General features: G+C 62.4%; 46 protein-coding genes (2 of these 46 running past the window's edge). 32 read left to right on the top strand and 14 right to left on the bottom strand.

Features of this window, described 5'->3' with window-relative positions:
• The 13 genes in view from cpaB to FHS54_RS09450 are tightly spaced (at most 20 nt apart) and all read left to right on the top strand, a layout consistent with a single transcriptional unit that may run on beyond the window.
• Positions 1 to 762: the 3' portion of a Flp pilus assembly protein CpaB gene (gene cpaB, locus FHS54_RS09510; protein WP_167303533.1), read on the top strand. Its footprint begins 162 nt before the window's first position; 762 of the gene's 924 nt are visible here — the last part of the coding sequence; the start codon falls outside the window, past its left edge; it ends in the stop codon at positions 760 to 762.
• Positions 749 to 2,422: a type II and III secretion system protein family protein gene (locus tag FHS54_RS09505; protein WP_167303532.1), complete on the top strand. Its 1,674-nt coding sequence runs from the start codon at positions 749 to 751 to the stop codon at positions 2,420 to 2,422. The genes cpaB and FHS54_RS09505 overlap by 14 nt, the downstream gene beginning before the upstream one ends.
• A gap of 14 nt (positions 2,423 to 2,436) precedes the next feature.
• Positions 2,437 to 2,721 (top strand): hypothetical protein, encoded by a 285-nt coding sequence (locus FHS54_RS09500; protein ID WP_167303531.1) that lies wholly within the window; start codon positions 2,437 to 2,439, stop codon positions 2,719 to 2,721.
• Between the two features lie 19 nt (positions 2,722 to 2,740).
• Positions 2,741 to 4,360 (top strand): pilus assembly protein TadG-related protein, encoded by a 1,620-nt coding sequence (locus FHS54_RS09495; protein ID WP_167303530.1) that lies wholly within the window; start codon positions 2,741 to 2,743, stop codon positions 4,358 to 4,360.
• A gap of 1 nt (position 4,361) precedes the next feature.
• Entirely contained in the window at positions 4,362 to 4,892 is a 531-nt protein-coding gene (locus FHS54_RS09490; RefSeq protein WP_167303529.1) for a TadE/TadG family type IV pilus assembly protein, read from the top strand.
• A complete protein-coding gene (locus FHS54_RS09485) occupies positions 4,889 to 5,524 on the top strand; it encodes a TadE/TadG family type IV pilus assembly protein (RefSeq protein ID WP_167303528.1) in 636 nt (211 codons plus the stop codon). Before FHS54_RS09490 ends, FHS54_RS09485 begins: the two co-directional genes overlap by 4 nt.
• A 20-nt stretch (positions 5,525 to 5,544) precedes the next feature.
• Entirely contained in the window at positions 5,545 to 6,756 is a 1,212-nt protein-coding gene (locus FHS54_RS09480) for a CpaE/TadZ family protein (RefSeq protein WP_341785956.1), read from the top strand.
• The gene (locus FHS54_RS09475; RefSeq protein WP_167303526.1) at positions 6,756 to 8,117 is read left to right on the top strand and encodes a TadA family conjugal transfer-associated ATPase; all 1,362 of its coding nucleotides are present in this window, start codon (positions 6,756 to 6,758) and stop codon (positions 8,115 to 8,117) included. Before FHS54_RS09480 ends, FHS54_RS09475 begins: the two co-directional genes overlap by 1 nt.
• Positions 8,117 to 9,118: a type II secretion system F family protein gene (locus FHS54_RS09470; RefSeq protein ID WP_167303525.1), complete on the top strand. Its 1,002-nt coding sequence runs from the start codon at positions 8,117 to 8,119 to the stop codon at positions 9,116 to 9,118. The genes FHS54_RS09475 and FHS54_RS09470 overlap by 1 nt, the downstream gene beginning before the upstream one ends.
• 4 nt (positions 9,119 to 9,122) lie before the next feature.
• Positions 9,123 to 10,091, top strand: coding sequence for a type II secretion system F family protein (locus FHS54_RS09465; RefSeq protein ID WP_167303524.1), 969 nt, complete (start codon positions 9,123 to 9,125; stop codon positions 10,089 to 10,091).
• 15 nt (positions 10,092 to 10,106) lie between these two features.
• Positions 10,107 to 10,982 (top strand): tetratricopeptide repeat protein, encoded by an 876-nt coding sequence (locus FHS54_RS09460; protein WP_167303523.1) that lies wholly within the window; start codon positions 10,107 to 10,109, stop codon positions 10,980 to 10,982.
• Positions 10,979 to 11,794, top strand: a complete 816-nt coding sequence (locus FHS54_RS09455) for a tetratricopeptide repeat protein (protein WP_167303522.1) — start codon at positions 10,979 to 10,981, stop codon at positions 11,792 to 11,794. Before FHS54_RS09460 ends, FHS54_RS09455 begins: the two co-directional genes overlap by 4 nt.
• Entirely contained in the window at positions 11,791 to 12,315 is a 525-nt protein-coding gene (locus FHS54_RS09450; protein WP_167303521.1) for an A24 family peptidase, read from the top strand. The genes FHS54_RS09455 and FHS54_RS09450 overlap by 4 nt, the downstream gene beginning before the upstream one ends.
• Before the next feature lie 39 nt (positions 12,316 to 12,354).
• Here FHS54_RS09450 and FHS54_RS09445 read toward each other — a convergent pair whose 3' ends face one another.
• Together FHS54_RS09445 and FHS54_RS09440 are read right to left on the bottom strand one after the other, a co-directional pair.
• Positions 12,355 to 13,011: a response regulator gene (locus FHS54_RS09445; RefSeq protein WP_167303520.1), complete on the bottom strand. Its 657-nt coding sequence runs from the start codon at positions 13,009 to 13,011 to the stop codon at positions 12,355 to 12,357.
• Complete coding sequence (locus tag FHS54_RS09440; RefSeq protein WP_167303519.1) at positions 13,008 to 14,723, bottom strand: sensor histidine kinase; 1,716 nt, start codon at positions 14,721 to 14,723, stop codon at positions 13,008 to 13,010. The genes FHS54_RS09445 and FHS54_RS09440 overlap by 4 nt, the downstream gene beginning before the upstream one ends.
• Before the next feature lie 129 nt (positions 14,724 to 14,852).
• Between FHS54_RS09440 and recO the strand changes: the two genes are divergently transcribed.
• The 12 genes from recO to FHS54_RS09380 all read left to right on the top strand — a co-directional run bounded on the left by recO (position 14,853) and on the right by FHS54_RS09380 (position 34,831).
• Positions 14,853 to 15,587: a DNA repair protein RecO gene (gene recO, locus FHS54_RS09435; protein ID WP_167303518.1), complete on the top strand. Its 735-nt coding sequence runs from the start codon at positions 14,853 to 14,855 to the stop codon at positions 15,585 to 15,587.
• Positions 15,588 to 15,699: 112 nt separating this feature from the next.
• Positions 15,700 to 16,746: a 3-isopropylmalate dehydrogenase gene (gene leuB / locus FHS54_RS09430; RefSeq protein ID WP_167303517.1), complete on the top strand. Its 1,047-nt coding sequence runs from the start codon at positions 15,700 to 15,702 to the stop codon at positions 16,744 to 16,746.
• A 12-nt stretch (positions 16,747 to 16,758) separates the two neighbouring features.
• Positions 16,759 to 17,967, top strand: a complete 1,209-nt coding sequence (gene metZ, locus FHS54_RS09425) for an O-succinylhomoserine sulfhydrylase (protein ID WP_167303516.1) — start codon at positions 16,759 to 16,761, stop codon at positions 17,965 to 17,967.
• Positions 17,968 to 18,000: 33 nt separating this feature from the next.
• Positions 18,001 to 18,399: a Co2+/Mg2+ efflux protein ApaG gene (apaG, locus tag FHS54_RS09420; protein ID WP_167303515.1), complete on the top strand. Its 399-nt coding sequence runs from the start codon at positions 18,001 to 18,003 to the stop codon at positions 18,397 to 18,399.
• Positions 18,396 to 19,187, top strand: coding sequence for a LysR family transcriptional regulator (locus FHS54_RS09415; RefSeq protein ID WP_167303514.1), 792 nt, complete (start codon positions 18,396 to 18,398; stop codon positions 19,185 to 19,187). Before apaG ends, FHS54_RS09415 begins: the two co-directional genes overlap by 4 nt.
• An 83-nt stretch (positions 19,188 to 19,270) precedes the next feature.
• Positions 19,271 to 19,861: a tetratricopeptide repeat protein gene (locus FHS54_RS09410; protein WP_243855690.1), complete on the top strand. Its 591-nt coding sequence runs from the start codon at positions 19,271 to 19,273 to the stop codon at positions 19,859 to 19,861.
• 677 nt (positions 19,862 to 20,538) lie between these two features.
• Entirely contained in the window at positions 20,539 to 28,173 is a 7,635-nt protein-coding gene (locus FHS54_RS09405) for a VCBS domain-containing protein (protein ID WP_167303512.1), read from the top strand.
• A gap of 55 nt (positions 28,174 to 28,228) precedes the next feature.
• Positions 28,229 to 28,948 (top strand): OmpA family protein, encoded by a 720-nt coding sequence (locus FHS54_RS09400; RefSeq protein WP_208404829.1) that lies wholly within the window; start codon positions 28,229 to 28,231, stop codon positions 28,946 to 28,948.
• Positions 28,949 to 28,960: 12 nt separating this feature from the next.
• The gene (locus FHS54_RS09395; RefSeq protein WP_167303511.1) at positions 28,961 to 30,355 is read left to right on the top strand and encodes a TolC family outer membrane protein; all 1,395 of its coding nucleotides are present in this window, start codon (positions 28,961 to 28,963) and stop codon (positions 30,353 to 30,355) included.
• Between the two features lie 53 nt (positions 30,356 to 30,408).
• Positions 30,409 to 32,568, top strand: coding sequence for a type I secretion system permease/ATPase (locus FHS54_RS09390; RefSeq protein WP_167303510.1), 2,160 nt, complete (start codon positions 30,409 to 30,411; stop codon positions 32,566 to 32,568).
• Positions 32,565 to 33,560 carry a cell wall hydrolase gene (locus tag FHS54_RS09385; RefSeq protein WP_167303509.1) on the top strand — a complete coding sequence of 332 codons (996 nt, stop codon included), beginning with the start codon at positions 32,565 to 32,567 and terminating at the stop codon, positions 33,558 to 33,560. Before FHS54_RS09390 ends, FHS54_RS09385 begins: the two co-directional genes overlap by 4 nt.
• A complete protein-coding gene (locus FHS54_RS09380) occupies positions 33,557 to 34,831 on the top strand; it encodes an HlyD family type I secretion periplasmic adaptor subunit (RefSeq protein WP_167303508.1) in 1,275 nt (424 codons plus the stop codon). The genes FHS54_RS09385 and FHS54_RS09380 overlap by 4 nt, the downstream gene beginning before the upstream one ends.
• Before the next feature lie 13 nt (positions 34,832 to 34,844).
• On the opposite strand, the gene FHS54_RS09375 is transcribed toward FHS54_RS09380, so the two are convergent.
• The 3 genes from FHS54_RS09375 to FHS54_RS09365 all read right to left on the bottom strand — a co-directional run bounded on the left by FHS54_RS09375 (position 34,845) and on the right by FHS54_RS09365 (position 38,753).
• A complete protein-coding gene (locus FHS54_RS09375) occupies positions 34,845 to 35,894 on the bottom strand; it encodes a transglutaminase-like cysteine peptidase (RefSeq protein WP_167303507.1) in 1,050 nt (349 codons plus the stop codon).
• Between the two features lie 85 nt (positions 35,895 to 35,979).
• A complete protein-coding gene (parE, locus tag FHS54_RS09370) occupies positions 35,980 to 37,953 on the bottom strand; it encodes a DNA topoisomerase IV subunit B (RefSeq protein WP_167303506.1) in 1,974 nt (657 codons plus the stop codon).
• A 107-nt stretch (positions 37,954 to 38,060) separates the two neighbouring features.
• Complete coding sequence (locus FHS54_RS09365; RefSeq protein WP_167303505.1) at positions 38,061 to 38,753, bottom strand: GcrA family cell cycle regulator; 693 nt, start codon at positions 38,751 to 38,753, stop codon at positions 38,061 to 38,063.
• A gap of 103 nt (positions 38,754 to 38,856) precedes the next feature.
• Between FHS54_RS09365 and FHS54_RS09360 the strand changes: the two genes are divergently transcribed.
• Positions 38,857 to 39,714, top strand: a complete 858-nt coding sequence (locus FHS54_RS09360; RefSeq protein WP_167303504.1) for an ABC transporter permease — start codon at positions 38,857 to 38,859, stop codon at positions 39,712 to 39,714.
• Between the two features lie 49 nt (positions 39,715 to 39,763).
• Here FHS54_RS09360 and FHS54_RS16545 read toward each other — a convergent pair whose 3' ends face one another.
• Positions 39,764 to 39,889: a hypothetical protein gene (locus tag FHS54_RS16545; protein ID WP_279589132.1), complete on the bottom strand. Its 126-nt coding sequence runs from the start codon at positions 39,887 to 39,889 to the stop codon at positions 39,764 to 39,766.
• A complete protein-coding gene (locus FHS54_RS09355) occupies positions 39,886 to 41,208 on the bottom strand; it encodes a UDP-glucose dehydrogenase family protein (protein WP_167303503.1) in 1,323 nt (440 codons plus the stop codon). Before FHS54_RS09355 ends, FHS54_RS16545 begins: the two co-directional genes overlap by 4 nt.
• 152 nt (positions 41,209 to 41,360) lie before the next feature.
• On the opposite strand from FHS54_RS09355, the gene wecB reads away from it, so the two are divergent.
• The 4 genes from wecB to FHS54_RS09335 all read left to right on the top strand — a co-directional run bounded on the left by wecB (position 41,361) and on the right by FHS54_RS09335 (position 46,822).
• The gene (gene wecB / locus FHS54_RS09350; protein ID WP_167303502.1) at positions 41,361 to 42,506 is read left to right on the top strand and encodes a non-hydrolyzing UDP-N-acetylglucosamine 2-epimerase; all 1,146 of its coding nucleotides are present in this window, start codon (positions 41,361 to 41,363) and stop codon (positions 42,504 to 42,506) included.
• 87 nt (positions 42,507 to 42,593) lie between these two features.
• Complete coding sequence (gene wecC, locus FHS54_RS09345) at positions 42,594 to 43,889, top strand: UDP-N-acetyl-D-mannosamine dehydrogenase (RefSeq protein WP_167303501.1); 1,296 nt, start codon at positions 42,594 to 42,596, stop codon at positions 43,887 to 43,889.
• Between the two features lie 144 nt (positions 43,890 to 44,033).
• Entirely contained in the window at positions 44,034 to 44,723 is a 690-nt protein-coding gene (locus FHS54_RS09340) for a polysaccharide biosynthesis/export family protein (protein WP_167303628.1), read from the top strand.
• Positions 44,723 to 46,822: a GumC family protein gene (locus tag FHS54_RS09335; RefSeq protein ID WP_167303500.1), complete on the top strand. Its 2,100-nt coding sequence runs from the start codon at positions 44,723 to 44,725 to the stop codon at positions 46,820 to 46,822. The genes FHS54_RS09340 and FHS54_RS09335 overlap by 1 nt, the downstream gene beginning before the upstream one ends.
• 209 nt (positions 46,823 to 47,031) lie before the next feature.
• On the opposite strand, the gene purQ is transcribed toward FHS54_RS09335, so the two are convergent.
• The 6 genes from purQ to otsB all read right to left on the bottom strand — a co-directional run bounded on the left by purQ (position 47,032) and on the right by otsB (position 53,180).
• Positions 47,032 to 47,706: a phosphoribosylformylglycinamidine synthase subunit PurQ gene (gene purQ, locus FHS54_RS09330; protein WP_167303499.1), complete on the bottom strand. Its 675-nt coding sequence runs from the start codon at positions 47,704 to 47,706 to the stop codon at positions 47,032 to 47,034.
• 3 nt (positions 47,707 to 47,709) lie between these two features.
• Positions 47,710 to 47,943, bottom strand: coding sequence for a phosphoribosylformylglycinamidine synthase subunit PurS (purS, locus tag FHS54_RS09325; RefSeq protein ID WP_167303498.1), 234 nt, complete (start codon positions 47,941 to 47,943; stop codon positions 47,710 to 47,712).
• A gap of 240 nt (positions 47,944 to 48,183) precedes the next feature.
• A complete protein-coding gene (purC, locus tag FHS54_RS09320) occupies positions 48,184 to 48,966 on the bottom strand; it encodes a phosphoribosylaminoimidazolesuccinocarboxamide synthase (protein ID WP_167303497.1) in 783 nt (260 codons plus the stop codon).
• Between the two features lie 174 nt (positions 48,967 to 49,140).
• Positions 49,141 to 50,547 carry an alpha,alpha-trehalose-phosphate synthase (UDP-forming) gene (gene otsA / locus FHS54_RS09315; RefSeq protein WP_167303496.1) on the bottom strand — a complete coding sequence of 469 codons (1,407 nt, stop codon included), beginning with the start codon at positions 50,545 to 50,547 and terminating at the stop codon, positions 49,141 to 49,143.
• Complete coding sequence (locus FHS54_RS09310) at positions 50,544 to 52,313, bottom strand: glycoside hydrolase family 15 protein (RefSeq protein ID WP_341785960.1); 1,770 nt, start codon at positions 52,311 to 52,313, stop codon at positions 50,544 to 50,546. The genes otsA and FHS54_RS09310 overlap by 4 nt, the downstream gene beginning before the upstream one ends.
• Positions 52,314 to 52,418: 105 nt before the next feature.
• Positions 52,419 to 53,180, bottom strand: coding sequence for a trehalose-phosphatase (otsB, locus tag FHS54_RS09305; RefSeq protein ID WP_341785955.1), 762 nt, complete (start codon positions 53,178 to 53,180; stop codon positions 52,419 to 52,421).
• 154 nt (positions 53,181 to 53,334) lie between these two features.
• On the opposite strand from otsB, the gene parC reads away from it, so the two are divergent.
• Together parC and FHS54_RS09295 are read left to right on the top strand one after the other, a co-directional pair.
• A complete protein-coding gene (parC, locus tag FHS54_RS09300; RefSeq protein WP_167303493.1) occupies positions 53,335 to 55,623 on the top strand; it encodes a DNA topoisomerase IV subunit A in 2,289 nt (762 codons plus the stop codon).
• Positions 55,624 to 55,707: 84 nt separating this feature from the next.
• On the top strand, positions 55,708 to 57,459 hold the full coding sequence (locus FHS54_RS09295; protein ID WP_167303492.1) for a putative bifunctional diguanylate cyclase/phosphodiesterase: 1,752 nt from the start codon (positions 55,708 to 55,710) through the stop codon (positions 57,457 to 57,459).
• On the opposite strand, the gene FHS54_RS09290 is transcribed toward FHS54_RS09295, so the two are convergent.
• Positions 57,423 to 57,671: the final stretch of a CCA tRNA nucleotidyltransferase gene (locus FHS54_RS09290; RefSeq protein ID WP_167303491.1), read on the bottom strand. 960 nt of this gene lie beyond the right edge of the window; the window shows 249 of its 1,209 coding nt (coding positions 961-1,209); its start codon lies beyond the right edge, outside the window; it ends in the stop codon at positions 57,423 to 57,425. The genes FHS54_RS09295 and FHS54_RS09290 overlap by 37 nt on opposite strands.

The following is a 57,671-nucleotide window of genomic DNA, read 5'->3' as shown; positions in this document are numbered from 1 at the left end:
GGCGCGGCGATCACTCCTGAAAAGATCAAGATTGTCGATTGGCCCGCGGCTTCGGTGCCGCCCGGTTCCTTTCGCGATCCGGTTCAGCTCACTTCCCTTGGCAAGCAGCGCGTCGTGCTGCGCCAGATTGAGCCGGGCGAACCCATATTGACGTCCAAATTGTCAGCCGAAGGCGGTCGCGCCACCATGTCCGGTGTGCTGCGGCCTGAAATGCGTGCGGTGGCCGTGCGGGTCAACGACGTGGCGGCGGCGGGCGGCTTTGTGCTGCCGGGCGATACCGTCGACGTGTTTGTGACGCGCACGCTGCGTGACGAAATCGGCGGCGGGGATCAGCAGATTACCGACGTGCTGCTGCAAAGCACGCGCGTCATCGCCATCGACCAGAATGCCAACGACACGTCGAAAGACCCCGCGATTGGCAAGACCGCCACGCTGGAGGTCAATCAGGTGGACGCGCAAAAGCTGGTCCTGGGACAGCAGGTCGGCCAGTTGACGCTGGTCCTGCGCAACGTGACGGATGAACCCAACCCGGCGGTGCAGACCGTGGGGACGGAGGATCTGCGCGACGGTGCCTATGTGGGCGGCTTTGCCGGACCGCGTTCGCGCGTTGCCGACCTGGCCTATCTGCCGGCGCCAGCGATGCGTGTCGCCCGGCGGCCCGTTCCCCGCAATGTCACCGCTCTGCCCGCGACCGCATCTGTCGAAATCGTGCGCGGCGTGACCGGCACCAGCTATGAGGTGAAGCGCTATGGTTCCCGCTAAATCCACAAGCAGGCTGGCGCTGGGGGCGGCGCTGGCAATGGCAGTCGCGATGCCCGCCATCCCCGCCGCGGCGCAGATCGCTTCGCTGTCGACCAGCAATGTCGACCATGCCGGGCAGTTGGATGTGCCGCTCAACAAGAGCCAGGTGCTGACCGTCGACCGGCCCTTTGCCAAGGCGCTGGTGGGCAATCAGGACGTCGCCGACATCCTGCCCATGACCAACCGGTCCATCTATGTCCTGGGCAAGAAGGTCGGGACAACCAGCCTGACGCTGTATGACAGCCGCAACATGTTGATCGCGGTGGTCGATGTGGCGGTCGGGCCAGATGTCGTGACGTTGAAACGGCAATTGTCGGAATTGATCCCCGGCGAACCGATCGGCGCGCGCATTTCCAACGATGCCGTGGTGCTGACCGGCACGGTGTCCAGCGCCGCGGCGGTGGATCGCGCGGTGCAGGTCGCGCGCACCTATGCGGGTGGCGAGGACAAGGTCGTCAACATGATGTCCATCGGCGCGTCGCAGCAGGTGATGCTGGAAGTGCGCTTTTCCGAAGTGAACCGGCAGGCGGCGAAGGAGTTGGGGATCAACCATTCCTTTATCAACAATAGCGGCAAATTTGTTGGTGGGATCGGTGAGCAGGGCTTGGCAGGTGTGCCGGTCACCGGCAGCGTTGCTTCAAACGGCACTGCATTTTCAAGTGGTGTGTCGACCCAACATCAGGTGACCACGACAAATGGTGCAACGGAAACAATAGATCGAGCGATCACCTCAAGTCAGTCGAGCGTATCCGGTTCAAGATCGACCACGACGGCGCGAGGCGGTAACGGCGTTCTTGACCTGCTTCTACCTACAGTTGGCTTCGGAGCGTTGGGACTCGTCACCAACCTCGGCGGGCTAAAAATTTCATCCGCTCTGGACGCGCTGGAACGGAAAGGCCTGGTTAAGACGCTGGCGGAACCGACGCTGGTGGCACTTTCAGGTGAGACGGCATCGTTTCTGGCGGGTGGTGAGTTCCCCATCCCGGTGCTCCAGGGGGGCACCGGCAGCGGTAGCGGCAACAATGGCATCACTGTCGAGTTCAAGCCTTTCGGGGTAAGCTTGGGTTTTACTCCAACTGTGCTGAGTGATGGTATCATCAACCTTGTCGTTGAGCCGGAGGTGAGTTCGATAGATCCCACAGCATCAGTCACGATCAACGGACTTGTGGTTCCGGGGCTATTAACTCGCCGAGCGAAGACCGTGGTTGAACTACGCGATGGGCAGTCATTCGCCATCGCAGGTCTACTGCGCAATGACTTTCAGGACACCATACGTCAGGTGCCGGTTCTTGGTTCACTGCCAATTATCGGCGCGCTTTTCCGGTCTTCGGGCTTTCAGAAGCAAGAGACGGAACTGGTCATGATCGTGACGCCGCGTCTGGTTAAGCCGATGCAGGCGGCGGATGTGCGGTTGCCGACCGACCGGGTGGGCAATCCCAACGAACTGGACCTGTTCCTGATGGGGCGGACCGACAAGGCGGTCGGGATCAATCCGCTCAACCCCAACGCGATGCCACCGGAAAAGGGGCCATCGGCTCCGGCTCCGGCTCCGGCTGTGAGCGCGCCCGAAGCGGCTGCTCCAGCTCCGGCTGGCGCGACGCAAAGCGGATATGAACTGTGAGCGGGAGAGCGACCATGTGGAAATTGTCCCTTGCCACGGTGCTGATCGCGCCCGCGCTGGCAGGCTGCACCGCCAACGACCCGACCTTTGGCGGCGCGGTGCGCAACAATTATGCGATGCAGGTGATCAACCCCGATCCGCAATATGAAAGCGCGCTGGTCGAAGGCGGCGATGGTGCCCGCAGCGCGGCGGCGGTGGAACGCTATCGCAAGGACAGGGTGAAGGTGCCCAAATCGATCCGCACGACCTCCGGCAGCGGCGGTGGTAGCGGAAGCGGTTCGGGCAGCGGATCGAACTGATCGAAGGGGAGCGACTTTCATGACGGCCCGACGGAAAAGCCTGACACGGTCGACCAGCGGTGCGGTAGCGCCCACGGTCGCCCTGTCGCTTTTCGGGCTGATCGCGGCGGGCGGCCTTGCCTTTGACTATGCGCGGCTCGCCAGCATGGACAGCGAACTGCAGAGCGCGGCGGATCAAGCGGCGCTTGCGGCGGCGACGCAACTGGATGGTGCCGGGACAGCAATTACTCGAGCTACCAGTGCGGCGCAGACGCTGATCGTCAACAAAACTCTTTTCGCCAATGATGGAAGTAACTCCGGCCGTTCGGTGACAGTCCCTACTCTGATATTCTATTCAGCCTATAATCAGGATACGGATACCGGCACGACGACAACAAGTCCGGCTGCAGCTAAATTCGTTCAGGTTTCGGTCGCTCCGCGAGAAGCTTTCTTCGCCCTGACGCCTGTCGTGCAGATGTTCCGTTCCGGTCAGATCAATGCATCCGCCGTAGCGGGAATTGGTCAGGCGATCTGCAAAGTCCCTCCGGTGATGATCTGCAACCCGCAGGAGCCTTGCAACAACACCACCGATCCCAATTATCCATTCGATGCAAATGCTTTGGTCGGCAAAGGATTGAAACTTCTGACTACTGGTAGCGGTGGTCCCAGTGAGTGCACCGGTGGCAGCGCATGGGCTCCTGGAAATTTCGGCTTTCTGGATACGCATTCAGGTGAAACCAACCCCGTGCTTGCGCTGAAGCAGGCAATTGGTTGGAATACGCCGCCCGGAGATTGCTTGCCGATCAGTGGCGTCGATACGCAGACGGGGCAAGTTACGCCCGTTAGAGATGCCATCAATACGCGGTTTGACATCTTCGATAATGGAGGTCCGGGAGGGGGCGCTTGTCCATCGGGTGGTGCATGTCAACCATCTATAAATTCGGTCAAGGATCTTGTCCGCAACTCCAATGCAAACGGTCAGAATAGTTGTGGTTTAGGCCCCAATGGCTGGGGCGAGGCAGCCAGTCCGTATCTGCCGAGTTCGGGTACTACCCAACTGACGACGGCTGAAATAGCCGCTACCCAGACCATGGGGCATCCACGCGACATGTGTCATGCGGTCAGTTCTAGTGGTACATGCGCTGAAGGCAGGATTGGCGACGGCAACTGGGACAGGAACGCCTATTTTGCGATTAACTATCCCGGCTTGAACTGGCAGGGGGAAATGACATCGGCCTATGGTTCGACGGTGGTTACACGCTATCAGGTTTACCTTTGGGAAATCGCTCATGCAGGCGATGTGTTCACCTCGCCAACTGGGGCGCGCACAGTTGGTCAATCGCGTGTGGCGACGGGCACAAAGATCGATCACAATCAGCCAATCTGCGGAACCGGGCTCCAACCATCTCCTACTACAGTCGATCGCCGCCGTCTCTCTGTGGCCGTCGTTAACTGCCGCGCCAACAATGTTGGCGGTAATTCGTCGGGTGTTCCGGTCAGGAGCTGGGTTGATGCATTCATAGTGGAGCCATCCGCAAACCGAACACGGACGGCCCAACAGGATGTGTATATCGAGGTTATTGGCGAGACGAGTGTGAACACTTTAGGGTCCACCGCCGGTCAGGTTGTCCAGCGGCAAGTTCCGTATTTAATCAGGTGATATGATGGTGAGCCATATATCTTTTTTGATTAAATGCCGCAGGGCTTCAGCTGCTGCAGAAATGGCGCTGGTGCTGCCAATTTTGATCGTGCTCATGTTCGGTTCGTTTGAGTTGGGTAACTATTTCCTGAACGAACATGCCGTTGTCAAAGCCGTTCGCGATGGCGCACGCTATGCTTCCAGGCAGAGCTTCAGTCACTTTCCATGTTCGTCCGCAGGAAGCGGCCTGTCGCCTGGAGGAACGGTGACTGCCGATACGCAGTCGATCACACGTACGGGTCAGGTGACGTCAGGAGGAAGCCCCCGACTTGCATCTTGGCAGACGAATGCCGGGATCAACGTAACTTACGACTGCGTGACTACGAACAACAATGTGGACTATGCCGGTGTTTATGCCAAGCAGGCGTTTCTTCCCCGCGTGAAAGTATCGGTCAGCAACCTTGCTTATAGTTCTCTGTTCCAGAACGTGGGGATTTTAGGTTCTAACCTTACGTTGAACGCAGAATCGCAGGCCGTGGTGGCGGGCTTATGAACGGGTTCCTGCACCGCGTTTTCTATAACAGGTCTGGCAGTTCCGCTGCAGAATTTGCATTGGTGTTGCCGCTGCTATTGATTTTTCTGATCGGCATTATCGACGTAGGCCGCCTCTTGTGGACGTGGAACCAAGCGGAAAAGGCGGCCCAGATGGGAGTGCGTTTCGCCGTGGTCACCAACCCCGTTCCAAGCGGTCTTTCCACTTTCAGCTTCGTCGGAACAGGTGGCCTCACGCAAGGCGACGCAATCCCGATAAGCGCTTACGGTACGATGACATGCACGAGCAGCGGGACCACCGTGACCGTGTCCTGCAGTTGCAATTCAGGAAGTTGCCCTTGGGGTACGGCTGCAGCATCCGGGACAACCAGTCCGTTTGGCCGCATTGCCGATCAAATGAATCTGTTTTTCCCTCAACTGACGCCGAGTAACATCAGCGTCATCTACAAGCCATCAGGATTGGGATATGCAGGTGATCCGAACGGAGCGGATGTCGCGCCTATTGTGACCGTGGAAGTCAGAAACCTTACTTTCGCGCCGACACTTCTACAACTTTTCGGCGGTCAGATCGCTATGCCGAGCTTCAGTTCAGCACTGACCCTCGAAGACAGCCGTGGCTTAGCGTCAAATTGAGGAACAAGATCTTGGGCATCGTGACGAACACAGCGGAAGCGACCGAGAACTGGACCCTTGATATCGGGGATGAAGGCATTCACCTGATCCTGTCAGAGCAGGAAGTGGCCGCGTCCGATATATTGGGTGACCGCCTGAGCGGGCATTCGCTGACGCTGGCCATGTTACCCGCCAGCGCGCCCCTGCCTGGGCAGTTGGTCGCGGAAGCCAAGGCGATCATTCTGGAAGTGCAGCCCGATGATGAAGCGTCGATGGCGCGGCTGGCTGGTCTTCGCGCGGGTAATCCGGGGCTGCTGATCGTGGCGGCGGTGCGCAATGCCGAAATCCCGCTGGTGCGGGCGCTGCTGAAAAGCGGGATTGACGACGTGCTGGCGCTGCCGCTGCACGCTGCGGAACTGTCTGCGATCCTGGAGGACCTGCGCGGGCGGATCGCGGCGACCAGCGTCAAGGATGTGAAGAACGGCAAGCTGGTGTCGATCATCAAGAGTGTGGGCGGCGTCGGCGCGACCACCATCGCTACCCAGACGGCCAGCCTGCACGCCCGGTCGCTGAAGCAAGGGCAGGGCGAAGTCTGCCTGTTCGACTTTGATATCCAGTTCGGCAATGCCGGGACCTTCCTGGGTATATCGTCGCCGCTGACCTTGGCCGACCTGTTGCAGGGTGGTAGCCGCATCGACGGCGAATTGCTGCGCAGTGTGACGGTCCAGACCGCGACGGGCCTGCGCGTCGTCACGGCGCCATCTGAAATCATGCCGATGGAAGCGGTAAATGCCGATCAGGTGTTCCGGGTCATCGAATTGGCGCAGCGGAACTTCGACACCATCTATCTCGACCTGCCGGGCAACTGGACCAACTGGTCCATGTCGCTGGTAGCGCGGTCGGAAGCGATTTTCCTGGTGGTCGAACTGACCATCGCGAGCCTGCGTCAGGCCCGCCGCCAGATTGCCTTGCTGCGCAACCAGGATATCGATCCCGCGCGCATCCATGTGGTCGCCAACCGGGTGGAAAAGAAGCTGTTCCGCGCGATTGGGCTGGAGGATGCGGCGGCGGCGCTGGATCATCCAGTCAACCTTAGCATCGCGAATGATTTTCCGCTGGTGAGCTCCGCGCTCGACCAGGGCGTGCTGATCCATGAGCTGAAGGCGCGCAGCCGCATCTGCAAGGACATGCAGGATATTGTGGACTGCTGTCTGGAGGCCGTCCCGGCCCAGCGTCAGGTGGAGAAGGGCTGATGTGGGAAATCCGAAAAGCCGACGGCGCACGGGCTGACGTTCGCGATGAGGTCGGCCCGACCGAAACGGAACTGGTCCATTGGGAAGAGGACCGGCACACAGAGTTGAAGGTCGCGCTGCACCAGAAGCTGATCGACATCATCAACCTGTCCGCGCTGGAAAACATGTCGCGCGCACAGGTGGAAGTGGAAGTGGGGGAAATCGTCCATGAACAACTGGCGCTGCAAAAACACGCGCTGAACCTGGAGGAACGGCGGCGGCTGGTATCCGACATCCTGGACGAGCTGCTGGGCCTGGGGCCGCTTGAGCCGCTGTTGAAGGATCAGAGCGTCACCGACATATTGGTGAACGGGCACAGGATCGTCTTTGTCGAGCGCAATGGGCGGCTGGTGGAAACGGCGGCGCGGTTCAAGGATGAAAAGCATCTGCTGCGCATCATCCAGAAAATCGTGGCGGCGGTGGGACGGCGGGTCGATGAGGCATCACCCTTTGTCGATGCGCGCCTGGCGGACGGGTCGCGCGTCAACGCAGTGGTGCCGCCGCTGGCGGTCGATGGATCGCTGCTTTCCATCCGCAAATTCGCCAAGGTGCCGATCAGCATGGCACGACTGGGCGAGCTGGGCAGTGTGCCAGCGGCCATGGCGCAGGTGCTGGGGGCGGTCGTGGCGGCGCGGCGCAACGTCCTGATCTCGGGTGGCACAGGTTCGGGCAAGACGACGCTGCTCAATGCCATGTCGGCCAGCATCGATGAAGCCGAGCGGATCGTCACGATAGAGGATTCCGCCGAGCTTCAACTTCAGCAGCGGCATGTGGTGCGGCTGGAAACCCGACCGCCCAACATCGAAGGCCGGGGTGAAGTGACCCAGCGCGACCTGGTCAAGAATGCGCTGCGTATGCGGCCCGATCGCATCATCGTAGGCGAAGTGCGCGCCGGAGAGGCGTTCGACATGCTGCAGGCGATGAACACCGGCCATGACGGGTCCATGACGACGGTCCATGCCAACACGCCGCGCGACGCCCTGTCCCGCGTGGAGCAGATGATCGGCATGAGTGGCATCGACATTTCGCCACGGTCGGCGCGGGCGCAGATCGCATCGGCGCTGAACGTCGTCGTGCAGGTCGGGCGCCTGTCGGACGGACGCCGCCGACTGATGAGCGTCTCTGAAATCACCGGCATGGAGGGGGATGTCATCACCATGCAGGAAATCTTCCGCTTCAAGATGACCGGGCGCGAGGAGAATGGCATGGTTCGCGGACATTTCGAAGCGACCGGCATCAGGCCTAAATTCATGGGCGATCTGGCCGACCGGGGCATATCCTTGCCTGCTGAGCTGTTCCGCCCTGACGCGGTGGTGCAGTGATGAACCCGCTTTATATCCGCATCCTTGTCCTGATCCTGCTATTTGCAGCGGTGATCCTGACGATTGAAGGCGTGACAGGCTGGTTGCGGGGGCGCGCTGGCAAGGAACATGTGCTGAACCGCAGGCTCAAGATGATCGCTGCGGGTTATGAGCGCAGCACCGTGCTGTCGAAGCTGCGGCGGAATGACGATTCGTTGAACTTCAATCGCGATAATCTGTTCGGTCGCATAGCCCTGTCGGTGGTCCGGGCCCTGCATGGCGCGGGGTTGAGCATACCCGCGCGCACGATCCTGACGATCATGACAATCGCGACCGGGTTGCTGTTTGTCCTGGTCCTGGTCGGCGGGATCATGGCCGGATATGGGCTGACCGCCGGAATGGTCGTCATGGCCGCGGCATTTGCTGGTTCGCTGGGCGTGATCCTGCCGGTCATGGTGCTGGGCCGCATGAGCCAGCGGCGGCGCAAAAAGATGGAGGAGCAATTCCCCGTCGCTCTGGACACCTTTGTCCGTGGGTTGCGGGCGGGCCATCCCATCGCGGCGGCGCTGGACCTGCTTACCAAGGAAATGAAGGACCCCATCGGCAGCGAATTCGGCATCGTGGTGGACGAGGTCACATACGGGTCCGACCTGCGCGACGCATTGCAGCGCATGGCCGAACGGTGGGATATGAACGAAATGCACATGTTCGTCATTTCGCTGTCCGTTCAGGCGGAAACGGGTGGCAACCTGGCGGAGATCCTTGAAAATCTGTCGGGCGTCGTCCGCGAGCGGGCTAGCCTGTTCATGAAGGTGCGGGCGCTGAGTTCAGAAGGCCGCATGACCGCCGTCATGCTCACCGCCCTGCCGATCCTAGCCTTTGTCGCGCTGTTCCTGATCAATCCGGCCTTCTACCTCGACATTGCGCAGGACCCCATGTTCATTTTCGGCTTTTCCGGGCTGATCATCCTCTACATCATCGGCTTTGTGACGATACGCCGCATGGTTGACCTGAAAGTGTGACCTGATGCTGGACCTAGCCCTTATATCGCAGCTTCGGCCGGTGTTGCTGGTCCTGCTGTTCGTCGGGATCGTCGCCCTCGTCTATGGCGTGTCGGAAATGGTGATGCGCAACGCCAGGGTGCGCAGCCGACTGGACCTCGTCGGAACGTCATCAGCCGTCGAAGGCAGCGGCCAGAGCCTGCGGAATGAACGCAATGCGGGCGAATGGAAAAAACTGGTCGACCGGATCGAAAAGCTGGGCATTTCATTGGCTGATACGAAGAATGACAGCCTGCGCCGCCGCCTGATCGCCGCCGGTTATGCGTCGCCCGAAGCGCCGAAGGTTTTCACGTTCATTCGCCTGGTGCTGACGCTGGCACTGCCTGCGATGCTACTGATGTTTTCACTGGGGAAGGCCGAACCGCCCAGCGCCTTGAAGCTTTATTTCATGGCCTCCATGGTGGCTGTGCTGGGGCTGTATCTGCCCAACCTCTTCATTTCGGCCAAGGCGGCCAGGCGGCAGGAAGCGATCGTCCACGGATTTCCCGACGCGCTGGACCTGATGCTGGTGTGCGTGGAGGCTGGGTTGGGCCTGGAAGCGGCGATGGACCGGGTGGGCCGGGAGCTGGCCATTTCCCATCCGCTGGTTTCGGCAACATTGGGCAAGGTGGTGCTGGAACTGCGTGCGGGGCGAAGCCGTGGCGACGCGCTGCGCCGGATGGCGGATGACGTGGACGTCGATGAAATTCGATCCTTCGCCACATTGCTGATCCAATCCGATCAGCTGGGTTCCAGCGTGGGGCAGACGTTGCGGATCTACGCGGCGGAGATGCGGGAAAAACGGCGGATGCGGGCCGAGGAAAAGGCGCATCGACTGCCGGTCCTGCTGTCGGTGCCGCTGGTAGCGTGCATGTTGCCGGTGATGATCGGCGTGCTGATGTTGCCGGCGGTGGTGCGCGTGGTGCGCGATATCCTGCCGGTGATGACAAGATAGAAGGGGGATGGGGGCATGAACAGGAAGACTATGCTTGTCGCGCTGGTCATGGCGACTGCCGCTTGTGGTCCTGCTGCAAGGAACGTGGCCATCCAGTCAGTGAACAATGACGCAGGCATGGCGGCGCAGGACGCTCTGGCGCGTGGCGACATCCTGTTTTCGCGTGGCGAACATGCGCTGGCGCTGGATGCTTACAGAAGGGGGATGCGCAAGGACCCTGCCAATGCGCACGCGCTGAATGGGGTGGCCATCAGCTATGCGGCGATGGGACGGCATGACCTGGCGCGGGATTTCTTCGAACTGGCCCTGGCCCGTGCACCGGGGGACAAGCGTATCCATCGCAACTTCGCGCGCAGTTTGAGGGCAGAAGGACGGCGTGGTGAAGCCGACGCGCTGATGGCGCAACTGAATGGCGCAGGAGCGACGATCCCGGTAGCGGGCAAACGACCGACGCTGGCGCAACTGGCAGCAGGACGCACTGCGGTTCCTGCCGCCGTACCTGTGCGGCTCGCAACCACTGGGTTGGAACGCGTTTCCATGGGGGAAGTGCGTCTGCGGGTATCGAGCGCGGGCGGTGGGCTGCCGGGGACGATGATCCCTCGGCTGAACACTACCATCGTCACGGTCGCCGATGAGGGCAAAGGGACAGCTACGGTGGCGCTGGCACACCGGATCACCGCGCCGATCGTATCGGCTGCCGGGGAGCCGGACGCGCGGCCTGATTGCGCACCTGAAGGCAAGGCCCAGATTGTGGTTGATGAAAAGCGTTCGACCGCCACATCAGAGGATCGGGCAGAAGCATCCGGCAAATGCGCCAGCCTGGCGGGCGGGGATGGCGGACGCGACAGCCTGTTCCAGCAGCTGTGGAGCTGGGGCAGGAGCCTGGGATGAGCTTTGCCCTGCTGCTCGCGGCGGCAGCGCCGTTAGCGGGTGCGACCAGTCCCGCGCCCACGGTCGACTATGCGCGGATGATCGACGACGCGATCGATGGCAGCCGAATATTGCAGGCGCAAACCATGCTGGCCCAATGGCGCAGCGCATCGGAGCCTGGATCGCGGCCAGTCGAAATTGCCACGGCCCGGCTGGCGCTGGCCAAGGGAGAGGTGCAGGAGGCGGAAACACGCTTCGCTGCCATCAGTAACGCGGGATCGGATGATTGTCGGGTCAACGAGGGGCTGGGCATCGCCAGATTGCGTCTCGGTCGGGCGGGGCAATCGCTGACGCCGCTGAGCCGCGCCGTCGATAGCTGTCCTGGGCGCTGGCGGGCATGGAGCGCGCTCGCCGTGGCCTATGATCAGGAACAATCCTGGTCATTGAGCGCCGCCGCCTATGAACGGGCGTTTCAATTGACGGACAGGCCGGTGCAGGTGCTCAACAATTACGGGCTGTCGCTGATGGCGCAAGGCAAGGCGGACAAGGCGGTGGTCATATTCGACAATGCACGAAAGATCGCGCCGGACGATGCAAGGATCATCGCCAATGGAGATGCCGCCTATGTCATGGCCGGACAGGGCATAAGTCGCAGACCTGCCGATGATGCGGATGGCTGGGCAAAGCGGCTCACCAACGCGGGGCAGGTCGCACTGCGCATCGGAAATGCGGCAAAGGCGCGCGCCTATCTAAGCCAGGCGATGACGCAATCCGAACGGTTCATGCCGGAAGCTGCCGCTGCACTCGCAACGATCGGACCTGAAAAGCCATGATCAAGGACCTGATCCTGCTCGCCCTGACCCTCCTTCTCGTCGCCGCCGCGTTGGAGGACATGGCCCGGCTAAGGATTTCCAACATCATCCCATTAGCGGTTTTGGGCCTGTTCGTGCCCTGGGTCGCCGTGGTGGGCTGGGAAAGTGGCGTCTGGCAGAATGTCACCCTGTTCCTTGCCATTTTCGCGCTCGGTGCGGGCCTGTTCGCGATGCAGTGGATGGGGGGAGGCGATGTCAAGCTGCTGGCGGCTTGCGCCTTGTGGTTCGACTGGAATGCAGCGCTGCCCTGGTTCGTCTATGTGACGATGGGTGGAGGCATCCTGGCTCTCGTCATCATCGCCGTGCGACGGATGGTGCCGCGCGCGACGCGCGACAATTCATCGCTGGCGATATTCGCTGCGAAGGGGCCTATCCCTTATGGCGTGGCCATTGCGTTAGGCACGATCATGGCGCTTTATATGACCGGTCCCAATCCCAGCGGCGCAGTCCATCTGCCCACGTTCGTCAAACCGCTTCGTTAGAGGCAGGATGCTTGAGCGCAGGTCCCTGGACCTACTGACTTAAATCGAGCTGACCGCAGGCATTTCGCTGTCAATCGACAGCATGATGATGATGAGTTCCGATCGAGATTTTATGCCCAGCTTCTGGAAGATGCTGTGCAGGTGAACCTTTACCGTACCCTCGGTAAGGCCGCAACGCGCCGCGATTTCCCGGTTGCGCAGGCCCGCACGGATCAAGCCGGAAATTTCAAGTTCCCGCTCCGTCAGCGCCGCCAGAACATTCACGTCATTGGCTGGCGCGGATATGCTGTGCACCAGCGCCTGCTCCATCACGAAGGGGGCGATGCTCTTGTTCCCTTTCAACACCTGATCGATGCAATCGAGAAGTTCGTTGGGATCGCTGTCCTTCAGTACCACGCCGTCAATTCCCAGCTTGATGGCTTCGAGCGTCTGTTCGGGGCGAATATGGACGGTCATGAAGATCACCGGGACCGAGCTTCCGCTGCCGCGTATGGCCGAAAGCACCGCAAGGCCGCCGCCGTCCTTCATGCTGACGTCCAGGATCAGGAGGTCGGGTTGCTGCGCTTGTATCTGGTTGACGGCTTCTTCCACCGATCGAGCGCAGAAAATGACGTCGTGGCCATGTGAGCTTAAAAACTGCGCCATACCGTCCAGAAAGATTGGATGATCGTCGACTATTGCAATCTGGGCCATCATGCTGGGAACCTCGGTAAAGATGAGGGTAATCTAATCGAAATGAGTGAATTGATGCTTAAATTATGGAAGTAGGCCGTCCCGCCTACCTTCGTCAGTCGCTTCATTATGGACTGCGACTGCAGTTCGAAGTCGCCGGTATAGGTTTCGCGCGATATGGGATGCGCGCCGGGATTGTCCTTGAGCGCGATCAGAATTTCGTCGTCCGCCTGCGCCAGTGAAACGACAATGTGGCGGGCCGCGGCGTGTTTGACGGCATTGGCCGTTGCTTCGCGGATCAGGAATTCGACTTCGGTCGCCGTTTCCGGCGATACGATGATCGCGCGGTCTACAGGGTTGAGTAGACATTCCACGCCCCACTGCAGGGATATGAAGCGGCAGCAACGTTCCACTTGAACGCCCAGATCGACCTTGCCGCTGCTGGCCGCTTCATTGGATGCGAGCAGGCGGCGCAGGTGCGCCTGTTCGGCGGTGACAAGTTCCTCCATCGCCCGCAGTTCTGCCAGTTGGTTCGGCGCATCCATGGCGGAAAGACCGCGGATAGTGGTGACGAGCCGGACGCGCAGGGCTGCAAGTGTTTGCAAGACGCTGTCATGAAGGTCATGACTGAGCGCCAGCCGCGCTTCGGCAAAGGTGCGATCGCGCCAAGCCAGGAAGAAGAAATGGCGTTCGAGGAACAACTCCAAACCTTCCTGTATGCGCAAGGATCGCAGCAAGACGGCCGGTGACCAGCCGTGCCGCGCTCCGATGAACATGCGACCGCGCAGTTCGCCGGACTGGATCTGGAAGCTCGTCCCCTGGCCCGGCCCAAACACGTCCAGCACCGCCTCCGTCGTGTCCGGCGCATTTTCGCTGCGGAAAATCCCCAGGCGGTTCCGCAGGAGCACGCGTCTTGACTGGCTGGCATATAGAAAGGGTGCGTCGCGCGGCGCGATGCTGAGCAGGCTATCGATCTGTTTGTCGGGCAGCGAGAGGGTGCGCGCGCCTTCGGCATCGATAATCTCGCAGTGGATGGTGCCCTGGTCCGACATTTGCCAGACCAAAGCGCAGTAACGGGCCGCCATCAGGTTGAAGACCTGTTCCACGACGAAGGCGGCAAGTGACTTCTGAAAAGACACCCCCACGCCTTGCAGTCGTTCGGACCAACTGATCAGTCGCTTTTCCAGGATCGACATGCTCAGCATCGCAGCCGCGATGGTGCAACCGATCAGGACGGTGATGCCGTCGATCGCCCGATCGACCTCCGCCACGGAGCGTGTCGAGGCCCAGGCTTCGTAATAGCTTCGCGCCAGGAAAGTCAGCATCAGGCAAAGCGCCAACACGATGATGGAGCCCCGCCCGAACCGGTCGGATGCCGACCACGCCACGAAGAACAGGCAGGCCAGCGCCGCAACCTGAAGTGGCGGGCACAGGACGATGGCGGAAAGAAACACGATGAGGTCGACGAACAGCGATATGGGCCGCAACAATAGCCCCAGCGGCGGGCTGGCGAGATGTTGGGCGATGCTGGCCAGGGTCCACAGCCAGATGCCGGTCTGCAGGCCCAATACTGTGCGTGCGAAATCGGGCTCGCTGCTGAACATGGCTTCGATCTGCCAGGTTGCGGCAAACGCAAAAGCGACGCGGGATATGGCAAAGCCCAGCGTCGGTGAACGGCCCAACCAAAGCACCAGGCGATCCATCACGAAGGATGTCGCCCGTGGCATATTCAACATGGCGATATGTCCCCCGACAACCCCTGCATGACTTGACCATGCGCAGAAGCCGAAATCAACTGATATCGGAATGAGCGCAGAGCGGTAAGGCAGATGGCGTTGCGGCGGTGGCGGCTGTAAGGAGGGCGCATGCCGACGCTGATCACATCCGCTCTGATTTGCGCTGTGCGTCACCATGGTGAACATGGGGCGATCGCCAGGCTGCTGACGCCTGACCACGGCTTGCAGGCCGGCTATGTCCGGGGTGGGCGGTCGCGGGCGATGCGGCCTGTGCTGTTGCCGGGCAACGGTGTGAAGGCGGAGTTTCGGGCGCGCACGGAAGAGCATCTGGCGGGGCTTACCGTCGAACTGGAACATAGCCGCGCGCCATTGCTCTCGGAACCCTTGCCCGCCGCCGCCATCGATTGGGCCTGCGCGCTGACTGCCGCGACCTTGTCCGAAGGCACGCCTTGCCCGGCGCTCTATCAGGCGCTCGACGGTGTGCTGGGCGCGGTGGAGGCTGCCCCTGCCGCGCGCGGCTGGGCAGCGGCGCTGGTGCGTTACGAACTGCTGCTGCTGGCGGAACTGGGGTTCGGGCTAGACCTTGGCCGATGTGCGGCGACGGGCGGCAATGGCGACCTGGCCTATGTCAGCCCGCGTAGCGCTGCCGCTGTCAGCCGGGCGGGAGCCGTAGGCTATGAAAGCCGATTGTTGCCGCTGCCTGCCTTTTTACTGGAAGGCGGATCTGGCGATTGGTCCGCGATTCTGGACGGATTGCGCCTGACCGGGTTCTTCCTTGAACGGTCCGTACTGACCGATTGGCGCGCCGATGTGCTGGCGGCGCGGGCACGGCTGGTCGAAAGGCTGGGACGGGCCGTGGGATAGGCGCGCGCCATCCCATATGGCAAATCACGCCTTGCGCGCGGCGGCCGCATCTTGCAAGGGCGGGCGACTGTTCGCTGCCACGCGGACGATGTGATTTTGAATGAGGTTGGACATGTTGATCGCCCTTTTTCCCGGAGACGGTATCGGCCCGGAAATCATCGCGCAGGCGAAGCGCGTGCTGGATGCGCTGGGGATCGATGGCCTGACCTATGAAGAAGGCCTGGTCGGCGGCGCGGCCTACAAGGCAGTCGGCCATCCGCTGCCACCCGAAACACTGGAACTGGCCAGGCGCGCCGATGCCATCCTGTTCGGCGCAGTGGGCGATCCCGATTGTGACTCGCTTGAACGGCATTTGCGCCCTGAACAGGCGATCCTGGGTCTGCGCAAGGCGATGGGCCTGTTTTCCAACCTGCGCCCGGCAAAGGTATTCCCTGAACTGGCGGATGCGTCCGCGCTGAAGAAGGAGGTGGCGAGCGCCATCGACCTGCTGATCGTGCGCGAGACCAATGGCGACGTCTATTTCGGCGAAAAGGGCATGCGCAAGACAGCCGAGGGCCTGCGCGAGGGCTATGACATCATGTCCTATAATGAGGAACAGGTGCGCAAGATTGCGCATCAGGGCTTCCAGGCGGCGCGTGCGCGGCGCGGCAAGCTGTGTTCGGTGGATAAGGCCAATGTGCTGGAAACCAGTCAGTTGTGGCGCGACGTGGTGATCGAGGTGTCGGCGGAATATCCCGACGTCGCCCTTAGCCACATGTATGTCGATAATGCCGCGATGCAGCTGGTGCGCAATCCCGGCCAGTTCGACGTGATCGTCACCGGTAACATGTTCGGCGACATCCTGTCCGACCAGGCGAGCATGTGCGTCGGGTCGATAGGCATGCTGGCGTCGGCCACACTTAACGACAGCAATCAGGGGCTGTACGAGCCGATCCACGGTTCCGCGCCGGACATTGCGGGACAGGGCAAGGCCAATCCGTTGGCAACGATCCTGTCTGCAGCCATGATGTTGCGCTATTCGCTGAACCAGCCTGAACAGGCGGACCGGATCGAGAAGGCGGTGGCCAAGGCATTGGCCGGCGGCGCACGCAGTCCTGACCTGGGCGGCACGATGACCACGGTCGCAATGGGCGACGCGGTTCTGGCGGCACTGGCTTGAGGATTTGACGATATGAAGCGCAAGAGCGGGCAGGACCCGGAAATCACCAAGAACTGGCGTCCGGCGACTTTGGCCGTGCGTGGTGGCAGCGCGCGCAGCGAGTGGGGTGAGACGTCCGAAGCATTGTTTCTGACGAGCGGCTACAGCTACGACCGGGCGGAGGATGCCGCGGCGCGCTTCGCTGGGGAACAGCAGGGCATGACTTACAGCCGCCTGCAAAACCCGACCGTGGAAATGCTGGAAAAGCGCATCGCCCTATTGGAAGGTGCAGAGGCGTGCCGTGCAACCGCGACGGGCATGGCGGCGATGACGGCGGCGCTTCTGTGTCAGCTGTCGGCAGGCGATCATGTCGTGGCTGGCAAGGCGTTGTTCGGGTCCTGTCGCTGGCTGACCGATACATTGCTGCCCAAATTCGGGATAGAGGCGACGACCGTCGATGCGACCGACAATGCCGCCTGGGAAGCGGCGATCAGGCCGAACACCAAGGTTTTCTTCTTCGAGACACCCGCCAATCCGACGATGGACGTGGTCGACCTGGAAGCGGTCTGCGGTATCGCGAAGAAACATGGCATCGTCAGCGTGGTCGACAATGCCTTTGCCACGCCCGCGCTCCAGCGTCCGATGGATTTCGGCGCAGACGTGGTCGCCTATAGCGCGACCAAGATGATGGACGGGCAAGGCCGCGTGCTGGCAGGGGCCATTTGCGGCACGGAAGATTTCATCATCAACACGCTGCTGCCCTTCCACCGCAACACCGGGCCGACGCTGAGCGCGTTCAATGCCTGGGTGGTTCTGAAAGGTCTGGAGACGCTGGACCTGCGTATCCGCCGCCAGAGCGAAAATGCGATCAAGGTCGCAAAGTTTCTGGAAGGCCGGGTAGCCAAGGTGCTGTATCCGGGCCTGGAAAGCCATCCGCAGCATAATTTGGCCATGCGGCAGATGGATATGGCCGGGCCTATCTTTTCGCTTTACGTCGGCGGGGGGCGCAAGGAAGCGCATGGCCTGCTCAATGGTCTGGAACTGGTCGACATCAGCAATAATATCGGGGATTCCCGTTCGCTGATGACCCATCCTGCCTCAACCACGCATTACGGCATGGCCGAGGAAGCGCGGCTGGAAGTGGGCATTACCGAGGATATGCTGCGCCTGAATGTCGGGCTGGAAGACCCGGACGATGTGATCGATGATCTGGATCGTGCGCTCAAGACGATAGGGCGTTGACGGAAGAGGGGTGAAAGGCGCATTTCTTTGATCGTGAACGCACTTTTCCCCTTTCACGCCACGACGCGCGGCATCAACGTGCATGTGGCCGTGACCTTCCTGCCTGAACAGTCGGAACCGGATCGCGGCCGGTGGTTCTGGGCCTATCATATCCGCATTGAAAATGACGGGGACCAGCCCATCCAGTTGCTGACCCGTCACTGGATCATCACCGACGGACGCGGAACGCAGCATCGCGTCGATGGCGACGGCGTCGTGGGCGAACAGCCAGTGGTGCAGCCGGGCAAAAGCTATGATTATGTATCCGGCTGCCCGCTCAATACGCCCACAGGCTCCATGCGCGGCCATTATCATATGATCGGTGTCAGCGGGGAAACGTTCGACATCGCGATCCCGCATTTCGCGCTCATTGCGCCGGCGGTGGCGGAATGAAACGCACCCATTTGCCGCTTAACGGCCTGCGCGTTCTGGATGCAGCCGCGCGCCACCTGTCCTTCACCCGGGCCGCCGATGAATTGGCGGTGACGCCCGCCGCCGTCGGGCAGCAAATTCGCGCGCTGGAGGATTTGCTGGGCGTTGTGCTGTTCCGCCGGACGCCCAAGGGGCTGGAACTGACGCCAGAGACTGAAGCGGGCCTTGAGGCATTGCGCGCGGGGTTCCTGCAATTTGAGGAAGCGGTTCGTGCGATGCAGGCGGGGCAATCCAGCTCCTCGCTCACCATCGCGGCGCCGCGCGACCTTACCGCCAAATGGCTCCAACCCCGTCTGGCCGCCTACGCGTCCAGTCAGCCGGACATCCGATTTTCGCTGGTCGCTGCTGATGACAGCCTGGATTTCACCGAAGCCAATCTCGACCTGGCGCTACGTCTGGCGGAAGGTCCGGGGGAGCATGAGGGTGTCAGGCTGGGCGACGCGACATTCGTGACCGTGGACCGACCCGAAGGTGGCTCCCAGCACCGGATAGAGTGGCCCGGATGTCCCAACAGCACGGAGCCTGCGATGATCCGCCTTGCCGATGCGGGCTTGGCAATCGACGCAGCCGCCAATGGCTTTGGCCATGCCACGGTGCCTTTGCTGCTGGCGCAGTCGGACATTGATTCCGGGCGTGTGATAGCAATTGGAGACGCGCAGCCGTCTGCCCTGGCCTATTGGCTGATCGCTCCGCTGCCCCAATGGCGGCAGAAAAAGGTCAAGGCCCTGGTCGAGGCCTTGGTTGGCTGAGCCAAGGCGTTGCGCGCCGTTGCCCGTTTGGTAACCTGATTTGGAGCATGCTGCCGGAACCGCAACGCTGGGAAAGACCGCTCTTGTCCGTTCATGCTATCAGGATCAGCCTCTTTCTGAGCGTCGCTTTGCTGCCGAGTTGGGGCATCGCCTTACACGCGCAGGCGCCATATATCCCGGACGTGACAGAAGCGCGTGAGAAGGAATGGCGCGCATTGGTGGCGACCGCGCAGTCGGCTTATGCCTCAGGGCGCGCGGCGGACGGCGTGGACCCTGCGCGCCAGGCGCTGGCGCTTTCCGAAGAACTGTTTGGCCCGGACGATCCCCGCGCACTGATTTCGGCAAATGATCTGGCGCTGCAATTGGAAGCGACGGGCCGCTTTCGGGAATCGGAATTGCTGTTGAGGCGCGTGTTCGACAGCTATGCGCGCACGCGCGGCGAAGATGACCCCAGCTGCCAGATGGCGCTTGAAAATCTGGTGGATTTCTACCTTGCACGCAAACGGTTCGATGTCGCTCGGCCACTGGTGGAATATGCGCTAGCGACCTTTCGCCGCACTACCGGTGGCCGTAGCGAGCGTAGCCTGCGCATGGAGGGCGTCCTCGCCTCCCTGCCAGCAGAAAAGCCTGCCCCTCCCGTGACAGAGCAACCGGCGGTTCTTCTCGATCATTGATCGCGATCCGGCCAGCCTAACAAAAGGTATAACCCTTGGGGTGAATTGCCAACGGTTCGGCGATCGCTATCCATGGCGTTAGCGGAGGGGGTGCCTTTTTCCCATAGGTCAGCTTCGACCCATCAGGTCGTTGCCGTGGAGAGAACAGGATCGGCTCCGTGGAAGCCTATGGGTCGCATCATGGGCGGGCGATCAGTCTTCGGACTGGTCGCCCGTTTTTTTTCCTGATCAGGCCGTCGGGCATTGAACGCTACGGGCGGCAGAGTGCCTCCAGCACTTTCCGAGTCGCGGAACAGCGTTAACCATGATCAGGTCAGGGCATAGAGGATAAGATATAGATCCTACTATATGCCTATATCTTTAGCAGTATTTCATAAGTTATTTATCGGACTTTATTCGTTGAAAATGGTTAATAAAATTGAAATTCTCGTGACTAACTTCAGGCAACGAATAATATAAGTCATAGGGTCAGGTAAAAAATAAATTATGGCTTAATCCGGGGCGGTAGAAACCTGTTTCAGGTTCCGTCGGCGGAAGGCGCAGGCAAGGGGCAATAGCTGATCCGCTAATGCCAGCTATTGAACAGGTTGATGCTTTCGAGCGCGTATAGGCTCGGGAGGTGCTCCCTTGCGCTCTTCTACCAGGCCACCCCCTTGGTGACAGGTTGGGATGGAACGATGGATTTCGAGCGGGATTGGAATATCGATGCGGCTGCCGATCGTCAGCAGGCCCCGGACCCCGAACTCGCCGCGATGGCCGCGCGCGTAAAAGGGGCTCCCCATCAGCCCGGCACCATGCATACAGTCGTGGCTGACGCGAATGGCGTCGTGGTCCTCCCTGCCGGCACGGACATTAACCAGATCGAGGTTGCCGGTCGCAATCTTGTCGTGACGCTCCCTGATGGAACCCAATTGGTGATCCTGGAAGGCGCCGTCGCCGTGCCCCGCCTTGTCGTCGGTGATGTCGAGATTCCATCGGTGAACCTTGTCGCGCTCCTGATCGGTGAAGAGCCTCAGCCCGCTGCTGGCCCGCCACGGAGTTCTGGCGGCAACTTCCTCGCTGACGATGGTGCGATTGGCGACCCGTTCGGCTTGGGTGATCTTCTGCCGCCCACTGAATTGCAGTTCACTCAACTGGAAGAACGGGAAGTCCTGCCGATCGCGCCGGATGAGGACGAAGACCACTTCCCCGAGCTTGAGGTTCCGACGTCAGGCAGTGGGACCGTGGTCGACGAAGCGGGTCTTGGCACCGATAATCGGCCGGGGGAATCCCCTGGCTCGAACGAGCCTGCCTCCGTCGAAACGACGAGTGGGACGATCACATATGTCGCGCTTGATGTTCCGGCGACGATCACCATCAATGGGCAGGTCGTCACAAACCCTGGCCAGACAATCGTGGGCGCGAACGGTACGCTGACCATCACCAGCGTCGCGCCCGGCTCTGTCGGTTACACCTATACGGTTACCGACAATACTACAGGCGATAATGTAACCGACAATTTTACCGTTACGGTAACCGACGTCGACGGTGACAGCGTCACAAAGACGCTGGTAATCAACATTGCCGACGATGTGCCCGAGGCCATTGACGACGCGGCGCAGCAGGGCGCGGAAGGCGCACCTGTCGTTATCGACGCGCTCGCTAATGACGTGTTTGGCGCGGATGGGGTGGATATCGACAATAATCCGTCGGCTCGGGTCACAATCGTCAGCGGCCCTGCGGCCGGGGCTGTCGTCTATAATCCGACGACCGGCCTGTTCACGTTCACCCCGGCACCCGGTCAGGAAGGCACGGCGAGTTTCATCTATCAGATCGAAGATGGCGACGGTGATACGTCCCAGGCGACGGTCACCATCACCTTGCAGCCTGACTCAACGCCGACCGTTGAGGTTGATGCGCGGGCTGACACCGTAGTTCACGAATCGGCGCTGAATCCTGATGGCTCGCAAGCATCGTCGATGGCAGAGACTGCTGCTGGCACGCTGATCGTCGCGACCGGAAATGATACAGTCGGATCGCTAATCGTGAATAATGTCGACGTGACCAATGGCGGCACCGTCAGCGGCACATATGGAACGCTGACGATCACGGGGTCGCCTGCAACCGGCTATAGTTATAGCTACACGTTGGAGACCGCCACCGTCGGCGACGATACGGAAGATAGCTTCGCTGTCACGGTCATTGATAGCGACGGTGATCCCGCGACGACGACGCTCACCATCGACATCGTGGATGACGTGCCGCAGGCGTTGGACGATGCGGGGGGCACGCTGACCGAGGATGTGGCGGGCAGCCTGTCGGGCAATGTGCTGACCAATGACGTGTCGGGGGCGGACACGCCCAAGTCGTTCGTGGCGTGGGGCGCGGATGCGGCGGCGGTGGCGGAGCTGAACAGCTATGGCACGCTGGTCCAGAATGGCGATGGCAGCTGGAGCTATGTGCTGGACAACAGCCTGGCGGCGACGCAGGCGCTGGGCAGCGGGTTCAGCAAGGTCTTCACGCTCAACTACACGATGGAGGACGCGGACGGCGACCAGTCACCGGCGCAGCTGACGATCACGGTCAAGGGCGCAGCCGACGGCGCGAGCGTGGTGACGGCGGCGGCGACTGGCCCGGACGCGACCGTCCATGAGGCGGGCTTGCCCAGCGGCACGCTTGCCGACGGCAGCCATGTGACGAGCGGTAGCTTCACGGTGAGCGCGACCGACGGGATCGCGAACATTGTGGTGGGGGGCACGGTCTTCACCCTGGCGCAGATGCAGGCGTTCGGCACGACCAACGGGGTGGTGAACACGGGCGAGGGGACGCTGCGTCTGACCGGTTATAATGCCGGGACGGGCGCTGTGAGCTACAGCTATACGCTCAGCGCAACGATCGACAACGACAACAAGCCGGGGGCGACGCTCACCGAGTTTGACGACAGCATCGCGCTGTCCGTCAACGGCGTCGGCGGCACCACCGCCAGCGACACGCTGATCGTGCGGATCGTCGATGACGTGCCGCAGGCGGTGGACGATGTGGGGGGCACGCTGACCGAGGATGTGGCGGGCAGCCTGTCGGGCAATGTGCTGACCAATGACGTGTCGGGGGCGGACACGCCCAAGTCGTTCGTGGCGTGGGGCGCGGATGCGGCGGCGGTGGCGGAGCTGAACAGCTATGGCACGCTGGTCCAGAATGGCGATGGCAGCTGGAGCTATGTGCTGGACAACAGCCTGGCGGCGACGCAGGCGCTGGGCAGCGGGTTCAGCAAGGTCTTCACGCTCAACTACACGATGGAGGACGCGGACGGCGACCAGTCACCGGCGCAGCTGACGATCACGGTCAAGGGCGCAGCCGACGGCGCGAGCGTGGTGACGGCGGCGGCGACTGGCCCGGACGCGACCGTCCATGAGGCGGGCCTGCCCAGCGGCACGCTCGCCGACGGCAGCCATGTGACGAGCGGCAGCTTCACGGTGAGCGCGACCGACGGGATCGCGAACATCGTGGTGGGGGGCACGGTGTTCACCCTGGCGCAGATGCAGGCGTTCGGCACGACCAACGGGGTGGTGAACACGGGCGAGGGGACGCTGCGTCTGACCGGTTATAATGCCGGGACGGGCGCTGTGAGCTACAGCTATACGCTCAGCGCAACGATCGACAACGACAACAAGCCGGGGGCGACGCTCACCGAGTTTGACGACAGCATCGCGCTGTCCGTCAACGGCGTCGGCGGCACCACCGCCAGCGACACGCTGATCGTGCGGATCGTCGATGACGTGCCGCAGGCGGTGGACGATGTGGGGGGCACGCTGACCGAGGATGTGGCGGGCAGCCTGTCGGGCAATGTGCTGACCAATGACGTGTCGGGGGCAGACACGCCCAAGGCGTTCGTGGCGTGGGGCGCGGATGCTGCGGCGGTGGCGGAGCTGAACAGCTATGGCACGCTGGTCCAGAATGGCGATGGCAGCTGGAGCTATGTGCTCGACAACAGCCGGGCGGCGACGCAGGCGCTGGGGAGCGGGTTCAGCAAGGCCTTTACGCTCAACTATGTGATGGAGGACGCGGACGGCGACCAGTCACCGGCGCAGCTGACGATCACGGTCAAGGGCGCAGCCGACGGTGCGAGCGTGGTGACGGCGGCGGCGACCGGTCCCGACGACACGGTTTACGAGGCGGGCCTGCCGAGCGGATCGCTGAATGACGGCAGCCATGTGACGACCGGCAGCTTCACGGTGAGCGCGACCGACGGGATCGCGAACATCGTGGTGGGGGGCACGGTGTTCACCCTGGCGCAGATGCAGGCGTTCGGCACGACCAACGGGGTGGTGAACACGGGCGAGGGGACGCTGCGGCTGACCGGCTATAATGCCGGGACGGGCGCTGTGAGCTACAGCTATACGCTCAGCGCAACCATCGACAATGACAGCAAGTTCGGGGCGACGCTCACCGAGTTTGACGACAGCATCGCGCTGGCCGTCAACGGTGTCGGCGGCACCAGCGCCAGCGACACGCTGATCGTGCGGATCGTCGATGACGCGCCGCAGGCGGTGGACGATGCTGGGGGCACGCTGACCGAGGATGTGGCGGGCAGCCTGTCGGGCAATGTGCTGACCAATGACGTGTCGGGGGCGGACACGCCCAAGGCGTTCGTTGCCTGGGGCGCGGATGCGGCGGCGGTGGCGGAGCTGAACAGCTATGGCACGCTGGTCCAGAATGGCGATGGCAGCTGGAGCTATGTGCTCGACAACAGCCGGGCGGCGACGCAGGCGCTGGGCAGTGGGTTCAGCAAGGTCTTCACGCTCAACTACACGATGGAGGACGCGGACGGCGACCAGTCACCGGCGCAGCTGGTGATCACGGTCAAGGGCGCAGCCGACGGTGCGAGCGTGGTGACGGCGGCGGCGACCGGCCCCGACGACACGGTTTACGAGGCGGGCCTGCCGACCGGATCGCTGAATGACGGCAGCCATGTGACGAGCGGCAGCTTCACGGTGAGCGCGACCGACGGGATCGCGAACATCGTGGTGGGGGGCGTGGTTTTTACCCTGGCGCAGATGCAGGCGTTCGGCACGACCAACGGGGTGGTGAACACGGGCGAGGGGACGCTGCGTCTGACCGGTTATAATGCCGGGACGGGCGCTGTGAGCTACAGCTATACGCTGAGCGCCACGATCGACAATGACAGCAAGTTCGGGGCGACGCTCACCGAGTTTGACGACAGCATCGCGCTGGCCGTCAACGGTGTCGGCGGCACCAGCGCCAGCGACACGCTGATCGTGCGGATCGTCGATGACGCGCCGCAGGCGGTGGATGATGCGGGGGGTACGCTGACCGAGGATGTGGCGGGCAGCCTGTCGGGCAATGTGCTGACCAATGATGTGTCGGGGGCGGACACGCCCAAGGCGTTCGTTGCCTGGGGCGCGGATGCGGCGGCGGTGGCGGAGCTGAACAGCTATGGCACGCTGGTCCAGAATGGCGATGGCAGCTGGAGCTATGTGCTCGACAACAACCGGGCGGCGACGCAGGCGCTGGGCAGTGGGTTCAGCAAGGTCTTCACGCTCAACTACACGATGGAGGACGCGGACGGCGACCAGTCACCGGCGCAGCTGGTGATCACGGTCAAGGGCGCGGCTGACGGTGCGAGCGTGGTGACGGCGGCGGCGACCGGTCCCGACGACACGGTTTACGAGGCGGGCCTGCCCAGCGGCACGCTCGCCGACGGCAGCCATGTGACGAGCGGCAGCTTCACGGTGAGCGCGACCGACGGGATCGCGAACATCGTGGTGGGGGGCACGGTGTTCACCCTGGCGCAGATGCAGGCGTTTGGCACGACCAACGGGGTGGTGAACACGGGCGAGGGGACGCTGCGGCTGACCGGCTATGATGCCGGGACCGGTGCTGTGAGCTACAGCTATACGCTGAGCGCCACGATCGACAATGACAGCAAGTTCGGGGCAACGCTCACCGAGTTTGACGATAGCATCGCGCTGGCCGTCAACGGTGTCGGCGGCACCACCGCCAGCGACACGCTGATCGTGCGGATCGTCGATGACGCGCCGGTTGCATTCGCGCCGATTTCGACCACGTTGACAAACGCTGCCGGGCAGAGCGCTACCCGTGGTCTCGACGTTGATTCCAGCGTTAACAACAATGTCGGTGCAGATCAGACGGGAACGCTGACCTTTGCCAACATCGTCAATGGCCAGGACACAGCGCTGAAATCTGGGGGCACGATGATCGAACTGTGGTTGTCGAACGGCGGCACGACACTGCAAGGCCGAACTGGCAGCACCAACGGCACTGACGGCACCCCGATCTACACGATCCAGCTCGATCAAGCGGCGGGTGCCTACACGACCACGATCCACCAAGCGATCGACAATGGATCGGGTGCTTTGTTCAATGATCTTTCGGGGGGCGTTGCCGGTAATCCACCCTTCAAGCTTGTGGCTTCCAGCACGGCTGACAGTCTCGAAATCCTGTTCACGCCGATCAGCAACCAGGCTTCGCCAAGCGTGAATAGCGACTCCGACGATATCGGCGTGGACGGGCAATTCATTGACATCACCAACCCGGATGCGGGTCTGCGGTTAGATTTTGGTGATTTTACGTATGATGCCAACGGCGGGGGTGTTTCCGACGACGCTTTTGTCATCGTAAATCATCAAACCATCAATGGCTTCAAATTCACGATTGACCAGATATCGAGCGGTACGACGGCTGATGTCCGACTGAAGGCAATAAATGCCGACGAAGACGGGAATGTCGAGCAGCAGGTAATAAACCCCGCGGGCGATACCACGCTTAATATTACCATGGTCAAGATCTACAATGCAGCAGGTGCATTGATAGGAACTGCGACAGGTGACACAAATTTCGGTAACATCAACGTCGATTTCGAAGTCGGCGGAACTGTAGCAATCACCGGCCTCAGCGCCCAGTATAAGGTGCAGACTTATACGGCGTCGGGCTATGACCGGATCGAAATCACCAATTCGGGAACGAGCGGCGGCACCGACGGGAAATTCTCGCTAAGCCAGTTGCAGGTCGAAACGACGCAGACGGGCAACCCGGTTAATTTGGGCTTCGACCTCTCGCTGACCGATGCAGATGGCGACACGGTAACTGTCACCAACGCGATTTCCATCACGGCAAATCCGGTGCCACCCATCGCCCTGGATCTCGACGGCGACGGCCTAGAATTTCTGAGCCTCTCTGCTGGCGTGCATCACGATTACGGCGCAGGGCTGGTGAACACAGCCTGGGTCGCGCCTGACGATGGCCTGCTCGCTCATACGATCGGCGGAACCTACGACATCGTCTTTTCCGACGATGCACCCGGAGCGGCCAGCGATCTTGAGGGGCTGCGCCTCGCTTATGACAGCAACCGCGACGGCGTTTTTGACGCCAGGGATGCTGCCTTCGGCGAATTCGGCGTCTGGCAAGACCGGAACAGCAACGGCCAGGTGGACGCGGGCGAGTTCAAGTTGCTGGCGGACGCGGGCATTGCCTCTATCGGACTCAACTCCGACGGTCAGAGCTATCAGGCGGCGGGCGGCGACGTCACGGTGCTGGGCGAGGCGACTTTCGTGCGGACCAATGGCAGCACGGGCACGGTCGGGGACGTTCTGTTCGCAACCGCGCCCAAGGATAGTGAGGCCGCCAAAGCTGCGGAGAGCACTACCAGCAGCTTCAACCAGGCGCTGGTCGCGGCGAGCCTGGTTGCGGTGGCTGGGGCAACCTATGCCGTCGAACCGGAGCCTGCGCCGGTCACTACGGACCAGCAGACGGCAACGGCAGCCGCTCCCGCTTCGACGGTGACGACCGAGCCCGAAATGACGGTCACGGAAACCGACGCCCCGATCTCGCTCGCTTCGACAACGGATCAGGACAGCGATCAACCGGTCGACCAGTCCAGCCACGGGGTTGAAGATCCCGCGCCGGATCATTCAAGTCTTGCCGATGGTGGTGATACGGCTCCTGCTGACACCGTCGATATGGCCGACGCCGCGCAGCCGGAGCTTGGCGGTCATGAGATGCTGCTGGCGCAGTCAGTCGATCTGCCAACTTTCGATGGTAGCGCGGCGGTGCTTGCGGCGGTGCATGAGGCAACGCCCGCAGCGATCGACCAGCTCGTGTCGGACGCGATTGGAACGGCTGACACGCCGAACATCGATGCGCTTCTGGCCGCGCTGCCGGGTGGCGATCATGCTCCGTTGCTGTTCAATCCGGTCGCGCCGGAGGCGGTGGACAGCGGGCATCTGGCAGCTGCGGCAGCAGTCTTCGACGCGGCAATGGCGGCACATGAAGCGATGGCGGTGGCGCACGGTTGATCGCGGGAGGCAGGAAATCATGAAAGCTCGCGGGAATTCTTTGGGGAGATGGAAAATGCGGAACGGGTTGGAGAGGATCGCATCCCTTGGCCTTGCGGCGGGGGTGATGGCGGGGATGTTCGCGCCCGGAGCTTTGGCGGCCCAGGCTTCGCCCCTGATGCAGCTTGGCAAGTCGGAGCTGAACGGCGCGCTGAAAAGCCGCTATGACACGGCGGTTTCCGCGACGGATGACGCCACCTTGCGCGCGGCGCAGGACAGCCGATGGACCTGGGCCGTCGAGGCCAAGAATCAGTGCGGCATCGCCATTGGTTTCATGAAATCGGGCACGAAGGATGCCGACAGCATCAACAAGTGCGACGACTTTGTGGCTCGCCTTTCGGCGGCGCCACCGCCGCCGGTGCCGGACGCAGCTTCAGCCCCACCCGCGCTGGACTGTACGGCGCCGGCGGTGTCCATCTTCTTTGACTGGAACATGGACACGCCACTGCCAGAGGGTGCGGCAACCATCGGTCAGATCACCCAGTCGGCGGCGCAGTGCGGTTGGAAACGCTTTGGCGTCACCGGCTATACCGACACGTCGGGGGGCACCCGCTACAATGACGGCCTGTCGATGCGGCGGGCGCAGAATGTCGCAGGACTGATGAGCCAAAGCGGTGTCCCGATGGACGCGATGAGCGTCAGCGGGCTGGGCGAAACCCAGTTGAAGATCGAAACCGCCGACAATGTACGCGAACCGATGAACCGTCGGGTCGAAGTCACTGTCAGCGCGAATTGAGGGGAGGCAATCATGACAATCATGCGCAAGACTTGCGGTAGCCTGATGGCCCTTTGCGCGGCGGCTATGGCGACGACCGGCTGGGCCCAGACTACGGACCTGAAAAGCGCCATCGCGGCGGCGATAGATAGCCACCCCGAAATCAACCAGGCGATCCAGAACAAGGAAGCCATTGAGTTTGAACGGGAGCAGGCCAAGGGATTGTACCTGCCCCGGATCAGTGTGGAAGGTTCGGCGGGCGTCCGGCGGCTGGAGAATAATACCCGCCGGACCCTCGGCATCGGGGACCAGACGCTCTATCCGCTTGAGGCAAGCGTGCTGGCGGAACAGACGCTGTTCGATTCCGGCTACCGCAGCGCCGAAAAGCGCCGACAGGCCGCCCGCATCGACGGCGCTGCGCTCCGCGTCGGTGAACGGTCGCAATTTGTGGCATTGAACGTCACGCGCCAATATCTGGACTATATGCTGCAACAGCGGATCGCCGCAGCGGCGGAGGACAATATCGCCTTTCACCGCAAGCTGCTGGGCGATCTGGGCGAAGGCGTGTCCAAGGGATCGATCAGCATCGCCGATCAGCAGCAGGCCGAAGAGCGGCTTCAATCGGCCCTGGTCCGCCAGAGCGAAGCCCAGCAGGACCTGACCAACGCGGCGATCAGCTTCCGCACGCTGACCGGGCTTTCGATCGACCAGGTATCCATGCCCGATGCGGTGACGAGTGCCGTGCCGCCCACGCTGGACGAAGCAATTGCGGGCGCGCGCACCAACAATCCGCTGATCCGGGAGGCAGAGGCCGATATTCAGGCCGCGCATGCGGTTGTGGATGAGGCAAAGGCCGAACTGGGGCCGACCGTTCTGCTGGAAGGACGAGGCCGCATTGGCGAGGATGTGGACGGCTTCCGGGGCAGCACAAATGACGTGCAAGGCCGCGTCGTCCTGCGGTGGCAGCTTTACAATGGCGGCATCAACCGGGCGAAGGTGCAGGAGATGAACCGCCGCGCGAGCGAGGCGCGTTTCCGGCTGAGCCAACGCCAGCGTGAGGCGGAAGAAGATGTCCGCACGGCCTGGAACCGTTGGGATACCGAAAAGAAGCGGCTGACCGACCTGTCGCGTCAAGGGATCGTGTCGGATTCGCTGCTGGTATCCTATCGCGAGCAGTTCAACGTCGGTCGCCGATCACTGCTTGACGTGCTGGACAGCCAGAACACCCGTTTCAACACGCAGGTGCGGACCGAAACGGCCCGTTTTTCGGAAATCTTCGCGCAATATCAAATCTTGGCCGCGACCAACCAGTTGCTCGACACGCTGGGGATCGCTCAGCCTTCGGGCGCGGATCCCTATGCGCGCAAGAAATATGATGTCCCGGACCTGCCGCCTGCCGAATTGCAGCGGCGGCGTTATCCGGGCTGAATTTCCATGATTGGGGTCACCCCGGCCAGTGCCGGGGTGACGCGGGGTAGACAATGTTGGAACGAAGCACACTCAGTCTGGCCGAATGGCTGGACCATCAGGGCACGCCCAGTGACGAGCTGATCGAGTGCATCGCCCATGTAGCGCGGCATTTCGAACGATCGCCTGGCATCGTGGCGCTCCGCGCTGGCCTTGCCGTCGATGAATCCGGGCGGCTGCCGTTCCACCAGGCGGAATCCGCGCTCGATCAAATCGGTCTGCTGACGGACTTTGTACGGGGCCGTTTGAGCAAATGGCGGCCCGGCAATCTACCTGCCATTCTTCCCCTGCGGGGTGAGCGATTCCTGCTGTTGCTGGACATCAAGCAGGGCGATGCGCTGGTCCAGCTACCTCATGCGAGCGAACCCATTTGGGCACCACTGGGGGATTTGGAGGCTCATTTTACCGGCGAAGCCTTGATGGTCATGGCTGACCATGGCCGCGAAAGGGCTGAGGAACGCCCTTGGGACGAACGCGCGCGACAGCACTGGTTCTGGCGTGAAGTGTGGCGCGCGCGCGGGTCCTTTGGCTATGTGATGCTGGCCGCGGGGATCATCAACCTGCTCGCCTTTGCCCTGCCGTTGTTCACGATGAACGTTTATGACCGGATCATCCCGAACAAGGCGGCCTCCAGCCTATGGGTGCTGGGTGCCGGCGTGATGCTGGCCTTTGCACTCGATTTCGCGCTCAGGCTTGCGCGGGCAAGGCTGGTGGACGAATCCGGGCGGGAGATTGACGAACGCTTGTCGCAGCGTCTGTTTGAAAAGGTGATGAACGTGCCGCTTGCCAGTCGTGCAGGCAGCACCGGGGCGCTCGCGCGGCGCGTGTCGGAATTTGAAACCGTTCGGGAGTTTTTCACCTCGACCACCGTGGTGCTGGTGGTGGACCTGGCGTTCCTGTTCCTCTTTGTTGCCCTGATTGCGGTTCTGGGCGGATGGCTGGCGGTGGTGCCCGTCGCCACGATGGCAATCATGGCTACCGCCGGTTTCTTTCTTCAACGGTCGATGGCCAGCCTGTCGCGCGATGCGCAGGCCGATTCCAGCCTGCAAAGTGCCGCTCTGGTAGAAGCGATTGGCGGCATAGAGACGCTCAAGGCGTGCCGTGGCGAAGGACGGATGCTCAATCGCTGGCGGCGCTATGCGCGGATGAGCGCGGCGACGCAGGAAAAGCTGCGGCGGTTGAGTTCGACCAGCGTGACATTGGCATCGCTTTGCCAGCAGGTGACAAGCATCGCCCTGGTGATCGGCGGATTCTACATGTTCGCCGCGGGCAAGATTTCCATGGGCGCGATCATCGCAATCGTCATGCTGGCGGGGCGCTCGCTCGCGCCGGTGGGGCAGCTTGCCTTTGTGATCGTGCGGGCGCGCCAGGCGATAACCACGCTCGACAGCCTGCAATCGCTGATCGACCAGCCCGATGAACGACTGGACGGAGCACGGGGCATCATCCCGAAAGTCCGCAAGGGCGCGATCGTCGCTCAGGGGCTGGAGTTCGTCTATCCGGGCACGGAGCAGCCGAGCCTGAAGGGCATCAACCTGCGCATCGAACCGGGCGAACGGATCGGGATCATCGGGCGGGTGGCATCGGGCAAGTCGACGCTGGGCCGTGTCATTTGCGGCCTGTATCCGCCAAGCGGCGGCATGCTGACCATCGACGACATCGACAGCCGCCAATATCATCCGCACGAATTGCGCTCTGCCTTCCGTTATGCCGGCCAGGATGCGGAGCTGTTCAGCGGATCGGTGCGGGAAAACCTGCTTCTGGGCGCACGCGAAGCTGACGATGCAAAGCTGCTGGAAGCGCTGGAGCGGTCGGGCGCGTCGCGCTTTTTCGGGCGCGATGCGGCGGGTTTCGACCTTCACATCGGGGAACGTGGCAGCCGCCTTTCGGGCGGACAGCGCAGCTTCCTGGTGTTGGCCAGGGCGCTGGTGGAACCCGCCAAGCTGCTCTTTCTGGACGAACCGACCGGGGCGATGGATAACCAGACTGAAAATCTGTTCGTCGACCATCTCGAAAAGGCGCTGGATCCCGGCCAGACCCTGATCGTGTCGACCCACCGCCATGCGCTGCTCCGCATCGTCGACCGGCTGATCGTGATCGACCAGGGGGTGGTGATGGCGGATGGCCCACGCGATGAGATCGTCGGCCAGCTTCAGCGGGGAGGCGTGCAATGAGCGCCCTTGTCCGCAGCGCCTCCATCGCAGCGCCGCTGGCGCTGCTGGCCGCCTATACAATGCTGTGGCAGGGTGAACGGGAGCAAGCCGATCCTGTTGCCCAGTCGAAGGGAGAGGCCGCTGCACCGCCCATTCCGCGTCAATATCGCGCGCTGGTCGAGATGACCGGGCAGGGAGCGGCAGAGGTGACCAAGGGGCAGGCGGCACAGGCTCAGAATGATGGGTTACGCTTCGCACGAAACGCGATTGCTGCAGCGCCGCCATTCCGTGCGCTTGGGGCGGCGGGCGAAGACCGGACCCGCGCGCTTCATTGCCTTGCTCAGGCGGTCTATTATGAAGCGGCGACCGAGCCGGAAAGCGGGCAGCGCGCCGTGGCGCAGGTAGTGCTTAATCGCGTGCGGCACCCCGCTTTCGCCAAGACGGTGTGTGGCGTCGTATATCAACGTTTCAACGCTTCGGTCTGTCAGTTCAGCTTCGTCTGTGACGGTTCGCTGGCACGGCGGCCCGTCGCTGTCCTCTGGAACCGAGCGCAGCGGATTGCGGCTGGCGCGCTGGAGGGGCAAGTCGAAAAAAGCGTGGGGACAGCCACCCATTATCATGCCGATTATGTCTTTCCCGGCTGGGCACCGCATCTGGCGAAGCTGGCGAAGATAGGGGCGCATATCTTCTATCGCTGGCCGGGCGCCTGGGGTCTTCCTCGTGCCTTTAACGGGCGTTACGCGGGGGGCGAGCATATTCCGGCATTTGATGCTTCGCTGTTGGCCTCAGCCTCGGTGCCAGAGATTGACTATCCCCCTGTTGCAGCGTTGCCGGAGCGTCGGGCCGCCAATGATGTGGGCGGTCGGATGGACCCGGCGAAGGGGTGGAAGCTGTCCATCGCCGACCCTTCGCAAAGCGGCGGCGCTCTTGGCAACATGCTGGCCGCCCAGGAAAAGACCAAGGCAGTCGCGCTGGCGGCTGACGAACATGCAATTGCGAAGGGCCAACCATGATGGGGCGCTGGATCAGCTGGCTGCGGGGGCAGCCGGGGAACAAACAGGTCATCCTCTACAGCGGCGGGGGCATGCTGGTTTTCCTGCTGTGGGCCAGCCTGGCTCCCGTGGATGAGGTGACGCATGGGCAAGGGCGGGTGATTCCATCCAGCAAGGCACAGGTCATCCAGTCCGCCGAGCCGACGACGATCGAGGAAATTCTGGTTCGATCCGGGCAGAAGGTAGGCAAGGGCCAGTTGCTGGTGCGTCTGGACGACGCGATGCTGGCATCCGAACTGGGCCAATTGCAGGCGGAAACGCGATCTTTAACAGCCCGCGCGGGACGCCTTGAAAAGGAAGGCACCGGTGAAGGGGCCGTGTGTGCAAGTGGCGCACCCGAATGCGAACAGGAACAGGCGCTGGCCCAGGTCCGCCAGTCGGCGCTCCGCAGCAAGCAGGACGCGATGTCGGCACAGGTCGATCAGCGTCGCCGGGAACTGGGCGAAGCGCAGGCGACGATCGATAGCCTGACCGGGAGCGTTCAACTGGCGCGCGAAAGGGTAGCGATGCTGGAGCCGCTGGCGGCAAAGTCCATCATCCCGCAAACCGAACTGCTGGACGCAAGGCGCGACGTGGTGGATGCGCAGGGACGGCTGAACGCCGCGAAGCAGCAAGCGTCGCGCGCATCGGCCTCCATCCGTGAAGCGCAGGCTCAGTTGTCGGAGGCCAATTTCCAGTTCCGGCAGGACGCTCTTGACGAACGCAGCCAGTTGGAAGCCAAAATCTCGGTCAACAGCGAGTCCCTGCGCGGTGCGAAGGGCCGAGCCCAACGGGCGGAGATACGTTCCCCGGTCGATGGCGTCGTCAACGATGTCCAGGTGACCACCATCGGCGGCTTCGTCACCGCTGGTCAGAAGATCATGCAGATCGTCCCCATTGGCGACAAGCTGCTGGTCGAAACACGGGTCAAGCCCAATGATATCGCCTTTATCAAGACCGGCGACCGCGCGGTCGTGAAGGTGACCGCCTATGACTTTTCGATCTATGGCGGCCTGACCGGCACGGTTCAGCAGGTGTCCGCCGACAGCGTTTATGACGAGGTAACGCGTGAGGCCTATTTCACCGTCGTGGTGGAAACGGAGCGGGCCTGGCTCGGATCGGGCGCGCACAAGCTGCCGATCACGCCTGGTATGGTGTGCGATGTGGAAATACTGACCGGTCGCAAATCGGTGCTGGCCTATCTGTTAAAGCCCATCCTGAAGGCGCGGGCTGAGGCGTTGCGGGAGCGGTAAGAGGCGGGGTTGATCAGCGTGCCGCAAATTGCACTGGCTGCGGAGTTTTAACCCGGTAGCCGTGGGTCCATTGGCCAAAGGCGTTGAAGCTCATGATCGGTCGATAATCGCTGACCGCCGACGAAGGAAGAACCCGGTCCGTCATATTGTCCAGGACCATCAACTGGCCATCGATCCGCACGGCCAACACGGCATGATCGGCCCGGCGCACCAGATCCCGCGCGATGACGAGGAACATTGCGCGGCGTTCGAAACCAGCGGCTGCCAAAAGCTGCATTTTCGCGATGGCGTAATCTTCGCAATCGCCTGCGCCGCGCAGCAACGACTGGTTTGCGGAAGCCCAGCTGTCGCCGCCTTGCCGGTCATTGACGAAACGCAGGCGGCCGTTGACCCAGCTGTTCACCAGCTCGACCTGCTGCAGCCCCTGTGCAGCGCGGGCGGATCGAAGCAGGTTTGCGGGAACAGCTGCGGTCGGGGCGGAATGTGCTACCGCCGCCCATTTGCCGTCGAGGGGCGTGCGGGCCACCGCCATGGCGACCGACCCGAAAATATCAGGCTGACCGTTTCGCGGGGTATCCACCGGGTCGCGCTTCAGCGGCGCTGCTGTGGGAAAGAGGATGGCTGCGGTCGGAATGCTGGCCGCCGGTGTCGCAACAATGCCGCGCATGAAAGCGGGGATAAGGTCGGGCTGACGATAGCTGAAAACAGGTTGGGCCAAGGTCAGGCGAATGCCCTGCAGTTCCCAACCAGGCATGTGGGACAGCATCTTTTTGACGCGTTCTTCATTGATGACCGCCTGCGGTTCTACGAAGGGTGCCGTCCATGGAAGAAGCGAAGCACTACCCTGTTGCGCGCTGATTGCGGCGAGGCGGCTCATGCCGCCGGCCAGCAGGGTGGATGCTACGCGATCTGCGCTGCCATAGGCCAAGGCAGCCGATGCCGATGGGTAGGAGGCCGCGGGCGACGGAAGCATTTCCGCCTTGGCCGCACCGGCGTTCAGAGCCAGCAGCAGGACGGGGGCGGCGCTGGCCGCGATGCGAAGGGGATGGGCGAAGCCTGCCATGCTGGCCGGTATCGCGCAGAAGGTTGAACATCCGGTGGCCCGCTCTGGTTAATGCGGCGGTAGCCATGACAGTCACACCGTCCGGTCAGGCGTCGATGGCTTCCTCGTCCACCGTGGCGGCGTTTTCCTGAATGAAGGCGAAGCGGTGGGCGGGGTTGGTTCCCATCAGCCGTTCGACCAGGTCGCGGACCTGTTGCCGGTCTTCAATGTCATCGGGCAGGGTGATGCGGATGAGACTGCGGGTTTTCGGGTCCATGGTGGTTTCGCGCAGCTGGCTGGCGTTCATTTCGCCCAGGCCCTTGAATCGGCTGACCTCGACCTTCTTGCCCTTGAACTCCTTGGCGAGCAGTTCCTCGCGATGGGCGTCGTCCTTGGCATAGGCGCTCTTGCCGCCAGAGACGATCCGGTAAAGCGGCGGCTGGGCGAGGTAGAGATGACCGCGCCGGACCAGTTCGGGCATTTCCTGAAAGAAAAAGGTCATGAGCAGCGTCGCGATATGCGCCCCGTCCACGTCGGCGTCGGTCATGATGACGACGCGTTCATAACGAAGATTGTCGGGGTTGCATTCCTTTCGCGTGCCGCAGCCAAAGGCCAGTATCATGTCGGCAATTTCCTGGTTCGCCAGGATCTTGGCCATGTTGGCAGAGGCCACGTTCAATATCTTGCCGCGCAGGGGCAGGATCGCCTGCGTCTTGCGGTCGCGGGCCTGCTTGGCCGACCCGCCTGCCGAATCGCCTTCGACCAGGAAGATTTCCGTGCCCTCAGGGCTGTCCGTCGAACAATCGGTTAGCTTTCCGGGCAGGCGCAGCTTGCGCGCGGAGGTCGCGGTCTTGCGCTTGATTTCCTTTTCGGCCTTGCGCTTCAGCCGTTCATCCATGCGGTCGATCACATAGGCGAGCAGCGCCTTGCCGCGTTCCATATGATCAGACAGATAATGGTCGAAATGGTCGCGCACGGCATTTTCGACCAGGCGCGCCGCTTCGGGGCTGGTCAGGCGGTCCTTGGTCTGGCTTTGAAACTGGGGATCGCGGACGAACACGGACAGCATGATCTCTGATGAAGTCACGATGTCGTCGGCGGTGATGTCCTTCGACTTTTTTTGCCCGACCAGTTCGCCAAAAGCGCGGATGCCCTTGACCAAAGCGGCGCGCAGGCCAGCTTCGTGAGTGCCGCCATCGGGGGTCGGGATGGTATTACAATACCAGCTATAGCTGCCATCCGACCAGAGCGGCCAGGCGACCGCCCATTCGACGCGGCCCACGGTGTCGGGGAAATCCTGGCTGCCCGAAAAAAAGGCGCTGGTGGCGCATTCACGCGTTCCGACCTGTTCTTTCAGATGGTCGGCCAGACCGCCCGGAAACTGAAAGACGGCTTCGGGCGGCGTGTCGTCGACAATCAGTTCGGGCGCGCATTTCCAGCGGATTTCGACACCAGCGAACAGATAGGCCTTGGACCGGGCAAGGCGATAGAGGCGGGCAGGCTTGAACTTCTGCTCCCCGAAAATCTCTGTGTCGGGAATGAAGCTGACCGACGTGCCCCGCCGGTTTGGCGCGGCACCGACCTTTTCCAGCCCGCTGGTGGGCAAGCCCCGCGCGAAGCTCTGGCGAAACAGTTCCTTGTTGCGCGCGACCTCCACGATGGTCACGGACGAAAGGGCGTTGACCACGCTGACGCCGACGCCATGCAGGCCACCGGAGGTTGCATAGGCCTTGTCCGTGAACTTGCCGCCCGAATGGAGGGTGGTCAGGATCACTTCCAGCGCCGATTTTCCGGGGAATTTGGGATGCGGATCGACGGGGATGCCGCGACCATTGTCCGTGATGGTCAGGCGATTGCCGGGTTCCAGCGTCACTTCGATCCGTGTCGCATGCCCCGCAACGGCTTCATCCATGCTGTTGTCCAGCACTTCGCTGCCCAGATGATGAAGCGCGCGTTCGTCCGTGCCGCCGATATACATGCCAGGGCGGCGGCGGACAGGCTCCAGCCCTTCAAGGACTTCAATGGAAGACGCGTCGTAACCGGGGGAGCTGAGCGGCTGGCTCTGAAACAGATCGGACATGGCCACCAGCTATAAGCGGGTCAGCGGCAGGTGCAAGCGGGGCCAAAAAGAAGAGGGCCAGTCACGATGAACCGGCCCCCTATTTCTCATTTACCGAGCGCGGACGTTCAGCGAACGCGCGGGCCACCGAAGGGAAGCGGCGGCGGCGGACGACGCGTGCCGCGCGGCAGTTGCGCCTGATAAGCACGACCGCAATGTTCCACGCAATAAGGGAAGCCGGGGTTCACTGTTTCGCCGCAAAAGTGGAAATCCGGTTCGCCCGGATGACCCATCGGCCATTTGCAGATGCGTTCGGTCAGGTCGAGCAATGACGTCTTGCCCGCAATTTCTGCGCTGGGCTTGGCAGGAACCAGGCGACGCGGCGGCGCGGGCGGGATCGGCGCTTGCTGATCGCCGGGGCCTTGACGCAGGAATCCGCCGGGGCCGACGGAAATGATGCGCGGCTGCGGCGCGGCGGGCGCGTCGTTCGCGGGCGCTGCCCCCGGTGATGCCGCTGCCGAAGGCGCGGCGGGTGCGGCAGCGGGCGGCGCGGTGCGCACGGCAGTGTTCTGCGGCACGGGTGCAGGCTTGGGCGCTGCCGCCACCGGCGCAACGGGCGCGGGCTTGCGGACCGGCGCGGCCTTTTTGGGCGCGTCGTTCGCCTTCACGGGCGACGGACGCGATTGCAGGCCCAGGCGATGCGCCTTGCCGATCACCGCGTTGCGGCTGACGCCACCCAGTTCCTCGGCAATCTGGCTGGCGGTCAGGCCTTTTTCCCACATTGCCTTGAGCTGGTCGATGCGCTCGTCGGTCCAGGACAATGAATGACTCCTCAAAATATTCGGTTCGCGCCCTATATGGGACGCGCAATTCCGCACACAACGCCCTTGCGGCATATCAGGCCAGCCGATAGTCGATCCCATCATGAACGACCAGCCCCAATTTTCGACAAGCACCCCCTCGCGCCCGCCCTTTCACGAACCGGGAGAGTTGGTGATCCGCAACATCAACTGGGCCGGGATGCGCGCGCTGTATCGCAAGGAGGTGCGGCGGTTCATGAAGGTACAGTTGCAGACCATCTGGGCGCCTGCGGTGACGACCCTGATGTTCCTGGTCATATTCACGATCGCGCTGGGCGGCGGGAACGGTTCGGGCCGTCAGGTGCTGGGCGTTCCCTTCGCCGATTTCATCGCCCCTGGCCTCATGATCATGGGCATGATGAACAATGCCTTCGCCAATAGCAGCTTTTCCCTGCTGGCGGGCAAGATGCAGGGAACGTTGATCGACTATCTGATGCCGCCATTGTCGAACAGCGAGCTGTTGCTGGCGCTGGTGGGGGCGGCGATAACCCGTGCGTTGTGCGTCGGGCTGGCCCTGTGGGGGGCGATGGCACTGTGGCCGGGCGTGCATGTGACCCCCGCGCACCCGTGGGCGATCATCTGGTTCGGCCTGATGGGGTCCGCGCTTACCGCCTTTATCGGCGTGCTGACGTCGATCTGGGCGGAAAAGTTCGACCATGCCGCCGCCATCACGAATTTCGTGATCGGACCGATGACGCTGCTGTCGGGCACATTTTATTCCGTCGACCGGCTCTCCCCCATGTTTCAGGCGATCAGCCATGCCAACCCGTTTTTCTACGCGATTTCCGGGTTCCGCTATGGCTTTGTCGCTGCCGCCGATGGCGATGTTGTCGTCGGCAGCGTCGTATTGCTGGCGCTCAACATTGCGCTGGGGATGCTGTGCTACACGCTGCTGCGGCGGGGATGGAAGCTGAAGGCCTGACCTGCCGAACCCTGACCCGCCGAACAGCACAGCGCCGTCCGGCGGACGGTCAGGTCAGCCCGGCCATCACCGGCACGACCAGCGTCATCATGAAAAGAAGCGCGGCGGCGATCATCCAGTGATGCAGCCGGGGGAGGGTCAGGTGATCCCGCCCTCCCTTCGGTGCCAGCTTCATCCGGCGGTCACGCCCTGGCCACCGACGCGAATGAGGGAGAAGCCTGCTTCTTCGGCTTCGGTGCGCGGATAGATGTTGCGCAGGTCGATCAACAGCGGCGTGTTCATCGAACCGGCAAGGCGTTTGAGGTCGAGCGCGCGGAAAATGTCCCATTCCGTCACCAGCACCAGCGCATCCGCCCCAGCCGCCGCTTCATAGGCGTCGCCCATCATGGCGACGCTGGGCATCATCGGCGCGGCGACCTCCATGCCTTCGGGATCATAAGCGGCAATCTTTGCCCCTGCATCTTCCAGCGCCTGAACGATGGCCAGGCTGGGCGCGTCGCGCATGTCGTCGGTATTGGGTTTGAAAGTCAGGCCCAGCAGGGCGACTTTCTTGCCCCGTGCGTCGCCGTTCAGAGCCTTCACGATCTTGCGGCCCATCGCCCTTTTGCGAAGGTCGTTTACCTGGACCACCGTTTCAACGATGCGGATCGGGGTGTCATAATCCTGTCCGGTCTTGACCAAGGCCAGCGTATCCTTGGGGAAGCAGGAGCCGCCATAGCCGGGGCCTGCGTGCAGGAATTTGGACCCGATGCGGTTGTCGAGGCCGATGCCGCGGGACACTTCCTGCACTTCCGCGCCGACCGCTTCGCACAGGTCGGCCATTTCGTTGATGAACGTGATTTTCGTCGCCAGGAACGCGTTGGCGGCATATTTGATAAGCTCCGCCGTGCGCCGCCCGGTGAACATGACAGGGGCCTGGTTGAGGTTCAGCGGGCGATAGACCTGCGCCATGACCGCAATTGCGCGCTCATTTCCCGTAGTGCCCACGACAACACGGTCAGGGCGCTTGAAATCGCCGATGGCCGCACCTTCGCGTAAGAATTCGGGATTGGACACGACCTGGATGTCCAGATCGGGACGCACTTCCTTGACGATGCGTTCGACTTCATCGCCGGTGCCGACGGGGACGGTGGATTTGGTGACGATGACGGTCGGGCCATCCAGCGATTCCGCAATTTCGCGCGCGGCGGCATAAACATAGCTGAGGTCGGCATGACCATCGCCCCGGCGCGAAGGGGTGCCCACGGCGATGAAGATCGCATCCGCGCCCTTCACCCCTGCCGCCAGATCGGTGGTGAAGGTCAGGCGACCGGCCGAGGCGTTGTTGGCGACCAGTTGGTCAAGCCCCGGCTCAAAAATCGGCATGCGGCCGGATTCGATGGCCTGGATTTTTTCCGCCACCTTATCCACGCAGACGACGTCATGGCCGAAATCGGCAAAGCAGGCGCCCGATACCAGGCCCACATATCCGGTGCCGATCATCGTGATCTTCATAAACTTCCGCAGTCCCTTGAAAATGAAAGGTTGACCGCGCCCTAGCACAGGTCCTTGCGCGTGCGAAAGCGCGCGTCGGAGTTACCCCTTGTTCAGAGGATGGTTACGATTTGCTGCGAAAACTGGCCAAACGGCACGCACAGGGGACGAAGATGAAGGTTGCGGTGGTATTCGGGACGCGCCCAGAGGCGATCAAGCTGTTTCCCGTGATCCACGCCCTGCGCGCATGCGAACAGGTGGACACCCGCGTCATCGTCACCGCGCAGCATCGCGGCCTGCTGGACCAGGTGCTGGATATTGCAGGCATCAAGCCGGACGTCGACCTGGACGTCATGACGCCGGGACAGACGCTGGACGGACTGACCGCCAGGCTGATCGTCGAACTGGGCAAGGCGTTCGATGCGGAGCGGCCCGACCGGGTGGTGGTGCATGGCGACACGCTGACCACGATGGTCGCCAGCCTGGCCGCATATTATCGCCAGATCCCCGTGGCTCATGTCGAAGCCGGGTTGCGCAGCGGCGATATCCATCATCCCTGGCCGGAGGAGGTGAACCGCCGCGTCGTCGCCTGCATCGCCGACCTGAATTTCGCGCCGACGCAGGCCGCCGCCGATGCCTTGTTGAAGGAAAACCGTGCGCCGGAAGGCATCCACGTGACCGGCAATACGGTTATCGACGCGCTGCTGGCCACGCGGGAGCGGCTGCTGTCGACGCCGTCGCTGGCGGCCGGACTCGATGGATTGGCGGAGCGATTCGCGGGCAAGCGTATCTTGGCGGTAACGAGCCACAGGCGGGAAAATTTCGGCGGAGGCATGGAAGCGATCGCCCGGTCCATCGCGGATATTGCTGCCCGGCCTGATGTCGCGGTCATATTTCCCGTGCATCCCAACCCCAATGTGCGGCCGGTTATGGAAGCGGTACTGGGCAGCCTGCCCAATGTCGCGATGATCGATCCGCTGGATTACCCGCATTTCGTGCGGCTGCTGGACATGTGCGACCTGGTGCTGACGGACAGCGGCGGCGTGCAGGAGGAAGCACCTTCGCTGGGGAAGCCAGTGCTGGTGATGCGCGAAACGACCGAGCGGCCCGAAGGGGTCATGGCCGGGACGGCGAAACTGGTCGGCACCGATCGCGCGCGGATCGTGCGTGAAGTGCTGGCGCTGCTGGACGATGGGGACGCCTATGCCGCGATGGCGCGGGCGCATAATCCCTTCGGTGATGGACTGGCGGCGCAGCGGATCGCCCAAGTTATCGCGCAGGGCGCGGCGAGCGCGACAGACATGGACGAAGCGGCCTGATATTTCCTTCGCCGGGCAGCGTTACCGAAATCTTCAGCATTTCCGGGCAAAAACCGATGCAAATCATCGGCTTTTCAGGATTATTGCATGCCCGTCGACAAGCATCAGAAGGTTTCCGTCATCGGCCTTGGCTATATCGGCCTGCCGACAGCCGCGCTGATCGCGCGTGGGGGATGCCAGGTGGTGGGCGTCGATGTCAGCGCTCATGTGGTCGAAACGGTCAATTCGGGCCGCGTCCATATCGAGGAAGTCGATCTGGACGGGCTGGTGCAGGGCGTGGTGGCACGGGGCAATCTGCGCGCCAGCCTGGAAGTCGAGCCGAGCGACGTCTTCATCATCGCGGTGCCGACGCCCGTGGCTCAGGATCGCGCGCCGGATATTTCCTATGTGTTGAGCGCCGCCCGGACGGTCGCCGGCGTGTTGAAGGTGGGCGACACTGTCATCCTGGAATCCACGTCGCCGGTGGGCACGACCGAAGCCATGCGCGACCTGATCGCCCAGTTGCGGCCCGACCTGAAAATGCCGGGGCAGGGCGGTGCGGGTGATGTTGCCATCGCTTATTGCCCGGAGCGGGTCCTGCCGGGCCGCATCCTGGTCGAATTGATTGATAATGACCGTTGCATCGGCGGCATCACCCCGCGTTGCGCCCGAAAGGCGCTAGCCTTTTACCGTCAGTTCGTGCGGGGCGCGTGCATCACGACGACGGCGCGGGCTGCCGAGATGGTGAAGCTGGTCGAAAACAGCTTCCGTGACGTCAATATCGCTTTCGCAAACGAACTGTCCGTCATCGCCGAACGGATGGACATCGATGTGTGGGAAGTCATCCGGCTGGCCAATCGCCATCCGCGCGTCAACATCCTGCAACCGGGGCCGGGCGTGGGCGGGCATTGCATCGCCGTCGATCCATGGTTCATCGTCCATGGCGACCCGGAAAACAGCCGCCTTATCCGCACCGCGCGTGAGGTGAATGATGGCAAGACCGATCATGTCGTCGCCTGCGCGTCCGACCTGATCGACGAATATCCGGGCGGGGACATCGCCTGCCTTGGCCTGGCCTTCAAGGCGAATATCGACGATTTTCGCGAAAGTCCGGCGGTGAAGGTCGCCGCGCGGCTGGCCCGTCGCTACGGTCGTCGGGTGAAGCTGGTCGAACCCTATGCCCAGGCATTGCCGATGGAGTTTGCCGGGACGGGGGCGGAGTTGATGGATCTCGATACGGCTCTGGAACAATGCAGCGTTTTCGTCATTCTTGTCGATCATGACATGTTCAAATCCGTGCCAGTGGACGAACGCGCCGACAAGGCCGTCTATGATACGCGCGGTGTCTGGCAGGATCAGCCACGTCGCGTCGCCCCGTCTTTGCCGGGCCGAATCGCGGTCTGATCGACCGGGCAAGGGCGCGGGCCGTCCTGCCCATGGTTGCCATGGCCTCCCCGCCTCGTTAACCCCACGCCCGATGGCAGCCCAGCGATGGGCAGCTGAAAGAGCGCGGGGATTCACAGCGTTATGTACGAACCGACCGTCAGGATGACACGGTTGCTGACCGGATTGGCGGCCAGCATCGCGCTGAGTGCCTGCACGACGGTGGAGGACGCCCCCAAGGGGGATGCGGCCTATGCGATCATCCCTGCGGCCCCGGCGGTCGGCATGGATTATCGCATCGCGGCTGACGATGTGTTGCGCATACAGGTCTATCATGAGCCTGGCCTGTCGCTGGAGGATGCGCAGGTCACGGCGGCGGGCATGGTGCGCATGCCGCTGGTGGGGGATGTGCCTGTTGCGGGGCTGTCGGCTGGCGAAGCGTCGGACGTGATCGCGGGCAGGCTGGGCGATCGTTATCTGGTGTCGCCGCAGGTCACCGTGTTTGTGAAGAAGGCCGTGAGTCGGCGCATCACCGTCGACGGAGAGGTGCGCGAACCGGGGCTGTTCCCGGTTGAGGGTCGGCTGGGTTTGGTGCAGGCCGTGGCGATGGCGAAAGGGCCGACGCGGCTCGCCAGCCTGAAACAGGTGGTCGTCGTGCGTCAGGCCGATGGCGCGCGCGCGGCGGCGATGTTCGACCTGTCATCCATTCGCAGAGGCGAAGCGCCCGATCCTGAAATCCTGCCGGGCGACATGATCCTGGTCGGACCTTCGCGGGTCAAGACGATATTGGGGGCAGGACTATTGGCGCTGCCTGCAATTGGCGCAGGCTTCATCGCACTGGATGGAGGGCGCTGATGGCCGATTCCAGTATCCGCATCGATCCGGGCAATGGCTCTGTCGAGGAAGGTCGCGCGGCGCGGGCGGTGGTGACGGCAAGAGGCGTGTGGACGGCGGTGCGGCGGCACCGGGTCATCCTGTTCGGCACCATGGCCCTGTGTGTTCTGGCGGGGGTCATCTTCATCCTGCTGTCGACGCCCGATTATCAGGCGACTGCATCTGTCGAAGTGGAAGATGTGCCTGCCGGTGCCGCTGGTTCCGCTTCGGCGCAACGGCCCCAGGCACCATCAGACAATGAAGCGTTGATGCAGACGGAACTGGAAGTGCTGCGCAGCCGGTCGCTGGCCGAAGATGTCGCGCGCGAACTGGCGCTGATCGGCAACCGGACATTGTTCGACGCGATGAAGGTCAAGAGGCCGGAGCGAGGCTCCGCTTCCCTGAGCCAGCGACAGGTGGAAACCGAAGCCGTAATCCGCCTGCTGCGCGATAATTTGAAGGTGGAATTGCCCGGCAAGTCCCGCGTGATCCGCATCAGCTTTACCAGCGCCGATCCCGTCCTGTCGGCGCGCGTGGCGAACAGCTATGCCGACAGCCTGATCCGTGCCGACCTGAAGCGCGGGTTCGAATCCGGCGTGCAGGCGCGCCGTTTCCTGCTGGGCGAACTGGACGGCGCGCGCCGGGATCTTGAGCGGGCGGAGCGCGACCTGGCGGTCTATGCGGCACGAATGGGATCATCGGAAGACGCGCAATCGGCCCGCCCAGCTAGTAGCGCGGGGACCAGCGCTACGCGCCTCGCCCAACTCAATGCCTTTCGCGCACAGGCGACGGCGGACCGGATCGCAGCGCAAAAGCGGTGGGAAAGCGCGCGGCTTTCCAGCGTGGAAACGCTGCCGGAAGTGTTGAACAACGGCGCGATGCAGCAATTGATGGCGCAGCGGGCGCAGGCGCGCGCGGAACTTGTCCAGCAACGGCAGTTTCGCAAGGCTGCGCATCCCGAAATGCGTGAGGCGCACGCCCGGCTGGAGGCTCTGGACGATCAGGCGCAGGTGATGGCGAACACGATCCGCGCGTCGTTGAAAGAACAATATGACGTCGCCATTCATGGCGAAAAGCAGATCGAGGCGGAAATTTCCGATGTCGAGCGCGCGGCGCTGGCGGAGCGGGGACGCGGGGTGCAGATGAGCATCCTGGAACGGACGGTCGATACCTACAGGCTGCTGCATGACAGCCTGCTCCAGCGATATCGCGACATGGCGTCGCAGGCCGGATTCCAGGCGGGCCGCATCCAGCCGCTGGACCGGGCAGCCGTGCCGTCGCGGCCATCATCGCCCGATATCGGGTCGACGATGCTCCTCGCTTCGCTGGGCGGGCTGGCGCTGGGGCTGCTGCTGGTCGGCGCGCGGCATGTGTTCGACGACGCCGTGACATCCGCCGACACATTGGCAGAACGGGCCAATCTGCCGCTGCTGGGAACGGTGCCCGCCACGGACAGGCCGGTGGTGGAAACATTCGTGCCCATTGCTTCGTCGCTTTTGCTGGCGTCTTCGGCAGGGTTGCCCCGTTCCATATTGGTCACCAGCGCGCAGGAGGGGGAGGGCAAGTCATCCACCGTGCATGCGCTCGCGCTGGCGCTGGCCAAGCTCGACCGGCGTGTGCTGGTGATTGACGGCGACATGCGGCGGCCAAGGCAGCGCAGCCTGTTCGCGGTGACGCCGGAGCGGGGCATCAGCGAGGTCATGACCGGGCAGGCAAAGGCGGATGAGGTGATCGTCGCCAGCGGCGTTCCCGGCGTATCACTACTGCTGAGCGGCGCAATTCCACCCAACCCGGCCGAACTGCTTTCCACCGCAGCGCTCGACGTGCTGCTGGCAGGCGTGCAGGACCAATATGATACGGTGCTGATCGACGCGCCGCCGATCCTGGGCCAGCCTGACACGTCATTGCTGGCGGCAAAGGCGCAAACGACGGTGTTGGTCGTCGAATGGGGGCGCAACCATCATGGCGGCCTGCGCGTCGCGGTCGACCGTCTGCGCCGCGCGGGCGGCGCGATTGTTGGCGCGGTGCTCACCAAGCAGGAAGGGCGCGCGTTTGAATATGATTATCACCGCGGTGGATAGGCGCGGCGCTGGTGATGCCGACTTATAAGTCTGCCTGGTGGTTGGGAGGTGATGCCGTCCTCTCCTGGAGATGGAGGGACTGGGCTCCTGCCTTCGCAGGAGCACGCTGCTGTGATCTCAGTGCTCCTGCGAAGGCAGGAGCCCAGCCCGAACGTTGGGAATCAAGGCGCAGCTGCGATTCTAGGCCGCAACGCCGACCGGAAAGAGCATCAAGCCCGCGTGAGGAGGCCTTCGACCAGGCCTTCGAACAGGCGGCGGCCGTCGGTTTTGCCATGGGCGGCTTCGATCACGCGTTCCGGGTGGGGCATCATGCCCAGCACATTGCCCGCTTCGTTGAGGACGCCTGCGATGTTGCGGGCGGAGCCGTTGCAGCTTTCCGCATAGCGCAGCGCCACACGGCCTTCGCCTTCGAGGCGATCGAGCGTGGCGGGGTCAGCGAAATAATTGCCGTCATGATGAGCGACGGGGAAAGTGACCGTTTCGCCAGCGTCATATCGGTTGGTGAAGGCGCTCTGCGCGTTTTCAATTGTCAGGCTGACGTCGCGGCAGATGAAATGGCCACCGGCGTTACGCAGCAGCGCGCCGGGAAGCAGGCCGCTTTCGGTCAGAACCTGAAAACCGTTGCAGATGCCCAGGACATAAGCGCCACGTTCCGCCGCCTTCGCCACCGCCTGCATGACGGGCGAGCGTGCGGCCATGGCGCCTGAACGCAGATAATCGCCGTAAGAAAAGCCGCCGGGAACGCCGATCAGGTCGATATCGTCGGGCAGTTCGGTGTCCCGGTGCCAGACCATTTCCGGTTTCGCGCCGGTCACCGCTTCGAAAGCCACGGCGAGGTCGCGGTCGCAATTGCTGCCGGGGAAGACGATGACGGCGCTCTTCATGGCTCAGTCCGCCTTTTCGATGCGGTAGTTTTCGATCACCGTGTTGGCGAGCAGCTTACGGCACATGGCGTCGATATCTTCGTCGCTGGTGCCATCGGCAAGGTCCAGTTCGATCAGCTTGCCTGCGCGCACGTCATTGACGCCAGCAAAGCCAAGACCGTCGAGCGCGTGGTGAATCGCCTTGCCCTGCGGGTCCAAAACACCGCCCTTGAGGGTGACGAAGATGCGGGCTTTCATGAGGTGCGAAACTCCGTGGATGGCTATGGCGCACCCCCTAGTCCCGTGGGGCGCGGCAGGCAAGGCATTATCCCGTTCGTGCCGTCTTGAAACGGCCTGACGTCTTGTTGGGATGGCTGGCCTTCCGGCGAGCCGAAACAGGTGAGCAGGCGCTGCGCGTCGGCCAGGGTCTTGGCCTGCCGAAGCCCCGTTCTCCGTTGGAAAAAGGCGGCGTTTCGACAGTTTAACCCTAGCGGACGGTTAGTCCTTGCTACGCTTCTTGCGATGCGTGTCCAGGTCGAGCACGGTCGTATCCGCGCCTTCGGGCATAAGGCCAAGACGGCGGGCCACTTCCTGATAGGCTTCGACTTCGCCGCCCAGATCGCGGCGGAACCGGTCCTTGTCCAGCTTTTCACCCGTGTTCATGTCCCACAGGCGGCAGCCGTCCGGGCTGATTTCATCGGCCAGGATGACGCGGCTATAGTCGCCGTCCCACAGGCGGCCGAATTCCAGCTTGAAATCGACCAGGCGGATGCCGATGCCTGCGAAAAGGCCGCACATGAAATCGTTGATGCGGATCGCCATGTCGGCGATTTCGTGCATTTCTTCCTGCGTGGCCCAGCCGAAACAGGCGATATGTTCTTCGGACACCAGCGGGTCGCCCAGCGCGTCGTCCTTGTAGCAATATTCGATCAGGGTGCGGGGCAGCTGCGTGCCTTCCTCAATCCCCAGCTTCTTGCTCAGCGATCCTGCGGCCACGTTGCGCACCACCACTTCGATCGGCACGATTTCCACCTGGCGCACCAGCTGCTCACGCATGTTGAGGCGGCGGATGAAGTGCGTGGGGACGCCGATCTGGCCAAGCAGCGTGAAGAGATGTTCGGAAATACGGTTGTTGAGCACGCCCTTGCCGGAAATCGTGCCCTTTTTCTGCGCGTTGAAGGCGGTGGCGTCATCCTTGAAATATTGGATGATCGTGCCAGGTTCAGGACCTTCGTAAAGGATCTTTGCCTTGCCTTCGTAGATCTGACGGCGACGGGCCATGCGCGTTCCTGTCTTCCCAAGAATGAATGTGCCCCGGCAACGCGAATCGGGAAGGATCAGCGGGTGCCGGGGCTGCTGGCGTGGCCCATAGACCAAAGGAGGCAGAGGTGCAATTAGCGCGCTGAGGTGGCAGCGGCCTCTGTTGCTTCAATGCCTTGTCAGCATGCCCGCAGGTCAATGCGCCGTTTCAACCTGCGCCGTCTGTTCATCATAACGCTGCGCGGCCATCAGTCTTTCGGTGAAGCGGCGCCGCCACCAGCTGATATCCTGTTCCTCGACACAATCCATCATCGCGCGCCAGCGCCGCTTGCGTTCGTCCAATGGCATGGCGAGGGCGCGGGTGATGGCGTCGGACATTTCCTCCGGGCTATAGGGGTTGATGAGCAGCGCATCCTTCAACTGCATCGCAGCGCCGGCAAAGCGGGACAGGATGAGGACGCCGGGGTCCTCCGGGTCCTGCGCCGCCACATATTCCTTGGCGACCAGGTTCATGCCGTCGCGCAGCGGCGTGACCAGGCCGATCCGCGCCGCGCGATAGATGCCCGCCAGCTTGTCGCGCGGATAGCCCTGGTTGACGTAGCGGATGGGGGTCCAGTCGACATCGCTATATTCGCCGTTGATGCGCCCGGCGACGGCGTCCAGCGTGGCGCGGATATGCTGATAGCTTTCCACCTCCCCGCGAGAGGGCGGCGCGATCTGGGTCAGCACGACCTTGCGATGCTGTTCGGGATGATCTTTCAGGAAACGGGAATAGCCGCTGAACCTTTCTTCCAGCCCCTTGCTGTAGTCCAGCCGATCCACGCCGACGATCATGGATCGGTCCTGCAGGGAGCGGCGGACCTTTTCGAACATTTCGCGCGCGGGATCGCTGACGGCTGCGTTGGCGAATTCCTGGGCGTTGATGCCAATCGGGCAAGCGATCGCCTGAATGGTGCGGTCGCCCAGCGTCACGAAATCGCCGTTCACCGTGCCGTTCATTTCTCGCTCTACATAGTGGCGGAAGGATTCCAGCCATTCCTCCGTATGGAACCCCACGACGTCATAGGCGAACAGCGTCTGCACCAGCTTGCTATGGTGGGGCAGGGACACCAGCAGGCGCGTGGGCGGCCAGGGGATGTGGAGGAAAAAGCCCATCCGGTTCATATGCCCCTTTTCACGGAGCATCTGCCCAAGCGGGATCATGTGATAATCCTGCACCCAGATGATGTCTTCCGGCTCGATCAGCGGGCTGGCGGTATCGGCGAAGCGGTGATTGACGCGGTTGTAGCCGCCCTCGAAATCGCGCTCATATTCGGCAAGGTCGATGCGGAAGTGGAACAGCGGCCAGAGCGTCTTGTTGGCATAACCGTTATAATATTCGTCGACGTCCTGCTCTTCCAGGTCGATGGTGGCGGTCTTTACCCCTTCATCCTCGGCAAAGCCGATATGCCCGGTAAAATTATCCGTAACCTCGCCCGACCAGCCAACCCAGATACCCCGGCTTTCCCGCAGCGCCTGGGAAAGGGCAACGGCAAGCCCCCCCTGATTGCCTGACTTGCTGGGCCTGCTTACCCGGTTGGATATGACTATCAGCCGGCTCATCGCATCACGCTCCACGGTTTACTCAGCAGAACGGCGCAGTTGATGATGCCGACCAAAGAGTAGGTTTGGGGATAATTGCCCCATAATTCCCCGGTTGCCGGGTCGATATCCTCCGACAGTAGACCCGCGGCGGTGCGGCGGGACAGCATTTCTTCGAACAGCATCCGGGCTTCTTCGGTCCGACCGGTGCGATGCAGCGCTTCGATGAGCCAGAAAGTGCAGACGTTGAACGCAGTGACAGGCTCGCCGAAATCATCGGGCGTGCTGTAGCGGAGCATGTCGTTGCCCCGGCGCAAATCCTTTTCCAGCGCTTTCAATGTTCCCAGGAACATCGGATTGTCCGGGGTCAGGAACCGCAGGTCCAGCAGTTGCAACAGGGATGCGTCACGGGCGTCGTCCTCGAACGTGGCCGAAATCGCGTTGCTGCTGGTGCGCCATGCCGATTGCAGGATGCGCGCCTTCATGATTTCCGCCCGCTCGCGCCAGTGTATTTCGCGCGCGTCCAACCCAAGCGCACCAGCCGCATGGGAAAGCCGGTCGCATGCCGCCCAGCACATCACCGCGCTGTAGCTATGGACGTGCGCGCGGGTGCGCAATTCCCACAGGCCCGCATCGGGCTGGTCATAAACGGCCCAGGCGCGCGCGCCGACCGCCTCCAGCGCCTCAAAGTCGCTGATGTCCGCCATGCGCACCAGACGCTGGTCGATGAAGCCCTGAACCGATGACAGGACGATCTGGCCATAGGCATCGTGTTGAATCTGCGAATAGGCGGCATTGCCGACTCGTACCGGCCCCATGCCGCGATAGCCGGGCAAGCTTTCCGCTTCATATTCCTGCAGCGTGGCGTTGCCGCGCACGTCGTAAAGCGGCTGAATATGGCCGCCCTTCGCGCCATCGACGATGTTGCGCAGATAGACGAGGTAGCTTTCCAACACGTCGAGCGCGCCCAGCCGGTTCAGCGCCTCGACGGTATAATAGGCGTCGCGGATCCAACAGTAGCGATAGTCCCAGTTGCGGCCGCTGTCGGCATGTTCTGGGATGCTGGTGGTCAGCGCAGCGACGATGGCGCCGGTTTCCTCATGCTGGCAAAGTTTCAGCGTGATGGCGGAACGGATCACGGCTTCCTGCCATTCGGGGGGAATGGCCAGGCCGCGAACCCAGATTTGCCATTCGCGGATGGTGTCCTCCAGCATGCGCTCGACCGCCGGGCGCAACGCGTCGGAGAAGCTTTCGTCCGGCCCCAGGAAAAAATGCATGTCATGTTCCAGGCGGAACCAGCTTTCCTGGGCAATGAGTCCGATCGGCGCGTTGGTCGACATGCGCATCGCCATGTAGGACAGAACGATACGGATGTGGTTGGACCCGTAGCTGATCGGGACATGTTCCGAATGCCAGCTGGTAGAAGGGCGCAGGCGGATGCGGATGCGCGGGCTGCCTGCCACAGGCCGGACGACGCGGGCGAAAGCAACCGGGCGGTACATGCGCCCCAGATGCTGGTAACGCGGGCAAAAGTCGTAAAGCTCTATCGCATTGCCCTGATCGTCGGTCTGACGGGTCACCAGGATAGGTGTGTTGCGAATATAATGTTGTTCAACCTTGGCGCAATTTTCCAGCTCTATCGCCCAGAAACCGCGAGCGTCCGGGCTGCTCCAGCTTTTGTCGTCCAGCAAGGCGGAAAAGACGGGGTCGCCGTCGACGCGGGGAACGCAGGCCCATATCATCCGGCCTGCGCGGTCGATCAGCGCTGATGCCTGGCAGTTGCCGATGGGCCAGAGGTCGAGCGTTCGCTGATCCCCGGCAGGATTGGTGGTGCTACGGCTGCTTATCGTTCTGCCCCCTGCTAATATTACCGGGGGCGCCGGGTCGTCATATCAGCCGGACGCGGCGATCCCCTGGGCGAGATAATGCCTGACAGCGGCAACCTGTTCCAAAGAGAATGAAGCAAGGGTTGATCGTGGGGGACCGACCAAAATGCCCGCGCCGCCCAACTCAATGGCCGCGGCGAACCCTTCTTCGTCGGTGACATCGTCGCCGATAAAGAGCGGCGTGCCACCCGCCATGGGGTCCCGCGCCATCAAGGCATGCACGGCGCTACCCTTGTCCGCGCCGCCGGGCCGCAGCTCGTAAAGCATCTTGCCGGGTTGTACGTGCAGGCCCAGCCGCTTCGCCAGCGATCGGGCGAGCTCTCCGGCATCCTCCCCCCATTGCGGCGCGCGGCGAAAATGCAGGCCAACACTGATCGATTTTCGTTCGACCAGCAGGCCCGGCTTTTCATGCGCAAAGGCGTTGAAGGCTGTTTCGGCTTCATCGACGGCGGCCTGGCGTGGTGGAGCTTCGACCTGCGCGCCCGGTTCGGCAAATTCCAAGCCGTGCGTCCCGGCGAGAAGGAAGTCGCCAAAGCCAAGGTCGCGCAACGTTTCGATGGAACGACCGCTGACGATGGCGACCCGACCGTCCAGCATGTCACGCAGTTGGGCGAGCAGGGCGATAAGGTCGCCGTCGACCACAACCCCGTCAGGCGTATCCGCTATGGGAGCAAGCGTCCCGTCAAAGTCGAGGAACAATGCCGCCCCGGCCAACAAGGCAACTGGCGGCACAGGCAGATCGGTGGGGGAGGGGGTGGATTCGGACACGCGCGCAAAGTGGCGCTCCCCGTCGAATGTGCAAGCCCTGAACCGCGCTTTGACATGATTTTTTCGGACGCATCGGCTTTCCGATTCCCGGCTGGGTCGGAAGCGGAACAAATCGGCGTTTGCCATCGCGGGCGGCGCTGCTATTCCGTTCGCGATGACCGATTTCCGCGACCCGTTCGACGCTATCAAGGACCATCCTTTCGACGACGCGCTGTCGGAACGCTATCTGGTCTATGCCCTTTCGACGATCACCGCCCGGTCGCTGCCCGACCTGCGCGATGGCCTGAAGCCGGTGCATCGCCGCCTGTTGTGGGCGATGCGGATGTTGCGGATGGAACCGGGCGGTGCTTCGCCCGATGTGCTGGTCGCCAATCCGGCGCGAAACACCACCAGTTACAAGAAGTGCGCGCGCGTCGTGGGCGACGTGATCGGCAAATATCACCCCCATGGCGATTCATCGGTCTATGACGCCATGGTGCGTCTGGCGCAGGATTTTTCGCTCCGCACCCCGCTGGTCGATGGGCAGGGTAATTTCGGCAATATCGATGGCGATAACGCCGCCGCCATGCGTTATACCGAAGCGCGACTGACACAGGCCGCCGCCGACCTGATGGCGGGGCTGGACGAAGGCACGGTCGATTTCCGTCCCACCTATAATGGCGAGGATGAAGAGCCGGAGGTTTTCCCCGGCCTTTTCCCGAACCTGCTGGCCAATGGCGCGAGCGGCATCGCCGTGGGCATGGCGACCAGCATCCCGCCGCACAATGTCGCAGAACTGATCGACGCCGCCGGCCTATTGATCGACAATCCAGACGCCGAACATCAAGAGTTGATGGCGATTGTGCGCGGCCCGGACTTTCCGACCGGCGGCGTGCTGGTGGACAACGCATCCATCATTTCGGAAGCCTATGCGACTGGGCGCGGCTCGTTCCGCACGCGCGCGCGTTGGCACAAGGAAGATGGCGGGCGGGGCACCTGGATCGCCGTGGTTACGCAAATCCCGTTCCAGGTGCAGAAATCCAAGCTGATCGAGCAGATCGCGGCCCTGATCAACGACAAGAAGCTGCCCATTCTGGCCGATGTGCGCGATGAAAGCGACGCGGAGATCCGCATCGTCATAGAACCGCGCGCGCGAACGGTGGACCCGGACGTGCTGATGGACAGCCTGTTCCGCCTGACCGACCTGGAAAATCGCTTTCCGCTGAACCTGAACGTACTGGACGGCACGCGCACCCCGCGCGTCCTGGGGCTGAAGCCGGTTCTGATCGAATGGCTGAAACATCAGGTCGACGTGATGGTGCGCCGCGCGCGCCATCGGCTGGACAAGATCGCGGCGCGGGTCGATCTGCTCGACGGCTACATCATCGCCTATCTGAACCTGGACCGGGTGATCGAGATCATCCGCACGGAGGATGAGCCCAAGACGGTCATGATTGCAGAGTTCCAGCTGACCGACCGGCAGGCGGAAGCTATCCTCAACATGCGGCTGCGGTCCCTGCGCAAGCTGGAAGAGATGGAGCTGCGGCGCGAACATGCTGAATTGCTGAAGGAACGAGACGAGCTGAACAAGCTGGTCGACAGCCCCACCCGGCAACGCACGCGGCTGAAAAAGGACCTGGCCGACCTGCGCAAACGCTATTCCCCTGAAACGGATATGGGCAAGCGCCGGACTTTGGTGGAGGAAGCCGCGCCAGCCCGCGAAATCCCGCTGGAGGCGATGATCGAGCGCGAACCGATCACCGTCGTCCTTTCCGAACGTGGCTGGATAAGGGCGCTCACTGGCCATCGCGACCTGGCATCGGCGGACACGCTGAAATTCAAGGAAGGCGACGGTCCGATGATCGCCTTTCACGCGCAGACGACGGACAAGCTGTTGCTGGCGACATCCGCCGGGCGCATTTTCACCCTGGGCGCGGACAGGTTGCCGGGCGGGCGCGGCTTTGGCGATCCCGTTCGGTCGCTGGTAGACATGGACGATCAGGGGCAGATCGTCGCGCTGCTGCCCGCGCGCAGGGGCGGTGAGCTGTTGCTGGCTGCATCGGACGGGCGCGGGTTCGTGGCCACCACGGCGGATATTATCGCCGAAACACGCAAGGGCAAGCAGGTGGTCAATGTCCGACCGGGCGCGCGGCTCTCCGTCGTCCGGCCCATCGCCGCCGATGCCGACAGCATCGCCATTGTCGGAGAGAATCGGAAGCTGCTGGTATTCCCGCTGGTTGAAATGCCCCGAATGGCACGGGGGCAAGGGGTGCAGATGCAGCGTTATCGTGACGGCGGCTTGTCCGATGCGGTGACGTTCCGCATGGCGGACGGCCTTAGCTGGGCAATGGGCGGCGACAGCGGCAGGACTCGCACGGAAAGCGACATGACGCCATGGCGCGTCGCGCGCGGGGCCGCCGGCCGGATGCCGCCCGTCGGCTTCCCCCGCGATAACCGATTTTGATCGGATGTAAAAAATGCAGACATCTGATTGAAATCAAGCATAGTATTTCCCGAATATTTACCATTTGTCGCTCTAAGGCGTGTCATGGAAATCGTTCCAGCGCGTATTGGGCCATCCGACAGCCCGATCGGCGACCCTCTTGAAGGGTTCACTCGCACGCGCCTGCCCGACATGGCTGAAAAGGAACAGTGGGTAGCGGCCATCCCGCAGGCCGCCGCGCTGATGTATTTTCGCGATGGTCAGCTGTCGCTGGTTGCGGTCAATGATTGTTTCTACCGCACCTTCCTTAAAACGCTCGACCTGTCTGCCAAGCCGCCGCACCATGAAGAATGGCGCAGGCGCATGGTAAAGATGGCCATGTCCGACCGCAGGGCCTCTGCTTTCGAACTGCGGCGTAATGGCGCGCTGGGTTGGGAATATTTTTCCTGCACCATCGGGCAATTGCCGTGGGTCCATGACGAAGGCCGCCTGATCCTGTTCACCGCGCTGGACCGCACGAACGACCGGGTCACCGAAAAGAATCTGCGCCGAGAATTGCTGTCCGACGGCCTTACCGCCTTGCCCAATCGGGCCGGTTTTGGTGAAGAGATTGAAGACCGCTTGGCCAACGGGCCGTGGCCGGAACATTCGCAGTTCGGGATCATCGCCATCGACCTTAGCCGGTTCAGCCGGGTCAACGAATCATTGGGTCCGATGGCGGGCGACGAGTTGTTGATCACCGTGGCGAAGCGGTTGAAGTCGAGCTTGCGGCAGGGCGATGTGCTGGCCCGCATCGGCGGCAATGACTTTGCCATATTCTCCAGGCTTAACAATGGCATGTCGGATTGCATTCATATCGTTCAGAGGGTCAAGGACGCGCTTGGCTCGCCGATTCGGTTGAGCGATGTGCAGATCCGGGTGGATTGCGCCATCGGTTGCGCCCTGTCCGTCAACCTGGACGATGACCCCGACGATGTCGTGCGCAAGGCACAAGCGGCGGTCAAGATCGCCAAGCGCAGCGGCAAGGTGGAAATTTATCGCAACGGCGTGCTCAAGGAGGCGCAGCGGCGCTTTTCGATCGAAAGCCGCCTGCGCACGGCCCTGGCCCAGGGCTGCCTGACGCTCGCATTCCAGCCGCTGATCCATCTGCCGACGGGTGAGGTCAACGGGTTTGAGGCGCTGGCCCGTTGGGAAGATCCCGACTTGGGCACGGTGTCGCCTGTCGAGTTCATCGCGGTGGCGGAAGAAAGCGGCCTCATCACCCAATTGGGCCGCTGGGCCGCCTATGAAGCGGCGCAGGCGCTTAGCCGTTGGGACGCCAAATTTGGGCAGCCGCTGCCTGTGGGCGTCAACATCAACCTTTCCCCGATCCAGATGGCGCGCGACGATGTGGCGTCGATGTTTGAGGAATCGCTCCGCTATTCAGGCGTCGCGGGCAATCGGCTGACGGCTGAAATCACTGAAAGCGCAATCATCGCCGACCCTGAAAAGGCGCGGAAGCTGTTGGTTGCTCTCAAGGACCTGCAAATGCTGATCGCCATGGACGATTTCGGCACCGGCTATTCCAACCTTGCCAGCCTGCACAGCCTGCCGATCGACATTTTGAAGATTGACCGCAGCTTTGTGTCATCCATGTTGGACGACAAAGACAAGGTCGCCATCGTGCGGACCATATTGTCCTTGGCAGAATCCCTGCATTTGCACGTGACCGCCGAAGGCATTGAAACACAGAAATTGGCCCATGCGTTGCAGACCATGGGCTGCGGCTATGGCCAGGGCTATTATTTCGCGCGGCCGATGCCTGAGGCCGAAGCCTATGACTATTGGCGCGCGCGCTGGAATTTCGAAACGGTCTGATCGGCGATCTCGGCCACGCGCCGGGCATCGGGGAAACCTTCCTCCACCCAGACGCGCTGCACTTCGCCCAACGCTGTGGCGACGTCGGGGCCAGGGGAGAGCCCCAGCGCAATGAGCGCGCCGCCGCCGATCGGAAGTTGCGGTGGGGTCCAGTCTTTCAGCGCGTCGATGTCTTCTATCGGACGGCGATGATCCAACAGCATCTGGTCGAT

It is taken from the genome of Sphingobium vermicomposti (genome assembly GCF_011762025.1).
GTDB lineage: Bacteria > Pseudomonadota > Alphaproteobacteria > Sphingomonadales > Sphingomonadaceae > Sphingobium > Sphingobium vermicomposti.
This window is presented reverse-complemented; position numbering and strand designations above follow the sequence as displayed.

Bases quoted from the DNA above. Each gene is read 5' to 3' on its own strand.
- FHS54_RS09355 (WP_167303503.1), bottom strand. From the start codon at position 41,208: ATGAAGATCACGATGATCGGCACCGGATATGTGGGCCTGGTATCGGGC.
- FHS54_RS09395 (WP_167303511.1), top strand. From the start codon at position 28,961: ATGACAATCATGCGCAAGACTTGCGGTAGCCTGATGGCCCTTTGCGCG.
- FHS54_RS09465 (WP_167303524.1), top strand. From the start codon at position 9,123: ATGCTGGACCTAGCCCTTATATCGCAGCTTCGGCCGGTGTTGCTGGTC.
- purQ (WP_167303499.1), bottom strand. From the start codon at position 47,706: ATGAAGAGCGCCGTCATCGTCTTCCCCGGCAGCAATTGCGACCGCGAC.
- parE (WP_167303506.1), bottom strand. From the start codon at position 37,953: ATGTCCGATCTGTTTCAGAGCCAGCCGCTCAGCTCCCCCGGTTACGAC.
- FHS54_RS09295 (WP_167303492.1), top strand. From the start codon at position 55,708: ATGGAAATCGTTCCAGCGCGTATTGGGCCATCCGACAGCCCGATCGGC.
- FHS54_RS09470 (WP_167303525.1), top strand. From the start codon at position 8,117: ATGAACCCGCTTTATATCCGCATCCTTGTCCTGATCCTGCTATTTGCA.
- FHS54_RS09380 (WP_167303508.1), top strand. From the start codon at position 33,557: ATGATGGGGCGCTGGATCAGCTGGCTGCGGGGGCAGCCGGGGAACAAA.
- FHS54_RS09505 (WP_167303532.1), top strand. From the start codon at position 749: ATGGTTCCCGCTAAATCCACAAGCAGGCTGGCGCTGGGGGCGGCGCTG.
- purC (WP_167303497.1), bottom strand. From the start codon at position 48,966: ATGGCCCGTCGCCGTCAGATCTACGAAGGCAAGGCAAAGATCCTTTAC.
- FHS54_RS09475 (WP_167303526.1), top strand. From the start codon at position 6,756: ATGTGGGAAATCCGAAAAGCCGACGGCGCACGGGCTGACGTTCGCGAT.
- FHS54_RS09375 (WP_167303507.1), bottom strand. From the start codon at position 35,894: ATGGCAGGCTTCGCCCATCCCCTTCGCATCGCGGCCAGCGCCGCCCCC.
- FHS54_RS09460 (WP_167303523.1), top strand. From the start codon at position 10,107: ATGAACAGGAAGACTATGCTTGTCGCGCTGGTCATGGCGACTGCCGCT.
- purS (WP_167303498.1), bottom strand. From the start codon at position 47,943: ATGAAAGCCCGCATCTTCGTCACCCTCAAGGGCGGTGTTTTGGACCCG.
- FHS54_RS09490 (WP_167303529.1), top strand. From the start codon at position 4,362: ATGATGGTGAGCCATATATCTTTTTTGATTAAATGCCGCAGGGCTTCA.
- recO (WP_167303518.1), top strand. From the start codon at position 14,853: ATGCCGACGCTGATCACATCCGCTCTGATTTGCGCTGTGCGTCACCAT.
- FHS54_RS09450 (WP_167303521.1), top strand. From the start codon at position 11,791: ATGATCAAGGACCTGATCCTGCTCGCCCTGACCCTCCTTCTCGTCGCC.
- FHS54_RS09455 (WP_167303522.1), top strand. From the start codon at position 10,979: ATGAGCTTTGCCCTGCTGCTCGCGGCGGCAGCGCCGTTAGCGGGTGCG.
- FHS54_RS09335 (WP_167303500.1), top strand. From the start codon at position 44,723: ATGGCCGATTCCAGTATCCGCATCGATCCGGGCAATGGCTCTGTCGAG.
- FHS54_RS09360 (WP_167303504.1), top strand. From the start codon at position 38,857: ATGAACGACCAGCCCCAATTTTCGACAAGCACCCCCTCGCGCCCGCCC.
- FHS54_RS09500 (WP_167303531.1), top strand. From the start codon at position 2,437: ATGTGGAAATTGTCCCTTGCCACGGTGCTGATCGCGCCCGCGCTGGCA.
- FHS54_RS09445 (WP_167303520.1), bottom strand. From the start codon at position 13,011: ATGATGGCCCAGATTGCAATAGTCGACGATCATCCAATCTTTCTGGAC.
- parC (WP_167303493.1), top strand. From the start codon at position 53,335: ATGACCGATTTCCGCGACCCGTTCGACGCTATCAAGGACCATCCTTTC.
- FHS54_RS09415 (WP_167303514.1), top strand. From the start codon at position 18,396: ATGAAACGCACCCATTTGCCGCTTAACGGCCTGCGCGTTCTGGATGCA.
- FHS54_RS09385 (WP_167303509.1), top strand. From the start codon at position 32,565: ATGAGCGCCCTTGTCCGCAGCGCCTCCATCGCAGCGCCGCTGGCGCTG.
- FHS54_RS09495 (WP_167303530.1), top strand. From the start codon at position 2,741: ATGACGGCCCGACGGAAAAGCCTGACACGGTCGACCAGCGGTGCGGTA.
- wecC (WP_167303501.1), top strand. From the start codon at position 42,594: ATGCCCGTCGACAAGCATCAGAAGGTTTCCGTCATCGGCCTTGGCTAT.
- FHS54_RS09440 (WP_167303519.1), bottom strand. From the start codon at position 14,723: ATGTTGAATATGCCACGGGCGACATCCTTCGTGATGGATCGCCTGGTG.
- metZ (WP_167303516.1), top strand. From the start codon at position 16,759: ATGAAGCGCAAGAGCGGGCAGGACCCGGAAATCACCAAGAACTGGCGT.
- FHS54_RS09485 (WP_167303528.1), top strand. From the start codon at position 4,889: ATGAACGGGTTCCTGCACCGCGTTTTCTATAACAGGTCTGGCAGTTCC.
- FHS54_RS09405 (WP_167303512.1), top strand. From the start codon at position 20,539: ATGGATTTCGAGCGGGATTGGAATATCGATGCGGCTGCCGATCGTCAG.
- wecB (WP_167303502.1), top strand. From the start codon at position 41,361: ATGAAGGTTGCGGTGGTATTCGGGACGCGCCCAGAGGCGATCAAGCTG.
- FHS54_RS09340 (WP_167303628.1), top strand. From the start codon at position 44,034: ATGACACGGTTGCTGACCGGATTGGCGGCCAGCATCGCGCTGAGTGCC.
- leuB (WP_167303517.1), top strand. From the start codon at position 15,700: ATGTTGATCGCCCTTTTTCCCGGAGACGGTATCGGCCCGGAAATCATC.
- FHS54_RS16545 (WP_279589132.1), bottom strand. From the start codon at position 39,889: ATGAAGCTGGCACCGAAGGGAGGGCGGGATCACCTGACCCTCCCCCGG.
- FHS54_RS09390 (WP_167303510.1), top strand. From the start codon at position 30,409: ATGTTGGAACGAAGCACACTCAGTCTGGCCGAATGGCTGGACCATCAG.
- otsA (WP_167303496.1), bottom strand. From the start codon at position 50,547: ATGAGCCGGCTGATAGTCATATCCAACCGGGTAAGCAGGCCCAGCAAG.
- FHS54_RS09400 (WP_208404829.1), top strand. From the start codon at position 28,229: ATGCGGAACGGGTTGGAGAGGATCGCATCCCTTGGCCTTGCGGCGGGG.